37 protein-coding genes are annotated in these 42,404 nt (G+C 34.5%); 27 read left to right on the forward strand and 10 right to left on the reverse strand.

From position 1 onward, the window contains the following. The first annotated feature begins 217 nt into the window (after positions 1 to 217). On the forward strand, positions 218 to 370 hold the full coding sequence (locus tag CHB72_RS26835; protein WP_207652627.1) for a hypothetical protein: 153 nt from the start codon (positions 218 to 220) through the stop codon (positions 368 to 370). Between the two features lie 113 nt (positions 371 to 483). On the opposite strand, the gene CHB72_RS22100 is transcribed toward CHB72_RS26835, so the two are convergent. Further along, the gene (locus CHB72_RS22100; RefSeq protein WP_089285045.1) at positions 484 to 678 is read right to left on the reverse strand and encodes a hypothetical protein; all 195 of its coding nucleotides are present in this window, start codon (positions 676 to 678) and stop codon (positions 484 to 486) included. 195 nt (positions 679 to 873) lie between these two features. Further along, positions 874 to 1,848 carry an aldehyde ferredoxin oxidoreductase C-terminal domain-containing protein gene (locus CHB72_RS22105; protein WP_089285046.1) on the reverse strand — a complete coding sequence of 325 codons (975 nt, stop codon included), beginning with the start codon at positions 1,846 to 1,848 and terminating at the stop codon, positions 874 to 876. A 679-nt stretch (positions 1,849 to 2,527) separates the two neighbouring features. Between CHB72_RS22105 and CHB72_RS22110 the strand changes: the two genes are divergently transcribed. Beyond that, positions 2,528 to 3,247, forward strand: coding sequence for a LytR/AlgR family response regulator transcription factor (locus CHB72_RS22110; RefSeq protein ID WP_089285047.1), 720 nt, complete (start codon positions 2,528 to 2,530; stop codon positions 3,245 to 3,247). Positions 3,248 to 3,273: 26 nt separating this feature from the next. Beyond that, entirely contained in the window at positions 3,274 to 4,533 is a 1,260-nt protein-coding gene (locus CHB72_RS22115; RefSeq protein WP_089285048.1) for a sensor histidine kinase, read from the forward strand. Here the strand turns inward: CHB72_RS22115 and CHB72_RS22120 are convergent. Beyond that, positions 4,525 to 4,665, reverse strand: coding sequence for an AgrD family cyclic lactone autoinducer peptide (locus CHB72_RS22120; RefSeq protein ID WP_141131546.1), 141 nt, complete (start codon positions 4,663 to 4,665; stop codon positions 4,525 to 4,527). The two genes, CHB72_RS22115 and CHB72_RS22120, sit on opposite strands and share 9 nt — an antisense overlap. Then, positions 4,662 to 5,231 carry an accessory gene regulator ArgB-like protein gene (locus tag CHB72_RS28140; protein WP_089285050.1) on the reverse strand — a complete coding sequence of 190 codons (570 nt, stop codon included), beginning with the start codon at positions 5,229 to 5,231 and terminating at the stop codon, positions 4,662 to 4,664. Before CHB72_RS28140 ends, CHB72_RS22120 begins: the two co-directional genes overlap by 4 nt. A gap of 562 nt (positions 5,232 to 5,793) precedes the next feature. On the opposite strand from CHB72_RS28140, the gene CHB72_RS22130 reads away from it, so the two are divergent. The 3 genes from CHB72_RS22130 (at position 5,794) to CHB72_RS22135 (ending at position 6,914) form a co-directional block, all read left to right on the forward strand. Then, positions 5,794 to 6,390 carry a hypothetical protein gene (locus CHB72_RS22130; RefSeq protein WP_089285051.1) on the forward strand — a complete coding sequence of 199 codons (597 nt, stop codon included), beginning with the start codon at positions 5,794 to 5,796 and terminating at the stop codon, positions 6,388 to 6,390. Between the two features lie 14 nt (positions 6,391 to 6,404). Further along, on the forward strand, positions 6,405 to 6,554 hold the full coding sequence (locus CHB72_RS26840; RefSeq protein ID WP_176431542.1) for a hypothetical protein: 150 nt from the start codon (positions 6,405 to 6,407) through the stop codon (positions 6,552 to 6,554). A gap of 153 nt (positions 6,555 to 6,707) precedes the next feature. Beyond that, complete coding sequence (locus tag CHB72_RS22135) at positions 6,708 to 6,914, forward strand: hypothetical protein (protein WP_089285052.1); 207 nt, start codon at positions 6,708 to 6,710, stop codon at positions 6,912 to 6,914. Between the two features lie 456 nt (positions 6,915 to 7,370). Here CHB72_RS22135 and CHB72_RS22145 read toward each other — a convergent pair whose 3' ends face one another. Beyond that, positions 7,371 to 9,101 (reverse strand): aldehyde ferredoxin oxidoreductase family protein, encoded by a 1,731-nt coding sequence (locus tag CHB72_RS22145; protein ID WP_089285054.1) that lies wholly within the window; start codon positions 9,099 to 9,101, stop codon positions 7,371 to 7,373. A gap of 376 nt (positions 9,102 to 9,477) precedes the next feature. Between CHB72_RS22145 and CHB72_RS22150 the strand changes: the two genes are divergently transcribed. The 3 genes from CHB72_RS22150 to CHB72_RS22160 are packed head-to-tail and all read left to right on the forward strand — an operon-like array spanning position 9,478 to position 13,299. Further along, positions 9,478 to 10,155, forward strand: a complete 678-nt coding sequence (locus CHB72_RS22150; protein WP_089285055.1) for a GntR family transcriptional regulator — start codon at positions 9,478 to 9,480, stop codon at positions 10,153 to 10,155. Between the two features lie 26 nt (positions 10,156 to 10,181). Continuing rightward, a complete protein-coding gene (locus tag CHB72_RS22155; protein ID WP_089285056.1) occupies positions 10,182 to 12,551 on the forward strand; it encodes a glycyl radical protein in 2,370 nt (789 codons plus the stop codon). Further along, a complete protein-coding gene (locus CHB72_RS22160; RefSeq protein ID WP_089285057.1) occupies positions 12,538 to 13,299 on the forward strand; it encodes a glycyl-radical enzyme activating protein in 762 nt (253 codons plus the stop codon). The genes CHB72_RS22155 and CHB72_RS22160 overlap by 14 nt, the downstream gene beginning before the upstream one ends. A gap of 175 nt (positions 13,300 to 13,474) precedes the next feature. Here CHB72_RS22160 and CHB72_RS22165 read toward each other — a convergent pair whose 3' ends face one another. Continuing rightward, positions 13,475 to 15,514: a methyl-accepting chemotaxis protein gene (locus tag CHB72_RS22165; RefSeq protein ID WP_089285058.1), complete on the reverse strand. Its 2,040-nt coding sequence runs from the start codon at positions 15,512 to 15,514 to the stop codon at positions 13,475 to 13,477. A gap of 978 nt (positions 15,515 to 16,492) precedes the next feature. Here CHB72_RS22165 and CHB72_RS22170 point away from each other — a divergent pair. The 10 genes from CHB72_RS22170 to CHB72_RS22215 all read left to right on the forward strand — a co-directional run bounded on the left by CHB72_RS22170 (position 16,493) and on the right by CHB72_RS22215 (position 26,756). After that, on the forward strand, positions 16,493 to 18,154 hold the full coding sequence (locus tag CHB72_RS22170; protein ID WP_089285059.1) for a methyl-accepting chemotaxis protein: 1,662 nt from the start codon (positions 16,493 to 16,495) through the stop codon (positions 18,152 to 18,154). Between the two features lie 569 nt (positions 18,155 to 18,723). After that, positions 18,724 to 19,407, forward strand: coding sequence for an aspartate/glutamate racemase family protein (locus CHB72_RS22175; RefSeq protein ID WP_242975235.1), 684 nt, complete (start codon positions 18,724 to 18,726; stop codon positions 19,405 to 19,407). Positions 19,408 to 19,479: 72 nt separating this feature from the next. After that, complete coding sequence (locus CHB72_RS22180) at positions 19,480 to 20,508, forward strand: DctP family TRAP transporter solute-binding subunit (protein ID WP_089285061.1); 1,029 nt, start codon at positions 19,480 to 19,482, stop codon at positions 20,506 to 20,508. A gap of 67 nt (positions 20,509 to 20,575) precedes the next feature. After that, the gene (locus CHB72_RS22185; protein ID WP_207652628.1) at positions 20,576 to 21,061 is read left to right on the forward strand and encodes a TRAP transporter small permease; all 486 of its coding nucleotides are present in this window, start codon (positions 20,576 to 20,578) and stop codon (positions 21,059 to 21,061) included. Beyond that, positions 21,058 to 22,329: a TRAP transporter large permease gene (locus CHB72_RS22190; protein ID WP_089285062.1), complete on the forward strand. Its 1,272-nt coding sequence runs from the start codon at positions 21,058 to 21,060 to the stop codon at positions 22,327 to 22,329. Before CHB72_RS22185 ends, CHB72_RS22190 begins: the two co-directional genes overlap by 4 nt. Positions 22,330 to 22,434: 105 nt before the next feature. Then, on the forward strand, positions 22,435 to 23,151 hold the full coding sequence (locus CHB72_RS22195; RefSeq protein ID WP_089285063.1) for a FadR/GntR family transcriptional regulator: 717 nt from the start codon (positions 22,435 to 22,437) through the stop codon (positions 23,149 to 23,151). Between the two features lie 56 nt (positions 23,152 to 23,207). Beyond that, complete coding sequence (locus tag CHB72_RS22200) at positions 23,208 to 23,561, forward strand: cupin domain-containing protein (protein ID WP_089285064.1); 354 nt, start codon at positions 23,208 to 23,210, stop codon at positions 23,559 to 23,561. A 103-nt stretch (positions 23,562 to 23,664) separates the two neighbouring features. Beyond that, positions 23,665 to 24,498, forward strand: a complete 834-nt coding sequence (locus CHB72_RS22205) for a BKACE family enzyme (RefSeq protein ID WP_089285065.1) — start codon at positions 23,665 to 23,667, stop codon at positions 24,496 to 24,498. Then, positions 24,482 to 25,912 carry a four-carbon acid sugar kinase family protein gene (locus CHB72_RS22210; RefSeq protein WP_330397109.1) on the forward strand — a complete coding sequence of 477 codons (1,431 nt, stop codon included), beginning with the start codon at positions 24,482 to 24,484 and terminating at the stop codon, positions 25,910 to 25,912. The genes CHB72_RS22205 and CHB72_RS22210 overlap by 17 nt, the downstream gene beginning before the upstream one ends. A 13-nt stretch (positions 25,913 to 25,925) precedes the next feature. After that, positions 25,926 to 26,756, forward strand: a complete 831-nt coding sequence (locus CHB72_RS22215) for a class II fructose-bisphosphate aldolase (RefSeq protein ID WP_089285066.1) — start codon at positions 25,926 to 25,928, stop codon at positions 26,754 to 26,756. Between the two features lie 393 nt (positions 26,757 to 27,149). Here CHB72_RS22215 and CHB72_RS22220 read toward each other — a convergent pair whose 3' ends face one another. Genes CHB72_RS22220 through CHB72_RS22235 form a run of 4 tightly spaced genes read right to left on the reverse strand, consistent with a single transcriptional unit; the run spans position 27,150 to position 30,177 of the window. After that, the gene (locus CHB72_RS22220; RefSeq protein ID WP_089285067.1) at positions 27,150 to 27,905 is read right to left on the reverse strand and encodes an ABC transporter permease; all 756 of its coding nucleotides are present in this window, start codon (positions 27,903 to 27,905) and stop codon (positions 27,150 to 27,152) included. 4 nt (positions 27,906 to 27,909) lie between these two features. Further along, positions 27,910 to 28,851: an ABC transporter ATP-binding protein gene (locus tag CHB72_RS22225; protein ID WP_089285068.1), complete on the reverse strand. Its 942-nt coding sequence runs from the start codon at positions 28,849 to 28,851 to the stop codon at positions 27,910 to 27,912. A 1-nt stretch (position 28,852) separates the two neighbouring features. Next, on the reverse strand, positions 28,853 to 29,311 hold the full coding sequence (locus CHB72_RS22230; protein WP_089285069.1) for a GyrI-like domain-containing protein: 459 nt from the start codon (positions 29,309 to 29,311) through the stop codon (positions 28,853 to 28,855). After that, complete coding sequence (locus tag CHB72_RS22235) at positions 29,308 to 30,177, reverse strand: AraC family transcriptional regulator (RefSeq protein ID WP_089285070.1); 870 nt, start codon at positions 30,175 to 30,177, stop codon at positions 29,308 to 29,310. Before CHB72_RS22235 ends, CHB72_RS22230 begins: the two co-directional genes overlap by 4 nt. Before the next feature lie 272 nt (positions 30,178 to 30,449). Here CHB72_RS22235 and CHB72_RS22240 point away from each other — a divergent pair, with 272 nt between their 5' ends. The 8 genes from CHB72_RS22240 to CHB72_RS22280 form a co-directional block, all read left to right on the forward strand. After that, positions 30,450 to 32,471: a transporter substrate-binding domain-containing protein gene (locus tag CHB72_RS22240; RefSeq protein WP_089285071.1), complete on the forward strand. Its 2,022-nt coding sequence runs from the start codon at positions 30,450 to 30,452 to the stop codon at positions 32,469 to 32,471. 3 nt (positions 32,472 to 32,474) lie between these two features. After that, positions 32,475 to 33,830 carry a sigma-54-dependent transcriptional regulator gene (locus tag CHB72_RS22245; RefSeq protein ID WP_089285072.1) on the forward strand — a complete coding sequence of 452 codons (1,356 nt, stop codon included), beginning with the start codon at positions 32,475 to 32,477 and terminating at the stop codon, positions 33,828 to 33,830. Positions 33,831 to 34,205: 375 nt separating this feature from the next. Next, positions 34,206 to 35,141, forward strand: a complete 936-nt coding sequence (locus tag CHB72_RS22250; protein WP_089285073.1) for a homocysteine S-methyltransferase family protein — start codon at positions 34,206 to 34,208, stop codon at positions 35,139 to 35,141. Positions 35,142 to 36,272: 1,131 nt separating this feature from the next. Further along, positions 36,273 to 37,265 carry a TAXI family TRAP transporter solute-binding subunit gene (locus CHB72_RS22260; protein ID WP_089285075.1) on the forward strand — a complete coding sequence of 331 codons (993 nt, stop codon included), beginning with the start codon at positions 36,273 to 36,275 and terminating at the stop codon, positions 37,263 to 37,265. Next, a complete protein-coding gene (locus CHB72_RS22265) occupies positions 37,258 to 37,806 on the forward strand; it encodes a DUF1850 domain-containing protein (protein WP_207652629.1) in 549 nt (182 codons plus the stop codon). The genes CHB72_RS22260 and CHB72_RS22265 overlap by 8 nt, the downstream gene beginning before the upstream one ends. A 5-nt stretch (positions 37,807 to 37,811) precedes the next feature. Then, complete coding sequence (locus CHB72_RS22270; RefSeq protein ID WP_089285080.1) at positions 37,812 to 39,755, forward strand: TRAP transporter permease; 1,944 nt, start codon at positions 37,812 to 37,814, stop codon at positions 39,753 to 39,755. A 731-nt stretch (positions 39,756 to 40,486) separates the two neighbouring features. Then, the gene (locus CHB72_RS22275; protein WP_089285077.1) at positions 40,487 to 41,593 is read left to right on the forward strand and encodes a metallophosphoesterase; all 1,107 of its coding nucleotides are present in this window, start codon (positions 40,487 to 40,489) and stop codon (positions 41,591 to 41,593) included. Positions 41,594 to 41,715: 122 nt separating this feature from the next. Further along, positions 41,716 to 42,404: MCP four helix bundle domain-containing protein (locus CHB72_RS22280; protein ID WP_141131548.1), on the forward strand; the 689-nt coding region annotated here is incomplete at its 3' end.

Here is a 42,404-nt window from a genome sequence, read left to right on the forward strand (position 1 = left end):
TATCGAGGTCTAGAGTTATTATAAACTCTAAATTCGATAGGCTTGATTATTTTTTGAGGATTTCAACTGAAATTTTCAATTTCCCGATATCCCCTTTGTTCTTTATATCTCATATTTACGATAACATTTTTTATGTTTCTCGTATATAGATTTGTTAATATCTGTTTTATTGCTAATATGGAACATACCGAATCTACGGTATTTGCCAGAGGAATTAATGGAATTGTTTAAGGACATAGAGACAAAGTATAAATACATGGGGAATGAAGATTTAGCATATAACAAAAAAGCTGCCTTTTTAGCAGTCATTATAGTTTTACCATTTGCCCAAGTACTTATTTTATTGCTGATATTGTTAATGGTAAAATAACTTTGTAAAAAGTCCTGAAGTATTAATGCCTCAGGACTTTTTGGAGGATGAATATATTAAGCTAGAACTACTGGTTTTTTATAGGGAGATCAATACTTCATCCTTTATACAACTTAGCAAACTCCGAATAATCCTCGACCACCAAAAAGTACAATTAGCAATAGGAAGAAGAATAGTAAGCTATCTCCTGCAGCTCTAAATATGCCACAGTTACAGAATATAATCACCAATAGCAAGAAGAAAAATAATAAGCTGCTTTGCCCTCTAAATATACCTCCAAAAAAATCTGTTTTAGCTACATCACTCATAGTGCTCACCTACTTTATAATATTTGACTATCTCTAGTCTTAATACAAAATATGCATTTAAAATAAAAGGGTGATTTTAAAGTTTGAAAAATTCAATTAATTATAAAACTGGACAGTTGACTATGGTTTCCGTAAGTATTATATATATTTGTGACAAGATTATAATATTAGGCAATATCGTGATGATAAGTGGAACTAGAAATTATAAAATGTATCTAACTCTTCTTCACCGATATCGAAATGAATATCGTGGGGAGCTAATTTTTCCTTCATCAAAAACTCTGGCAACCGGTCATGTTCTTTTGTAAATCCAGCTTGCACATTAAAATCTCTTTCTACTTTTAACGTTCTTTTACCTAATGCAAGTGCATCCTCTACACTTAAACTCCAGCCGAAGCGAGTGTTTAACATCTCAACAATCGTTGGCATAGCATCTTCATTATCTAAAATAGCAAAGGCTACAAACAAGCAAAATCCTGTTGAATCTATGAGGGTACTGGCTATCTGTAGGTTTCTAGAAAGGTCTAGCTGGCCTTCACGTTTTAAAGGATCTACGATTCCTCCTACTTTTAATATATTTGCTGTAATACAGTAACCGGCAGTATGGTCAGCTCCCATGGGTGTTGTGGCATAAGTAACACCTATTCCCTTAATACCTCTTGGATCGTATGCTGGCATATGTTGCCCTTTAACTGCTGCTATTCTAGTGATGCCAAAAGCCTGTCCAGCAAAAACGGAGCCTTGACCAATAATTCTACCCAGTGGACTACCTTTGCCTACTTCTTCCAATGCTTCCAAGGCTTTTTTACCGTCACCCCAAGGAATAATGCCCGCTTCCATGAGTACCCCTAAAGTACCCCCTGTTTCTATTGTATCCAAGCCTAAGTCATTAGATAACCAGTTCAATTCTCCAATATCATCTAAGCTAGAAACTTCACAGTGAGCTCCAAAGGCCCAAGCAGTTTCATATTCTATTGGAGAAATTGTTTTTCCTGAAGGTAGTGGATACTCATTAGAGCAGCCTATAACACATCCTGGCATACATCTATGGGTAGCGGAGCCTCCACGCTCTTCAGCTATTTTAGCTAATGTTTCTCCACCAATGGGGTCGGCATGCTCAAATCTTCCCGTAGCAAAATTTTTGGTGGGTAGACCCCCTGCTTCATTGATATAGAATTACCAAACAGGCTTTTTCAAAACAAAGGGTGAAGCTAAATCCACACATGTCGAGACGACGGTTTCAACTGCTAACATGCTCATGAATAATATTGCTGTTATTCAGTGAAAAATTATTGATACACTATATTGACCTGCAAAAATGGATACAGTATATTTTATATAATATAATTTACAAATTATTTGATCTAAGTACTAATATATCAGATTTTTAAGGAGGACTTTTGATATATTCTGCTGTTTAGAGGTGTACATGTAAAAGTGGTCTAAAAATCAGTTTTTTTTAGTGGTTTCAAACTGTTTCCGGTGTTAGTTCTAGAAAGCTGATAATCAATTGAAGTGATATAAAACGTATGATAAAATCTGAGAGTATATAAAAAAATGTTTGTTTGTCAACAAATCATAAGTTAGATAGAAAGGATATAGCAGTAGGCTAGTAAGTGCTTTGATGTTGAAAATAAGGGAAATCAGGAAAAGAGAGTAATTCTTAATAAAAGGATGCTCTCTTTTTATAATTCTGGTAGATGTTCTATAACATTTCGTCGACGATTTTTAACATTTTACCGATTTTTTATTTAAATTAGCATTACATTATGTTAGTGTTTTATTAGGCTTCAATAAAATGTTAAATATATATCAATGCTTGATAAGAAATAGGAGCAGGAGGATTACAATGTTGAATATCCTTGTAGTTGAAGACAATCAAGTTGAAAGAAACAATTTAGTTAGAATGCTTAGGCGTTTAAAGACAGGCATAAAAATATTTGAGGCTGCCACCGGCGAACAAGCAATAAAAATATTAAGACAAGAAATGATTGGATTATTCTTTTTAGATATTGAACTTCCTGATATATCGGGCTTGAAAATCGCAGCGACGATTCGCTCTATGCCTCAATACGAGTTAACCTATATTGTCTTTATCACTACCCATGTTTATTATCAGCTGGAAGCCTTTAAAAAGTACCATTGCTATGACTTTATTGAAAAACCCTATAAAAAAGAGGATGTGGCAAAAATTTCAGAGAGGCTGATAAAAGGAATTACAAAGGAGTGGGATAAAGAACAAGTAGTCCGATTTCAAATTAGAAATTGCATCTTAAAAATTTTTCTTAAAGATATTTTATTTATAGAGTCTCAGGGGAGAAACTGTGTGATTCATACCAAAAATAATCAATACATCATCCCTAATATTTCAATGCAAAAGCTATTAGAAAGAATAGGAGCTTCTAATTTTATGCGAACCCATAAATCTTATATAGTGAATCTCAAAAATATTCACCTAATAGAAAAGCATGAGAAAAACTCTTGGATAGTGCATTTTGAAAATTATTCTTTAGTTGCTTATATAAGTGATAAATACAAAAAGGATTTTTTTAATAAATCTTGTGACTAAAGTGTACAGGCTAAAGGGGGAATTATATGCAATGGTATGAAATATTTATTCTTTCGATATTGGAAATGATAGCTATACTATTAGTATGGAGTAAGTTAAATAATCAATTAAATATTTATAGAATAAGGAGTTTCTGTGTTATTATTTTTTTGGCAGCAATGGCAGTGACATTTAATATGTATAATGTTAACCTTGGATTTCTAATTAATTTTATAGTATTATGCATTACAGTTATGATCTTATTTAAAGTGCCTGTTAAAACTACAATTTTACAATTCTTAACTGTATTAATTATATTTTCTAGTATTCAGTTTCTATTTACTTTTATCTTATCATATCTTGCAAATCCTATGGATTATTCATTGATTAACGGGCTTATTGTTAATATAGCTACCCTTATAGTATGTATTATTATTTATAAATATATTATATTTGCTAGGTTGCAAAAATATTTCGCAAAATATGGAAACTACGTGATAACAATTGTTATTAATATCGCAGGAATCCTTTTACTGCTTATGTATATGTGGGCAATGAATAAAGATTTTGTATGGAACTATATAGTGTACCTAGTAGCAGCAATTGTCATCTGGGAAGGATTGAACTTATTTTTTTTATATCAATCAGTACGTATTAAGGAGCAGCAAAAAATGATTTATATTCATGAAAAATATATGCCGTTTTTAAAGGACATGGTACATGAAGTAAGGCAAAAACAGCATGACTTTAAAAATCACCTTAATGCTCTTTACGGACTAGCGCAAATCGAAGATGATCAACAGGCAAAAAAAGAAATCAAACAATATTTAGATACAGTAATTGAAGGAATAAAATCTACTGATCAGCTGCTGAATATAAAAGAACCTATCTTAACTGCAATCATTTATAGTAAGAAGTTCTTGGCAAAAGAAAAAGGTATTTCTTTTAATATTGAATTTCAAGGGGAAATACCACAATATCCATTAGAAAAACATGAACTTGTTGAATTGTTAGGTAATCTGTTAGACAATGCCATTGAGGCAGCTGAAGATAGTAGTGTTGAAAGAGCTAAAATATTTTTAACCCTTGGAAAAGAAGAAAATTATAGCATGATAGAAGTAAAAAATACAGGAGGATCAATTCAACAAAAGCATATGGACCGTATGTTTGAAAGGGGTTTTTCTACCAAAAAAGGAAAGCATCAAGGCTATGGTTTATATAATGTAAAGCAAATCGTTGATTATTATCAGGGAACCATAGAGCTTTCCTTTGATGGGGGATGTACAGTTTTTAAGATATTATTTTAGCAGATTTTTAGGACATTTTGGCTCTCCCCAGAAGACGATTGAACCGGAACAAGCAATTAGATCTGAAGCAAGTACAAACATAGATGCAATAGAAAATAAAACTACTTTAAATATTGAACCATTGTTTTTCATTGGACTACCTCCTTTACTGGTAATAATTGGAATGATTGCAAACAAATTGTCCATATGCCGCATTCAAAAAAAGTTTGATTATGTATAAAAATAAATTTGAACAAAACAATAATCCATAATAGTGTAGAGAAAAGGGATAGATATTTCAGTATCCTTTTTCTTTTTTTATTTAAAATAGGTCGAAAGATAGAGGGCTTAGGGGAATGATAATAAATGATTATTGTGCTAATCAGCATCAGTATAAGGGCCCTATGGAAGGACAACGTAAATAAATACGGCAAAATTAAAACAGCTAAGGAGAAAAAATTAAAGCTTATCACAAAGCATAACAACCCACCTTCAAAGTGCAGCCCTCCAGAAAATAAACGAATCGACAGCAATAGACCCAGAGAAAACAAGAAGAAAGATACCTTATTTAACCTGGCGAAAAATAACAGAAGTATAATGAATTTTATTCCTTCATTCCAGATAACCCTCATGGCATACTTCATTTTACGAAGATCACTATGAGATAAAAGTTTTTCTTTATAGATTTTATAGACAAAAAGATCAATAGGGCTATGCATTTCAACTCATCTCTAACCTTTTCAACTAAATTGAATCATAACATAATTGGAAATAATATACAACCCAGATGTAATGAAACGGGAGTTTAATGTAACGAAAAAGTTTTTTCACCCATTTCATTACATTAAACTCCCGTTTTGTTACAATTATATTGAAAAAAAGGAATTTTTTTGATACATTGAGGATGTACTTAGGTATAAACTAGGTTATCTAATCGAAAAAGACAGAAATAAAAAAATAAGATGTGAAGGAGGGAAGATATTATGGACAAGATTTCCCGAGATTCTCCAAAAAACAGTGACAAACCTATTATCTTTTTTATGTTTCTGTGATAAAATCATGAGAGGATTTTTCTTTCTGAGTGTTTTGTGGACAAAAACATTTTATCAGAAATACAGGGATATCCTATTTATTTTTCAAAAAAAGATTCAAAAATTTTTGAGTGAATTTTTATGGATTAAGCAAGTAATTATCTGATTTTTTATTTTTACTTGCCGAATCCAAGTTTAAAATATTTTTTAAAGGTAGTATAAAGTAGTTTTTAAATAGGAGGAATAAAAAATGAAAAAAGTAGTTGCATTAATTTGTATCATAAGTTGTGTATTTACGATGTCTGTAGGTGTTTTTGCAACAGAGCAAGAAGAGGTTACTCTGAATGTTTTGGAAGAAATGTATGAATTAAAAACAATAGATGAAGTTCCAGAAGGTATTGAGCCAATTGAATTAGAATTAGAAGAAGTGGAAGATTTTATAAAATCTATAGAAAAATACAATACAGAAACTGAGCCTGATGGTGAAATAGAAGTATCAGATGATTACAATTCTAATGAGATGCGAATACTATCAAGTAGTTGTAAAAGTCAAAAGATTAGCAAGAAGGAATTAATAGGAATTTTATTATGGAAAAAGCTGTACGGTACAATCAAAATATGCGATAATAAAATTACAGAAGCAAACTCATTAGGAATGAGTTTTGAAGGTTATTCTCCAGGAATAACTTTAAGAGATTCTTCCGTTAAAACTAGATATGATATTAGTGATAATGGTAAAACAATAACTTTATACGGTGAGGGAGATGTAGACTATTATCTACTTATTGACGGGGCAATTAAACTATTCACACTTCACACAGAAATGGAATTTGATTATTCACTTTAAAGGTGGTTATGACTATGAGTATTTTAACTATTAGTATGCAGATTCTTAATACAATTTTAGGAGTATTAGGTATTTATTTACTGTTTATCGTTCTACCAGCAAAAATCAAAAAAAAATCATTACAGCTAGATCGCATCGAAAATATACTATCGAAAAAAAAATAAAAAAGTACAGTAAAAGCACAGCCTTTTTATGGACTGTGCTTTTTCAGTGCGACAGGCAGTCGCACATTCATGAACTAAAGTTTATGGGCAAAAAGTCAATGGGGGATAGTGAAATATCTCTCTTTATATTTCAATTCTAAAGGAGGCTAAAATTTGAAACATATCTATGCTATCCTGTTAGGGATTTTATGTGGATTTATATCTTTTTTATTTGCTATCTATCTTCCTATATATATTAATTTAGGAAATGGATACTATGCAAGTATAATAATTTTAATCTCTATTCTGATTGGAACAATTATAGCTTGCACATTGACGGTTGTAAATTTACTAAAAGAAATAAAAAAGCTAAAAACATGACTATATTTATACGTCAGTAGCGTCAATGGGGACGGTTATGGCGCTGGCAATCGGAAGTTTTGTTCTAGTAGGAACACTGCGAGGTGGAAAAGACAAATTTCCTAAATTTCTTGTTTTCTAAAAATGACAAAATAAAAACTATACAAGCGATTATTTTATTAATAATTCTTATGTTGATTCCAGTCTTTGTAAGGATATTAGATATAAAAGTCAGTAAAGAAGTACAATGGCTTATCTTTTTTCCTTTTACTATGTTCACCCTTATGGCCATTTGTCAGCATAATAATGAGCATTGATTCCACTGTTATATAAAGAGAAAAAGCCTCCTTTGTTAAAAAGGAGATAGGTCTGCCGACCGATACCAAGCAAAGGAGGCTATCCTAAATGGAAGAGCACTATGTTTTGTCTATTTATAATAAGGTTATAATACTAGGCGATATTATGATGTAAGTACAGTTAAAAATTATAAAATGCATCTAACTCTTCTTCACCGATATCGAAATGAATATCGTGGGGAGCTAATTTTTCCTTCATCAAAAACTCTGGCAACCGGTCATGTTCTTTTGTAAATCCAGCTTGCACATTAAAATCTCTTTCTACTTTTAACGTTCTTTTACCTAATGCAAGTGCATCCTCTACACTTAAACTCCAGCCGAAGCGAGTGTTTAACATCTCAACAATCGTTGGCATAGCATCTTCATTATCTAAAATAGCAAAGGCTACAAACAAGCAAAATCCTGTTGAATCTATGAGGGTACTGGCTATCTGTAGGTTTCTAGAAAGGTCTAGCTGGCCTTCACGTTTTAAAGGATCTACGATTCCTCCTACTTTTAATATATTTGCTGTAATACAGTAACCGGCAGTATGGTCAGCTCCCATGGGTGTTGTGGCATAAGTAACACCTATTCCCTTAATACCTCTTGGATCGTATGCTGGCATATGTTGCCCTTTAACTGCTGCTATTCTAGTGATGCCAAAAGCCTGTCCAGCAAAAACGGAGCCTTGACCAATAATTCTACCCAGTGGACTACCTTTGCCTACTTCTTCCAATGCTTCCAAGGCTTTTTTACCGTCACCCCAAGGAATAATGCCCGCTTCCATGAGTACCCCTAAAGTACCCCCTGTTTCTATTGTATCCAAGCCTAAGTCATTAGATAACCAGTTCAATTCTCCAATATCATCTAAGCTAGAAACTTCACAGTGAGCTCCAAAGGCCCAAGCAGTTTCATATTCTATTGGAGAAATTGTTTTTCCTGAAGGTAGTGGATACTCATTAGAGCAGCCTATAACACATCCTGGCATACATCTATGGGTAGCGGAGCCTCCACGCTCTTCTGCTATTTTAGCTAATGTTTCTCCACCAATGGGGTCGGCATGTTCAAATCTTCCCGTAGCAAAATTTTTGGTGGGTAGACCCCCTGCTTCATTGATAATGTTCATAAGTATATTGGTTCCGTATTTAGTTAAACCTTCTCCTGTTACGGGGTGATTCTGTAACATTGCTGTAAACTTCTTAGCTGCTTTCTTAAAACTTTCTTCATCATGAATTTTAGCAGAACGTTTCTTACTTGTTTCTATCACAATAGCTTTTAATCCTTTTGAACCCATAACTGCACCTAATCCACCACGGGCTGCAAAACGACTGGCATTTCCTTCGGTATCAGAAGTAGCAATGCCAGCACTAGTCATTAACATTTCTCCCGCGGGCCCAATACAACAAACAGCTGCCTTATCACCATACTGTTGCCGTAAAATATCAGTGGTCTCATAACAACCTTTTCCCTTCAGTTCAGGACTATGTTGTAATTTTACACCTTCATCATTTACGATCAAAACTTGTAAGTCTACCTCCATAGGCAGTCCCTCCACAACAATTGCTCGGATACCTAAATTGGCCATTTTTTGACCGGCTATTCCTCCAGCATTAGACTCTTTTATACCTTTCGTTAAAGGACTTTTACCGCCAATAGAAAGTCTGCCAGAGGAGGGTGCCATGGTTCCTGTTAATAAGCCTGGAGAAAATATCAACTTATTTTCTTCACCTAAGGGATTACAAGTAGGCCTCACTTCTTCGTATACAATTTGAGAGGTAAGGCCTCTTCCACCTAAATGTGTAAACCTTTCTTCAAGGTCTTTGACGGATATCTCCTTTGTGCTCATATTTACTCGAATTATTTTATCTGCCATGATTTCACCACCTATTTTTACTTTAATCTTTTTTATTTTTTGTAAAGATTAGTAAATATATGTATTTTACCGCCATATAATAATATTGGACAAATTTACAAAAAAAGGGAATGAGTTGAGTATGAAAATTAACAATTATTTCAAAGATATTAACAAAAGAGAGAATAAAATTACCAAACAGGTTTTTTCAAAACAAAGGGTGAAGCTAAATCCACACATGTCGAGGGAACGGGTTTCAACTGCTAACATGCTCATGAATAATATGGCTGTTATCCAGTGAAAAATTATTGATATACTGTACCGACCTACAAAAATGTATACAGTATATTTTATATAATATAATTTACAAAATATTTAAATATATTATAATTAGAGTATGATGAAAACTAATGGATTTATAGATAAGAAAATATCAAGACACAAAACATTACCTGAGGTTATTGCAGAGAGGTTAAAGCAAGCTATTATAAATGGAGAACTAAAGGGAGGGCAGCAGCTAAAGCAGGATGAAATTGCTAAAAGATTTAATGCAAGTATGATTCCAGTTAGGGAGGCTTTAAGAATATTAGAGGTGCAGGGACTTGTAAAGCTATATCCAAATAAGGGAGCAATAGTGAGGGAACTTTCCGTAGAGGAAGTAGAAGAGATATTCGATATTAGAATAATGCTTGAAAAAGGAGCATTGAAATTTGCCATTGATAATTTAGATCATAAGGAGATGGAGTATGGAGAATATATTTTAAAGAAAATGGATGTCTTAGTAGAGGAAGAACATTTAAGTCAGCTGAACTTCCAATTTCATAATATTTTATACGGTGCTAGTCAAAAAAACATATTATTAGAGCTTATTAGTGATATGCATATTAAGCTTGAAAGATATATGAGGATTTATCTACTCAATATGGGCTACCATCAAACTTCTCAAGAGGAACATTACAAAATGCTAGAAGCGTGTAAAAATAAGAATAAAAGTTTAGCAATAGAGATTTTAGTACAACATATGGAAAACGCTAAACAATCCTTAGTTATTTTTTTAAAGAGTAGGGAAAATTAAATTAATGTATTAAAGGGGGCAATATTATGAGTACTGAGCGTATAGCTAAATTAAAGAAAAATTATATTGATATAAAGCCGTCAATCTGTGTTGAAAGGGCCATTGCTTTTACTAAGTCACATAAATCTACTGAGGGAGAGGCAATGATACTTCGAAGGGCAAAGGCTTTTAAAGAGGTGTGCAAGCAAATCCCAGTAACGATCTTTGAAGATGAGCTAATTGTTGGTACACCGGGTATATATAAAAGATCTGGTTTTGTCTGTCCTGAGTTTTCATGGCAATGGGTAGAAAAAGAAATGGATGATTTCGGAAAAAGAAGCCAAGATCCATATTTAATAGGTAAAGAGCAAAAAGAAATACTTACAAAGGATATATTTCCATATTGGAGGGGCAAATCCTTAGAAGAAGCCTTTCTTTCTAGAATACCAGAGAAAACGAAAAAGATAGCCGTAGATACTGGCATAGTAGATAATGATTCAAAATGGAGAAGTGCTGTGGGAGAGATAACTCCAGATTATCAAGATATTATTTTTAAAAAGGGTTTTGGGGGAGTTAGAAAAGAGGCTGAAGAAAAACTAGCAAACCTTGAACCTATAACCGGTGAAAATATAGATAAAATAAACTTTTATAAATCTATGGTAGAAAGCTGCGAGGGAATAATTATCCTTTCTAAAAGATATTCTGAAGAGGCAAGGAAAATGGCAGATAGAGAAAAAGATAACAAGAGAAAGGAAGAATTACTAAAAATAGCAGAGGTTTGCAACAATATACCTGAAAACCCACCGCTCACTTTCTATGAGGCAATCCAAACTGTTTGGTTTGTTCAATTAGGTTCGGTTTTGTCTGAAAATTCTCTAGCCTTAAACCTAGGCAGGTTTGATCAATATATGTATCCTTTTTACGAAAAGGATTTAATAAATAACTGTATAACAGAGGAAGTTGCTCAGGAACTAATTGAAGCTCTTTGGCTAAAGTTATCTGAGTGGGTATGGGCAATATCAAAGAATACAGCCCAATACTTTGCAGGGTATAACTCCTTCCAAAACTTAACTGTGGGGGGGAGGAAAAGAGATGGCGGCGACGGAACCAATCCTATTTCCTATATGGCCCTAAAGGCTACTCAAAATATAAAAACCCATCAACCAGGGCTAAGTGTTAGAATACATTCAGACTGTCCACAGGAGTTTTTACTTGCAGTATGTGATCTAATAAGGGAAGGAACAGGATTCCCGGCTGTGCATAACGATAGGATAGGTTCTCAAATGCTACTTGCAGTAGGGCTTTCTCCGGAGGATGCGAGGGATTGGAGTAACTGTGGCTGTGTCGTACCCCATTTTAGAAAGATTGGAGAATGGACATCAGCTGTTAATATTAATCTAGCTGCTGCACTGGAGTATGCACTTAACAACGGTAAAAGTCGCATAACAGGAGAACAGATGGGACTTTTACAAGCAGAAGGGCAAAATTTTGATAGCATTGAGGATGTAAAGGGTGCGGTTTATAAACAATTAGCTAACTTAATAAAACACGCAGTGGTATCAACAGTTGTAGCACAACAAATTCATACAGAAATGGTTCCAAGACCATTTTTATCTACCCTTGTAGGCGGTTGTATGGAAAAAGGTGTGGATTTAAGTAGGGGTGGAGCTCTATATAATGTGGGCCCAGTTTTAACCGGAATTGGAGTTGCAGACGTGGCCAACTCCTTGATTGCAATAAAAACTTTAGTATTTGATGAGAAGAAGGTAACAATAGATGAACTAAATAAAGCTCTAGATAGAAACTGGGAGGGCTATGGAGATTTAAGAAAAGCGGCCTTAGAATCTCCTAAATACGGAAATGACATTGATGAGGTGGATTACTTAGCTGTAGAAATTTCCGATTTCTATAATAGAGAAATTAAAAAATATAAGGATTACTTTGGTTCATTCTTTAACTCTGCTTTTATGGGAATTTCGAACTATATCCCAACAGGAAGCGTGATAGGAGCCACACCAGATGGAAGATATGCTAAATCTCCACTTACAGAGGGAGTATCTCCCCATGCTGGTACGGACTTAACAAGTCCTACAGCTGTAATGAGGTCTGCTGCGAAAATCAATCACGATATCCATACGGGAGGAACTCTTTTAAATATAAAGCTTTCTCCAGAATTATTACAAACTGATAAGAGCTTAGTTAATCTAGCTTCACTTATTAGGGCATATTTTGAGCTTGGTGCATTCCACGTTCAGTTTAACGTTATATCTACAGAAACCTTAAGAGAGGCTCAATTAAACCCAGAGGAATATAAAGATCTGCTTGTAAGAGTAGCGGGCTATAGCACCCAGTTTGTTAACCTATCAAGAGAGGTGCAGGATGCGATTATCGAGAGGACCACATATGAAAGCATCTAAACAAAATCCAAATAAAAATATTAAAGGTTATGTATTTCAAACACAGCGTTGGAGCTTACATGATGGAGATGGCATAAGGACAAGCATATTTTTAGGTGGTTGTCCCTTAAGATGTAGCTGGTGTCATAACCCAGAATCTTGGAGTAGAAATTCTACAGAAACTGTTTCAGTTGAAGAGGTTATCAAAACGATTAAAAGAGATGAAGTTTTCTATAGAGCATCTGGAGGAGGGGTTACCTTTTCTGGAGGAGAACCAACCTATCAAACCGAGTTTTTAAGAGGGTTAGTTAAAAGTTGTATGCTACTTGGTATAAATACAGCCATAGAGACCAGTGGTTTTTTTAATTGGAAAAGTAATAAAGATATTTTTCAGATGCTAGATTTTGTATTTGTGGATATTAAACATATGGATAGCAAAATCCATAAAAAATACACGGGAGTAGGTAACAAGCTTATATTAGAGAATATAACTAAAATAAGTGATTTAGGCAAAACGATTATAATAAGGATACCATTAATATTAGGTGTAAACGATGATGATGAGAACATCGATAAAACAAGTCGATTTATTCTAGAAAATCTAGATATAGAAGGTGTAGAAATACTTCCTTATCACAATTTAGGTGAATATAAGTATAAGGAATTAGGCTTAGATACTCAATATCAGTTTGCAGAACCTGCAAAAGAGAGAATAGAAGAGATAAAGGATAGAATTAAAAGTCATAGTATAAATATAATTGATTATTAGAACCAAGGGGATTGTCCCTGTGGTTCTAATATTATTATTGAAACCGAAAGCCAAGAAGATACTTAAACAATGGTTAAATTTCTAATGAAAGGTAGACATTTAAAGGATTAATGAAAAAACGGCATTCACCATGAAAAAGAAAGAGATGGAAAATCTCCATCTCTCTTACTAATTATTAATATCTAAACTTAGTAATGCTATTTTGCATTTCTTCTGCTAGCTTTGATAAAGCTTCACTAGCATTAGAGATTTCCTCCATTGAAGCAGTTTGTTCCTCTACTGAAGCTGAGGCTTCTTCAGTACCAGCAGCATTTTCTTCTGATATGCCTGATAGATTTTGAATAATATCTATAATTTCATTCTTTTTAGCTTCCATCCCTTTTCCTGATCGATTGATATCAGCTATTACTTGTTGCATCCTTTCTATGGCATCAGAAATCCCTTCAAATTTTGTATTGGTTGCTTCTACGCTTTCGGTCTGATATGTAACAATTTTACCTACCTCATTCATCGTATTGACAGCATCTCCTGTTTTGCTGGTTAATTCTTGAATTACAGTAGCGATTTCTTCAGTAAATCCGTTTGACTGCTCTGCTAGCTTTCTTATTTCATCAGCTACAACAGCAAAACCTCTCCCTGCTTCGCCTGCTCTAGCAGCTTCTATTGCAGCGTTTAGTGCTAATAAATTTGTTTGCTCTGAGATATTTCTAATCATTTGACTGGCACTTTCTATTTTTTCTGAACTTTCATTGATATTTATAATGATTTCATGTACTTCGTTTGCTGCTTTATTGCTTAGTTTGTTTTTCTCAACAAGATCCTTTAGTATCTGAAATCCTTCATCTTTCAATTTATTTACTTCGTCGGTAGAATTGTTTAGATTCTTAACATATTGCTGGTCTTTCTCTATCAATCCACCTAGCTCATTTATATGGGTTGCTCCCTTTTCTGTGTCCTTTGCCTGTTCGCTTGCTCCCTTAGCTATTTCTTCTATGGTTCTAGCTACTTCCTCAGCTGCAATAGCTGATTGTTGACTAATGGCAGTTAATTCTTCAGAGGAGGAAGCCACCTGATGAGAGGTATCGGATATGTTTTTTAACATTTCTTCTAAAGAAGTTTGCATATCCTGCAAAGCATTATTTATTTCTCCAAACTCATCCTTTTTATTCAAATCTTCTAAAGAAATTTTTCCTGTTAAATCTCCTGAGGCAATTAAATTCAATTGAGCCTTTGCTTTGTTTAGTGTCCTTACCACATAATTAGACAAATTGAACATGATTGTACCTAGTATAACAAAGAATAAGGCGCCAAAAGCGATAATCATCATAAGATTTCTATTCACGATAGAGTTTACTTTTTCCATTGAAAAACCCATAGATACAGCGCCAATTAGCTCTCCTTTAACAAAGGCAGGCATGATTACATCATACACAGAAATACCCTCTTCCTCATAATACCATTCCTGAGAATATGGGGTACCTTCCTCAACCACAGTTTTGCTCCCTATATCATCGAATACAATTCCTATTTCATCCTTGTTGTTATGGGCAATGGTCTTTAAGCTTTTATCCATAAAAAGAGCATAGACTATATCTTCATTCTCAGCTAAATCTTCAACAAACCTTTGAATACTGAATCTTTGGGACATATTTTCAACTGTATTAGCAAGGATGCCTACCTGTACAAAAGTGCCATCAGTATGTCTTATATACCCATATTTTAGAAAATTGTCTGACTCCGAATCCTTTCTAATATCTTCTATTAAGATATCTTTATTACCTAACATAAATTGTTCTACAGGGTGCCCTGCAGATGGTGTCCATCCTACATACTCTTCAATAGTTGAATAGAGAATTTCTCCTTGATTGTTATACCAATGTATTTCATCAACACCTAAGTCTACTGCTGTCTGTTTCAATACTTGATTGTTTACATTAGCTTGGTTTGTTATTATAGATCTTCCAGCGGCACTTATTTTGTCGCCTAGCATTTCATTAATTGTTTCTAATGAAATAGAAGCTAGCTCCATTTGCTTTGCGATCTGATCACCAAGCATAAATCCATCTTCTCTCATTTGATTATATAAGCTATTTTTCATAAAGTTTGACGAAATACTGCCTATTCCTGCAATAGCAATAAATACAAGTATTAACGGTAGGATGAGCAGCTTGAATTTAATAGATTTCTTTCTTTTTCCTAAATTTGATTTGTCCATGTTTTTTATTTTTCCTCCTATCTTAAAACCTTCTTTAGAACCAATAACAGAGTTACTTTTTTCAAGATCAAAAAAGATGTTATACCTACTCTTTTCAATAAAAACATTTACATAGTCATGTGTATATTATAATCTTGATTATATATTTGCAATATATTTATAATACTATATTTTTACATTAAATGCTATATTCTGGACAAAATGTAATTTGTTATAATACCACCTAAGCGTTAGATAGCCTAAAGGATTATACAAAACAAGGCTCAATTGTACTAAATATTCAAAGGGCTGTTAAGGTAATTATCGACATCGCAGCGCATTTGGCTTCTATAAAGAAACTAAGAATTTCGCAAATCAGTGGATTTATTTTTCTTGCTAGATTTTTTAAATTTAGCAGAAAATCTGCTTTAGTTTTGATCTCATTTATGACAATCTCCTGTTATTATTTGTGTGATTGTCTAAATGGTTAAGAGAGTTAAGAGATAGATAATTGTATAAATGCCTATGCAAAACATTGAAATTTGTAGAAAAATGTCGTATAATGTAAATAACTAATTAAATCCTTTACTGGGCAATATTAGTATTTATTTAAAAGAATGTCCCATGAGTTATATTCAGTAATTTCTAAGAGAGTTATTAAAAATCATAGAAGCAGTAGTCGAACTTAAGAGAAGAAATGAATGTCTAAGAAGAAAAATTAACAGAAAATTCGGACTGGAGCTTTGTTTCTTAAATATTTTTAATCGGCATGCTAATCCTAACAAAGATATTGATTAGATGTCTAGTATATCCCTCTTCATTAGACTATCCATGACTAAGCATATTAGCAGAAAAATAAGGGGAATTCTAGAAAATATAGTTAAAGCATTATATTTTAAAACAGTGTTTACAGCAATACATATGGAAGGGGGGGAAAGAAATGGGTTGTTAAGCATCAATTAAACCATTAGTATGTATTATTTAGAGGGGGGAGTATAAATGACTAAAAAGAGCTTTAAAGGGTTAACAGCTAAGTTGGCAGTTATAATCACCATAATACTCATTATATCCTTCACAGTGACTTCTTACATAGTTAGAGACACCATCAGGAACGAAGTATTGACACAATGGAAGGTCTATAATCTGAAGTTAATTAATGTATATGCACAGATGTTTGATGAAAATAATATACAAAGCTTCATTAACAAGATCGATAGTGAAAATAATTTAGCGTATGCGCTGTTTATTGATACTAATTTGACAGCTGTTGCTCATAGTGACCCAGATAGAATAGGTATTCAACTAGATGATGAGGGGAGTATTGCAGCAGCGCAAAATGGCATAGAATATGCAGATTTTTTCCACTATTCTGTCACGGATTCTCTTGTTTTAGATATATTAACTCCAATATATACAAACAACCAGCTAATAGGAGCCGTTAATATTGGCGTGGCTGTAGATGTTAATACTTTAAATAATATTTTAAAAAGCAGCCTAGTGAAAATACTCATTGTCTTTGCTTTAATGGGTACTATTTCTATATTTGCATTAATCGTTGCTACTAGATATTTACTAACAAAGCCTATTAATAATCTAGTCGATGTTATATTGAGATTGTCTAATTATGACCTCACATTTGACAAAAGTAGTGGTGCTATTCAATACATAAACAGAGACGATGAAATAGGAGTGATTACAAAAGCGTTGGTCGCAATGCAAAGAAACATGATATCATTAATAAAACATATTGCAGATACATCACAACAGGTAGCGGCTTCATCTGAGGAGCTAACTGCAATTAGTCTGGAGTCGTCAAGAGCCTCTGAAGAGGTTGCAAGAGCAATTGAAGAAATAGCTAAAGGGGCAACAGATCAAGCTAATGATACAGAACAAGGAGCAGAACATGTTATTAGACTAGGAGATATAATAGGTAAAGAGCAAAAGCTCATTAATGAATTAAATACTTCAGCCAATGATGTAGATAGATTAAAGGAGGAAGGTTTCCAAATACTAGAAGATCTCATTGAAAAAAATCATGTAAGTAATAGGGCTTCTAATGAAATCAGTAAAATTATTATTGAGACCAATGAAAGTGCTAGGGAAATATCAAATGCCAGTCAAATGATCAAAAGTATTGCAGAACAAACGAACTTATTAGCTTTAAATGCTGCCATAGAAGCCGCTAGAGCTGGTGAAGCAGGAAAAGGCTTTGCAGTAGTAGCTGAAGAAATAAGAAAACTGGCAGAACAATCAAATGGTTTTACGGGGGAAATAGAAAAAATTATTAACGAATTAACACAAAAAACAGGCTATGCTGTAAATACTATGGGCGAAATGGAAAAAATAGTAGCATCTCAAACGGAAAGTGTGGAAAATACAAATAGTAAGTTTAAGGGCATTTCTCAAGCAATAGAAAATATGAAGAGCATTTTAGCAGCCTTAAATGTATCAGGTCAAGAGATGGAGGAAAAAAAGGAAGAAATTATACGAATCATAGAAAATTTATCAGCTATATCTGAAGAAAATGCTGCTGGAACAGAAGAGGTTTCTGCATCTGTTGAAGAACAAGCTGCGTCCATGGTTGAGATTGCTAAGGCGTGTGAAGATTTAGCAAAGCTAGCTGAGGGTATGAGAGAAAATATAGAGAAGTTTCAGCATTAAGATTGAAGTACATGAATTGAAAGAAAACAACAGAATTAGTTTTAATTACTAAAATACAACAAAATTTTAGAATATATAAAAGTAGAGTTGCTAAAAGAGTTACCAGTAGCTTATAATAGCATGATAGGTTGGTATGATAACATTATACTGGAACAGGATTAAAAAGAGTAAAAAAACAAAAAAATTCAAAGAAAAAAGTGACTGGAAAGATATCTGCAACAGCCCTCGGAAAGCATAAACAGATAAACACTTTAACAGTCACTATGATATTACATTAGCACAAAAATCGTACAAAGTAAACTATGAAATGAATATTTTATAGAGTATATTAGCTACCCTAAAAGGCTGTCCTATTGAAGTATAATAAACTTTAATCATATTTTGAGGAAATTCACAGCATACTATATCAGTGAGAATAAAAAAAGACAAAATACACTATATTTTTTAAAAAAGTGTATGGACAAATAGAAATAATTTATATATAATATCCATAACACCATACATCCTACGTATAACGTAAGTGCATTAAATCAATTTATGCTCAAATATGTATGTAATTTGAAGGGGGAATGAAGAAAATGAAAGTAGGCTTAATCTATACAAGCACTACACCAGAACTTATAGAGCTTGTTGAAGAGGAAACAAGAAAAGTTTTGGGTAGCCAAGTGGAAATGGTTTCTTACCAAGATCCCAGCATTTTGGCAGAAGCAAGAGAGCGTGGGTATGTTACAAGTAAAGCAGCTGCAAGACTTATAGATATGTATATGGAAGCTGTTAATGCGGGAGTAGATGCAATAATCAATTTATGTTCTTCGGTTGGTGAGGTTGCAGATGCAGCACAGGATATTGCCAAATACATTGGCGTACCAATCGTACGTGTGGATGAGGAAATGTGCCGTGAAGCCGTAAGACAAGGGAAGAGAATTGCAGTAATGGCTACACTACCAACAACATTAGAACCTACTAAAAATACCATTAAACGTGTGGCTAGGGAAATGGGAAAGCAAGTTGAACTTGTTGATGCATTAATTGATGGAGCTTTTGGACTGAACCAAGATGAATTTACAGCTTGTATGCTTAATAAGGCAGCGAAGATTGAAAAGGAAGTAGATGTAATACTATTTGCACAGGGCTCTATGGCATATTGTGAAAACGTTATTTTCGAAGCTTATGGAAAACCTGTAGTATCTAGTCCGAGATTTGGTGCTGTTGCACTTAAGAATGCCTTAATTGCCAAAGGACTATTAAAGTAATATAGTGTACATAAGATTCGATCATAGAGATGAAATGAAAAATAATTTTGAAAATTTTAAGGGGGAAAAATAATGAGGAAGCATTATTTAAAGAAAATAGTGGTAGGTCTATTGACAATTGCAATGATGTTATCTTTAGTAGGGTGCGGTGGAAGTTCTGGTTCTGATGAGAAACCAATTACTATCAGAATGAGTCATACACAAGCACCAAATTCTGTAAGCGATTTATCTGCCAAGGAATTTGCTAGATTAGTTTCTGAAAAAAGTGAAGGAAAAATAAAGGTTGATGTTTACAGTAACTCAGGATTATCAGGCGGAGACTTAACAAAGGCAATTGAAATGGTACAGACAGGGGATATAGATATTCACTCAGCTGCTCCAGCAAACATTGCAAACTTTGATGCAAAGTTCTATGTATTTTGGTTGCCTTACTTATTTCCAACAATAGAGGATTTGGTAAATGCAACGAAAGATGAAGCGATAACCACAGAAGTAAATTCATGGCTTAGTGAGATGGATATGACGATGTTAGGATTAAATAATGCAGGTGCTCGTCAAATTACAAATAGTAAAAAAGAAATAAAATCTGTAGAAGATTTAAAGGGTATGAATATTCGTGTGCCTGGCGCAAACCTTTTCATTGACCTTTATAAAAATTATTTTGGCGCAAATCCAACAGCAATGGATTTCTCAGAAGTCTATACAGCGTTGCAACAAGGTATTATTGATGGTCAAGAAAACCCAATCAGTGTTTTTTCTTCTTCTAAATTAAATGAAGTTCAAAACTATGTAACACTTTGGGATGGTGTAAGAGATACGACAATCTGGGTTATGAACAACAAAAGATTAGAAGGATTTACTGCTGAAGAACAGGCTATTATTAAAGAATCAGCAGCAGAAGCTATGGAATGGGGTAATGCATATTTAGCTGAAAATGAAGAAAAGATCATTGAAGAATTAGAAGCAAGTGGTACAGTGTTTACTCGATTGACAGATACTGAGATACAAGAATTTAAGGATGCTTCAGCACCTATCTATGATCAATATGCTAGTCAAATAGGACAAGATGTAATTGATTTATTTAGGAATGTCTCTAAATAAATATATACTGTGATAATATAATAGGGAGTCGCAAGTTGGCTCCCGATTATTTTAAAGGGGTGACAAAATGGAAAAGGTACAAAGGAAATCAAGAGGCTTCTGGAGTAACTTTGAAGAGTATATGTGTGCAATAGCACTGGTAATAATGACTGTGGTTACTTTCATAAACGTTCTTTCTCGGAAAATACCAAGCTTGAATCTAGCCTTTACACAAGAAATTGTGACAACAATGTTTGTATGGGTTTGCTGTTTGGCAGCAGCCTCAGCATTTAAAACAGATTCGCATATGGGGTTTTCATACTTTACGGATAAATTAGAAGGCAAAGCAAAACTAATTCATAAGCTGGTTCGTATCACAATATGTTTCCTATGTTATGGCATATGGATCGTCTACGGTTCTAGAATGGTGATGGGCCAGTTTAGATCAAATTTAGTCACACCAGTTATGCAGATGCCTGGTTGGTTAATAGGTATAGCAGTTCCGGTTTCGGCAGTACTTTCAATAATCCGTATCTTTCAGCATGAATTTAAAAAGGGGGATGAATTAGCGTGATAGCAGCAGTACTATTTGTATCATTAGCAATACTAGTTTTTATTAATATACCTATATCAATATCCCTAGGATTATCAAGTGCAATAACATTGTTATATGCTGGATTCCCTCTCTCGTCTATTCCCTCAATACTTCAGGCAACTGTTCAGAAGTTCGCTCTGCTAACAATCCCATTATTTGTTTTAGCAGGTGTACTTATGGACAAGGGAGGAATTTCTAAAAGGCTTATTAAATTAGCTAATAGTATGATTGGCCCTATCCATGGAGGACTAGGCTATGTTGCTGTTATAGCTGCGATGTTTTTTGCTGCGATTTCAGGTTCTGGAACTGCAACTGTGGCAGCTATTGGTTCTATTCTAATTCCTGCGATGGTAAAACAAGGCTATGATGCTGGTTTCTCAAGTGCATTATCGGCAATATCTGGATCATTGGGTACAGTCATTCCGCCAAGTATTACTTTTATCATCTATGGTATGATTACAGGTGTATCTATAAGTAACTTATTTCTAGCAGGAATTATACCAGGGGTAGTGTTCGCAACAATTCTTTGTATTGCAGTATTTGTTAGCGCCAAGAAAAATGGCTGGAAAAGCGATGAAAACAAGTCAAGCTTTAAAGAAATAACTACTGCTTTTGGGGATGCTATTTGGGGCCTTTTAAGCCCTGTTATTGTTTTAGGAGGTATATACTCAGGTATATTTACTCCGACTGAAGCTGCTGCTGTTGCAGTTGTATATAGTTTCATTGTAAGTAAATTTATCTACAAAGAACTTACAAACGATAAGATTCTGGATACTTTATTTAGTACTGCTAAGACAACAGGTATTATATTGCTTATTATCATGAACGCAGGAGTATTCTCTTGGGTGCTTACGCAACAGGGCATAGCTGCACAGTTAACAGAATTAGCTTTAGGTTTAACTACCAATAAATATATCATGCTGATGGTCATTAATCTTATCTTCTTAGCGGCAGGATGTGTAATGGATAACACGAGTGCTATGTACATATTGGTACCAATTATTCTTCCTATTGCTCAAGCACTAGGTATAGATTTAACACATCTAGGAGTTGTTATCGTCCTAAATCTATCTATTGGCCAAGTTACGCCTCCCGTTGGACCTAATTTATATGTTGCTGCAGATATTGGAAAAGTTAAGTTTGAGGTCATATGTAGAAAAATAGTACCACTGTTAATCATGTCAGGAATTGCTTTATTGATCATCACCTATGTACCATGGTTTGCAACTGCGCTTCTACCTAAGTAGATAGAGATTAAGGCTTTCACAAAACCAGATTTGTTTTTATACATTGAAATCATATGTAGGATGTTGTATACTGAAAAAAATACAACTTTGAAAGGATATTAAGTTATGGCAGATAATAAAAGTTTACTTAATTCATCACTAGCAAATAAATCCGTGGTTGACCGAGTTGTGGAGCAAATTACTGGCGCCATTATTAATGGAGAATTAAAACCTGGAGATAAATTACCAACAGAGGTAGAACTTTGTGAATCATTTCAAATAGGAAGAAATTCTGTGCGAGAAGCAATCAAAGTGCTTGAATCTTTTGGAGTGGTTTATATTAAACGTTCAGAGGGCACTTATGTAAGCTCTAGCTTTAACCATCGTATGCTTGATCCTATGCTTTATGGACTGATTTTAGAAAAAGATTCAGCAGAATCTATTATTGAACTGAGAAAAGTCTTCGATACTGGGCTTATGTTTGTAGTTATAAAAAAAGCAAATGAAAAGGATATGCACTATCTTCATAAAGAATTAGAACAGTTGGAAATAGAAGTGATGTGTGAGAATGCATCAGCAAAGCGTGTATTAGATCAGGATATTCGTTTTCATACAGCAATCGTACTTTCTACTCATAACGAGCTAATTCAAAACATTGCAAAATATATAGATAGGTTAACCATACCCTCTCGTATACGGACAATGGAAAAAATATTGAAAAGCGATGAACGTATTCGTTTTATAGAGTTGCATAGGCAAATAGTAGATATGATCGAAAGAAAAGACATTTCTGCTATAAATGAAACTGTAGAAAGCCACTATATGTTCTGGAAACAAAATTAAGACTAATTTAGTTAAATGAAATAACAAAATAATAAACCGAGGGGGGATGATTCCTCATGTTATACAAAAGAGGTAAAGAGATAGAAGTGATGCCACTAGAAAATGTCATGGGTGGGAAAGGAATAGTCATGATGCAAAGGCTACTAGATGCCCCCAAAGAGATGTTAGGCAAAGGTAGGGCATATGTAAAACATACCCTTAATCCAGGGGTTTCCATTGGAATACATAAACATGAAAAGGAAATGGAATCTATGTTCATTGTTTCTGGAAAAGCAATTCACAGGATTAATGGGGAAACACAAAGTTTAGAAGCTGGTGATATGATTGCAGCAATGCCAGGAGATACCCATGGCATTGCATGTGAAGGTAATGAACCTTTAGTAATCATTGCACAAGTCCTATATGAATAAAATCTGTTATCATAATATGAAAACATTTTTTTGAGGTTCATACGTAGGATGTATTATGTATAATGAATAAAACCGACGGTAATTTGAAGGTGGAGGAGAGAAAATGAGAAAAGTATTAATTTCTGTAGCACCTGTTTCTGCATTAGATAAGGCGATAAATCCTAAAAAAATAGCAGAAGATGTAATTGAATGTGAAAAAGCTGGAGCTGGCATGGTTCATCTTCATGTTCGTGATGCTCAAGGGAATCTTACGCCAGATTTAACCATATTTAAGGAAACAGTAGAACGAATAAGAGAAAAATCCAATATTATCATACAGGCATCAACTGGAGGCATTTCAAAACTTACAATACAAGAAAGGTGCGCACCTTTATACTATGATAAAGTTGAAGCTACTTCCTTAAATGTAGGCTCCTGCAATCTTGGCAATGCTGTATATTGTAATCCAATAGATGAAGTAGAATATTGTGTTTCAGAGATAATAAAAATGAATAAGATTCCAGAGATAGAAGTTTTTGAGTTAGGTATGATTCATACGGTTACGGAACTGAGGAAGGAATTTATGTTTAAAGATCCTATATTATTTAGTATCGTTCTAGGACATATAGGTGCAGCACCAGCTACAATCGAAGCCCTTACAGCCATACGAAGCTTCATTCCGCAAGATGCATTATGGGGTATTACTCATGCCCATAGAAAGAACTATGAAGTATTTTCAGCGGCATTAGGCATGGGCGCTTCGACAGTAAGAGTAGGTTTTGAAGACAGCAATTATTTAGATGAAAATACGCAAGTAGATAAAAATGTATTCTTGGTCGAGAGGGTTGCTGAGTTAATTGATGTTATGGGTTTTGCGCCAGCTACACATGATGAGGCACGTAAAATGCTAAGTATTAAAAATAGTATTGGAGGCAAAAACTGTGTATATTGTGAATGAATTAGATGATAAGGTATTATCTTCCTTCAAAAGGGTTGATGAAGTTGAAGTTACAAAAAAGTTGGATGAGACATTAAGGAAATTTAACGGGAAAATTGTGGTGCTGGATGACGATCCAACTGGAGTGCAAACAGTACATGATGTTTCTGTATATACTGATTGGAGTAAAGAGAGTATAGCAGAGGGTTTCGCCGAAAATAACAGTATGTTTTTTCTATTAACAAATTCTAGAGGACTTACCAGTGAAGAATCTGAAGAACAACATATAGAAATTGCCGAAAATATTGAGAGGGTTGCAAAGGAAATGGGCAAGGATTATATTCTTATTAGCCGCAGTGACTCTATACTAAGAGGACATTACCCACTAGAAACAGCTACTCTGAAGGAAGTAATTGAAAGTAGATCAGATAAAAGGTTTGATGGAGAAATCATCTATCCATTTTTAAAAGAAGGTGGGAGGTTTACGATTGAGAATGTCCATTATGTACATTATGATCAACGACTGGTTCCTGCAGGAGAAACGGAATTTGCTAAAGATAAGACCTTCGGCTATAAATCCTCTCATTTAGGGGAGTGGGTGGAAGAAAAAACAAAGGGAGAATTTAGAAAAGAAAAAATAACCTATATTTCCTTGGAGGATTTAAGAAACTTAAAGATTGATAAAATACAAGAAGACTTAATGAAGGTTGAAGGTTTCAACAAGGTGGTTGTAAATGCTATTGATTATGTAGATGTTAAAATCTTTTCCCTGATACTAATGAATGCTATCTTAGCAGGAAAAAGATTCATGATAAGAAGTGCTGCTGCCTTAACAAAAGTTTTAGGGAATGTATCCGATAGAGAATTACTGACAAAAAATGAGCTTACAAAGGACAACAAGAATGGTGGTATGGTTGTTATTGGCTCTTATACTCAAAAAACAACAGAGCAATTCAAAGAACTCAGTAAGCTACAAAATATAGCATTCATCGAATTTAATTCTGATCTGGTTATGGATGATGTTGCGCTTCATAAGGAAATAGAAAGAGTTATTGAAGCCTGCGAAGAAAAAATCAAACATGGAATCACTGTAGCGGTATATACAAAAAGAAAGCCTTTAGAATTGAAAACCAATGACAAGGTAGAAGCACTAAAAGCATCCATTAAAATATCCGATGCCGTAACCGCTATTGTAACGGGAATAACAACAACACCTGCCTTTATTCTAGCAAAAGGCGGGATAACCTCTAGTGAAATAGGAACAAAAGCGCTTAAGGTAAAAAAGGCAAAAGTAATGGGACAGATTAAACCAGGAATACCTGTATGGCAAACCGATGAAGAAAGTAAGTTTTCTACAATGCCCTACATAATCTTTCCTGGGAATGTAGGTACCAACACAACATTAAGAGAAATTGTAGCCTTATTAATGGACTAAGAGGAGGAAGAAAATGCTAGTTAATCTTAAAGAAATATTAGAAGAGGCGAGACTAAAAAAATATGCAGTGGGTGCTTTTAGCTGTTATAATTATGAAACCATTAAGGGAGTAATGGAAGCCGCAGAGGAGCTTGGAAGACCGACTATTATTGCATTTGGTGAAAATTATTTTTCAAATATGGATTTAGAAGAAGTTGTTGCTCTTGTCACCCAAATGAATAAAAAAAGTAGTATAAAGGCAGCACTTCATTTAGATCATTGTAAGTCTATTCATCATATTCAAAAAGCCATTAAGGCGGGCTTTACCTCCGTTATGTACGATGGATCGGATCTTAGTTTTGAGGAAAATATTAATAATACAAAACAAATAGTAAAAGAAGCTCATGCCATGAATGTGTCGGTTGAGGCTGAGTTAGGAAGTCTTGCTCTTGGAGAGCATTCCAATGAAGAAGGAGCAAAGGAGATGTATACTAACCCAAAAGAAGCTAAGAAATTTGTGGAAGAAACTGGAGTGGATGCTTTGGCTGTTTCAATTGGAACGGTTCACGGTATGTATAAGGGTGAGGCTAATATAGATATAGATGTGCTTGAAAAAATAAATACACTGGTAAATATTCCATTGGTCCTCCACGGAGGATCTGGAACACCAGAAGAAATTATAAAAAAGTGCATCAACAGAGGGATATCCAAAATTAATGTGAACACAGAAATTTCTGTCCATGTAATGGAGAAAATAAAGTATGATTTAGCAAAAGAAAAGAACTTCCATTATTCCATATTGGCAATCCAAAATAAGAATGCTGTTAAAGAAGTCGTGAAAAAATATGTTCAGATATTTTCATAGAAGGAATAGGAAGATAAACCATTATCAGCTTGTTGAAAAACCATCCAATTTAATAAGATGGTTTCTATTTTGGTGTTAACGGGGCTATTGACACTTAAACCCCACTTTCCTTTTTAAAACTATAAATAACCAACTACAGAACTTAAGCAGATGACTGAAATCTATGATTTCATGTCAGTCGCTTATACAAGGTGAAATTTTGATATACTAAGGGCTACATTTGCAGCCCATGGTTTTGGGCGAAACCGTAGAACGTGTATATCAAAAGTAGATGACCCAAATCTTTGATTTGCTGTCAGTCACTTTCACAGAGTGCAATTAAAGTTTTAAATTGGTTATCTATAGTAAAACTTAAAACTAAGGATGGTTCTTAAATTAAACTGCTTTCAGCAATCAGTGGACTGCCTCCCTTTTAAGTCTCCAAAGTGCCAATGAAAAACTGCCACAACAAAGACATATAAATACGCCTGCCATAAGCAATAAATTTTGCCAATCAATAGAAGTTTCTAAAATCAAACTCCGCAGGCAGTTTATAACATGAGCGAAAGGGTTTATCATTACTGCAATTTTCAAGCCGCCCGATATACTGTCCATCGGAAATAAAGCTGTGCTGGTAAAGAAGATGGAAAGTACAATCAGATTCATGATGGTTTCATAAATCACTTCATTGGGCAGATACAGGCTGATAGCATAGGATAGTCCCGACATGAAAAATGCTGTAAGGAAAATAAGAGGCAACATTAGAAGCAATCCGGTAAATCCCGATGCAATGCGTACTGACAAAAATATGGACAATACAAACAGGATGACTATCTCAATGAATGATAGCAAAACCGCTTCTAGCATTTGCCCTAGAACAATGGAGCTTCGTTTTACAGGTGCTATTAATATCCTGTAGAAACTGCCTTTGGATTTCATAATGAAATTGAGATAACCGCCACTGCTACAACAGGAAAGTGTAACGAGCACCATGATGCCGGGAAGAATAAAAGCGGTATAGTTGCCACCAGACATATCCCGCATGGACTGACCTGCGATTGCGCTATACAAAACCAGCCAAATGAGGGGTTGTATAATGGTAAGCAAGATTGAAACAGGGTTTTGAAAGCGCCACTTCATATTGCGCCATAAAATATTCATTGTATCCATTTGGTTATCTCCTTTCCGTTCCGGTTACCTTCAAAAACACATCTTCAAGACTAGGTTGCACGATTTCGATAGCCTCAAAAGGAACATTCTTTTCCAGAAGCCACTTGTTAACATCTTCAAAAGTCTTTCTACCGTCCACAGCATCGGCGAAAATTGAATTTTCGCGGATGCTCATGGATGGAAGCATGTGTATTTTAGCAAGTGCCTCCGCACAATCTTTGGCCTTTTCTGTATCAGAAAAACCAATATGGAGTATGTTTTGTCGAGTATATTGTCGCAAGCTTCCTGGCATTCCCTGTGCTAATTCGTGACCTTCTTTCATAATACAAATGGTATCGCTAAGTTGGTCAGCTTCCTCAAGATAATGGGTGGTCAGAAAAATCGTTGTTTTAAAATCATCCCGAACTTTCCGCATGATTTCCCACATGGCCTTTCGGGAACTAATATCCATGCCAACCGTTGGTTCGTCTAAAAATAATATTTGAGGATAAGAAACCATATTCATTGCGATATCCAATCGGCGTTTTATACCACCAGAATAGGAGGCAACTGGGTGCCTCAAATACTGTGATAGCTCAAAACTGTCAATCAAGGTGTTAATCCTCTTTTTTGCCGTAGTGTTGTCCACCTTGTAGAGCCTGCTTTGGAATATCATATTTTCCATAAGTGACAGGTGTTCATCAATAGAAACACGCTGCGCAACACAAGCGATCTGTGTGCGAATCCATTCAGGATTTTTACATAAATCTTTACCCAGCATGGTTATATTCCCGGATGTAGGATTGTAAAATGTTGTAAGAATGTTGATAAGAGAAGATTTACCCGCACCATTCGGACCGAGCAGAGAGAATATCTCGCCGCAGCTTACTTTCAAACTTAACTCGTCCAAGGCTCTGACGCCATTCTTGTACTGTTTAACCAATTTATCAATTTCAATTGCCAGCATTCTATTCCCCCTCTTTCACCGGGAACAGGATTTCTGTAATGTACTTATCGGGATTGCCTTTCAGAAACATTCCCGGTCCTTTGATATAGACTTCCCGAAACGGAGGTTGTAAGGTCAGGTTATTTTCTCGTGCGTAGCGGTCAATTGCTTCATATGCGTACTGCATAGTTTCATAAGAACCGACATGAGTAACGCAGACAGCCTTTATTCGTGGCATGTCTTTTACTGTAACACCATTTCTGTTTGGCATTTCGGCGGTAGGAACACATAACTCCATTTCACCTATTTTAGTTTCCTGGTCCATAACATAATAACAGAAAAAAGGTGCACCGTTTGCTTTGCCTTGAATGGACTTAAACACATTGGGAAATACTTTATTTGCTTCGGTGGCAACACCTTTGTATCGCATAAATGCCACCCTGATAGGCTCAATATCTCTAATTTCAATTTGATGATTCACTTGCCTTTCACCTCTTTCTTAATTGCAATCCAAACTTCTGCATGACCGCCTTTTGATTTCTGGCCGCTGACAGGATAAATCTCTATATCTGGTAGTTCAGCATATTCATAGCCTGAAAAAGGAAGCCATTCTGTAAGAAACCGCTTGAATATGGTTTGAACGGACTCCTGAAAGTGTCCGTTACATTCAAAGATTACCCATGTTGCAGCAGGGATCTCAAACTCAACCATGCCATTAGGCACGGGATTATCCGTTGCAACAGCAACATAGTAATAAATGTCCTGCGGATTTGTATAGGCGGTGACACCCAAAATGCCGAATGAAGCTTGGTTTGCCAGTTTGCAAATTTCAGAAAATGACGTACTTTCCAAGATATTATCCCAAAACACGGGAACAATTTTCTGGTTTTGTTCCATATCTTCTTGTAATGCAGTCCTAACCCCAACAATTCTTATTGCTTTTTTTGTTTCAATTCTATACTTCATATTTTCGCCTCCTGTAACTACAATTGAAAAACTGATGGGTGGATAAGCGTTCAATAAGGTTCCCTGTGCGCGTGCGACAGTTGGAGAGACACCATGAACACTTTGAAATGCCCGGTTAAATGATGTAGGCGAAACATAACCGTACTTCATACCAATATCCATAACCTTTGCTTCACTTGACTGTAACTCAAATGCCGCCTGTGTCATCTTCCTGCGACGGATATAATCAGACAGCGGAATGCCTGCTACATACGAAAACATCCGCTGGAAATAATAGGTCGAGCAGCAAGCAATTTTAGCAGCTTCATCGTAGGAAATATCACCTGTCAAATTACTTTCTATATAGTCAATAGCATTGCTTAGTTGCTTCAACCACTCCATATTTATCACCTCCTGATTAAAGGTTATCACATTAAAAATTTTATGTCTTCTCTTTTGGTGTCCAGTTTTGTAAAGAAGGTTACAGCCCACAATTTAGCCATACTAAGTGTCTATTAAACTAGGACAAGTCCAAATTTTTGTTTTTTTATCTGCCTACTTGACAGGGGGCAGTATAGTTTTTTAATTATTTACCTTATTAATAAAGAAGGTAAATGTACACCTAAAGTTGTATATATATACATGATTATTTTTCAGGAAGGGGAGAACAGAGAATGACTTTAAAAAAGATATGTTTAACTATTATGATGATAGGCTCCCTGATATATTCAATTGGCTTTACTATGGTCTACGGAGATGATGATACCATACCACTGAACAATATTCCTAAAATGATTAAGGTTGCTGTGGACATGAATATGCCGCCTTTACAGTATAAGGAATATAATCAATATAAGGGGTTCAACATTGACATCTTAGAAGGTATTGCAGAATTTCAAGGTTTTGATATTAAGTATGTGCCTATGACCTTGGAAAAAAGCATAGTAGCTTTAGAAAAAGGAGAAGTAGATGCTATTTTAGGAGTAAGTTACTTAGCAAATCTATCAGAAAGTTTGATATTTACAGAGAATATTCTAACCTCCTCTGTAGGACTAATCACCAATAATGAGGAAATGTTAGAAAGGGAAGACTCATTAGAATTGACGGATAGACTTATTGCTTTAAAAAGAAAAACAGTAGAGTATCAGTACCTACAAAATGTAAGGAGGGTACAATACAATACCACTAGTAATCAAGAGGATGCCTTTTATCTAATGCTAGAAGGAAGAGCAGATTCCTTGATGGGAGATAAAGTTATTACTCAACATCTATTGGAAAAGCATGGGCTAGAGGAGGAATATCAATTTATTAGTAGTTACATTATTCCCATTGAATATTCGATCGCAGTATATAAGGAGAATTATAATTTATTATATGAGTTAAACTATGGTATCCGACAGTTAAAGGAACGGGGGATTTATGGAGAAATTTATGATGTTTGGTTTGCGAATGAAGAACTGGAGGCACAAAAGAGGTTAGAACAATTAATAAGGATATTTATTTTTTTTGCATTAGCCTCTAGTGTGATTTTTATCCTAAGTATGCGATGGAATAAACAGCTTAAAAGAGAAGTAGATAAGAAAACTGGCGAATTGCAAAAAATTAATGTAGAGCTTGAATATCAAATTACAGAGACGAAAAATAAAAACGAATTAATTAATCAAATTTTGCAAAGTAGTCCAAGGGGAATGGTGAGTGTTAATAAAGAGGGGACAATCGACTCTTGCAATCCTAGGGCTATTGAAATAATAGGCCTAAATAAAAATCCTATCGGATACCATTATTGGGAGGTACCTATATTTAAAAAATTATTATGGGATAAAATACAGGATGTAACCGAAAAGGGGCTGCAGTTTTTAAGTGAAGAAATGGAATGGAAAGAAAAAGAAAGAAATAGCTATAGTATTCGCTATATGGTCTATCCTTTGCGTAATTATGAGCAGAGTATAACCGGGATTATGATTTCCTTTGAAGACAATACAGCTGAGAAGAAAATAAGAGCGGAGTTATTTGCTAGAGAGAAAAATAAGGCGCTTAATGAAATTGTTGCAGGCATTGCTCATGAGATAAGAAATCCTTTAACTTCTATTAAGACTTTTGTGGAATTAATTCCTGAAAAGCTCAGTAACCCAAATTTCCAAAGAGATATCACAGGTTATGTACCAAAGGAAGTAGATAGAGTAAATCAGTTGATTGAAAACCTTATTGACTATGCAAAGCCTAGGAATCCTAATAAGGAAGTGATTGATGTCAATCAGCTAATCCAAGCCTGCTCTGGACTCTACAAGCCTACTGTTGAAAAAAAGGGTTTTGGCTTGGCATTAAAGGTGGAACAGAATTTAAAAATCGAAGCTGATAAAAGTCAAATGAAACAGGTAATCATCAACTTTATTATGAATGGCATTGAAGCAATGGAGGAAAAAAGTAGTCAAACAAATAACTTTTTGACACTCTCCATACTAGGATGGAAGGATAAAAAAAACGTATATATTGAAATTGTTGATGAAGGAATTGGGATGGAACAAGAGGAAATAAATAGTGCATTAAATCCCTTTTACACAACAAAAATTAAAGGTACTGGATTAGGTCTTACACTATCCAAGCAATCTATTGAAGAAAATGGTGGACAGCTCATGATAGAAAGTAAAAAAAATCAAGGAACAAGAATAACGATAATATTTGAAGGGAGGGAGTAAATAATGGAAAAAATCCTAATTATCGATGATGAAGCTGCCATATGCTCATCTTTAACCTTTGCCCTGGAAGACAAGTATATAGTAAAAAGCACTACAGATCCTTTACAGGGGGTGATGTGGGCAAAGGAAGAAAAGTTTCATCTTTGTCTTTTGGATTTAAAAATAGGAAATATTAGTGGAATAGAAATTTTAATGGAGTTAAAAAACATACAAAAAGACCTGTTAGTTATTATTATGACAGCCTATGGTACAATTTCCTCCTCTGTTGAGGCCATTAAAAAGGGAGCTTATACCTATTTAACCAAACCTTTAAACAAGGAAGGAATATATTCTATTATAGAGCAGGCTTTAAAATACCAAAAACTCAATCGACAAGTTGAATATTTAAGTCAAGAATTAGAAAGAAAATATACCTATAAAGGAATGGTTGGGAAAAGCCCATTAATGAAAAATGTCTTTAACCTAATAGAGAAGGTGAAAGATGTAGATACGAATGTTGTAATTACAGGGGAAAGTGGTGCTGGAAAAGAATTGGTGGCAAGAGCTATCCATTTTTCTGGTAAACGAAAAATGGAACCCTTCGTTGCAGTGAATTGTGCTGCTATCCCAGAAAACCTTTTGGAAAGTGAATTGTTTGGCTATAAAAAAGGAGCCTTTACAGGAGCCACTGCAGATCAGATCGGTAAGTTTGAATATGGGAATAATGGTACAATATTTTTAGATGAAGTGGCAGATATGCCATTGCCGCTACAGGCAAAGCTTTTGAGAGTATTACAATTGAAACAGGTTACCCCTTTAGGCTCTAACCTTCCTGTTGAGTTAAATATTCGTGTTATTGCTGCTACTAATAAAGATTTGAAAAAGTTGGTGGATGGAGGAAGCTTCCGACAGGATCTCTATTTTAGGTTGAATGTAGTAGAAATCTATACACCACCCTTAAGGGAAAGACCACAGGATTTACCTTTATTATTCCAATACTTCATTCAAAATTATAGCCAAGAGCTTAATAAAGATATTAAAGGTCTTTCGGAAGAGGCACAAAATAGTCTTTTACAGTACCATTATCCTGGTAATGTAAGAGAACTGGCAAATATTATAGAATATGCTATGTTGATGACAGAAGGACCCTGTATTCAATTAGAAAATTTACCATTGGAGCTTCAAAAAAAATCTAAGACGGTCTTTACTTATCATCAAAATCCTATTGATTCCCTAGTGGGATTAACTATAGAAGAGGTAGAAAAATTACTGATAGAAGCTACTTTAAAGAAGAATGAAGGACAAAGAAAAAAGACAGCCCAAATTCTAGGGGTTAGTGAAAGAGGATTAAGAAATAAAATTGCAAAGCATAAGCTATAGATATGTGCTCATATGCGTAAAGCTAATGAAAATTTTTCTAGGTATTAATTACACAAAAAAAGAGAGACTCAGAGAAGACTCAATATATGAAGTGACAAAAAGTAGTAAGACATAATAATTATTATCCTGTTAGATATAATTATAAAGTTGAGACAGATTCTTTATCTAATGCCTTGTACAGTTGGAATAGCAAGCAAAATGACAATGAATATATGCGCTATATTTGTGAAGATTATAATGTAATAATGTAATATAAACTAATTGTTAGACAGACTCATGCTAAGACCGCGGCGTCCTGCTGTGGATTGTGTAAGAAGACATTAAGAGCTTTATTAATTCACATTTGTTTAATATTATGCATTAAAGGAGGTAAAGATGGATTTTCAAAGTTGCTACAATAATTATTCTTTTATTTTGATGGAAGGTGCTTTGGGTGAGCGTTTAAAAAGAGAATATGACATTCCTTTTGACGAAATTATTGCTCTTGCTGGGCATATATACAATGAAAAATCTAAGCAAGCACTTAAAGAATTATTTCAACAATATATAAATATATCTCAGCATTACCATTTGCCCATTATGCTAACAACACCAACTCGCAGAGCAAATAAAGAACGTGTTGCACAATCTCAATATAATGAGAGTATTATTTATGATAATGTTTCATTTTTACGTGAAATAAAACAGGACGTTCCTTCCGATGTGTATATTGGTGGACTTATGGGGTACAAAGGTGATGCTTATAAAGCAACTGATGTTTTGTCTGAAGAAGAAGCATTTGAATTTCATTCCTGGCAAGCTTCATTGTTTGCGAAAGCTAAAGCTGATTTTTTATATGCAGGTATTATGCCAGCTTTGTCGGAATCTATAGGTATGGCAAGTGCGATGGAAAGCACAGGTCTACCATATATTATTAGCTTTATGATAAAAAATGATGGTAAATTAATAGATGGTACAACAATTCATGAAGCTATAAGCGTAATTGATAATGCGACAAACCGCAAACCTCTTTGCTATATGACAAATTGTGTTCATCCAAATGTAGTTGCTAAAGCATTATCTCGAATTTATAATCAAACATCTATAGTACAGAAACGGTTTAAGGGGATACAAGCGAATACTTCTCTTCTATCACCAGAAGAACTTGACAACTGTTATGATTTAAAAACTTCAGATGCTGATAAGTTGGCAAATGATATGTTAAAACTATATAAAGACTTTAACTTTAAAATTTTTGGTGGTTGCTGTGGTACAGATGATACACACATGAATGAAATTGCCAAAAATTTAAGTCGGATAATTTCATATTAAACTTCCTATTATGAATATAATCTTCATTTTAAGTAATGTATATTCTTTATATAATGTGCTGTGCAGTTCAAATGATAAGTTTAAGGGTGTGACGTCCTATCACCCTCTGAGTCACGGGGCAGGGAACTTCATATAACATATAGCGGTGTATCAGAAGTTGAGCATAAAAAAATTCTCGCTTAAACGAGAATTTAGTGCTCAATTTCTGATACACCTTGTTGAACGACAGCCGCAGAGTACATACAAGCCTATGGAGATCCAATTGATTTTTTCATTTAAAATGAAAGCAAGAATTAAATTTAGCTGCAACTCATATGGATACAACTAGAAAATATTCAAGATATAACCAATAGAAAGTCATAATGCCCCCTCCCCATAGGAGAACTTTTAAAAAATATGAAGTTGCTAGAAGGCTAAGAAGAATCAACCACGGCTAAAGCCAGATCATGCTGTGACAGCATATAACCCTTTTTACAATGAGGACATATTTAAACCTGAGAAATCGAGAGGTAATAACAGTAGAAGATGAGGAGTACTATACTTTGCTCATAATCATGAAGGTATTAGCTTGCTCATATTCTTTAAAGCTTTCTGTAAGGATGCTGATAACATAGGGGTAATGCTTTCTAGCAAATCAGAGTTCAGCTTAGTATTACTGTTTCAGAGGTTAAACAAAAGATGTCAAAGGGAAAAGCGTAAAAGGAAAACGACTAATGAAATACTCCAGTCAGATACTTTTTTCTGGCCGGATTACCAAAAAATGGTTTAGCTTTACGCATATGGATATGTGCTTATAAATTATTTAAGAGGAAAAAAGTTCCGCAAGGGAACTTTTTTCCTCTTTCATTTTTGTGGAAATAAGAAATATTTATGAGTGAATAAAATCGATTAAAACATTGAAAAACATGTAAAGTAATTGTATAATTAATAAAACATTAATGCAAAAAAGAAAAATCACACTACATTAATTTCATTTGATGAACTTTTCTTCCTCTTTCTAACAAAGAAAAATTTAATAAAAATTTCTAAAGGTTAGCAATAGGGCTAAAGATAAACTTGGCATCAAATTTGCTATTCTTATTAAGTGTAAAAAAATAAAATTTATTTTATAAAGAGGGAGAGAATGAGCCGATGAAAAAAATATTATTTCTTTTATTAGCAGTTGTACTTATTTTAACAGGCTGCGGAGGCAAGTCAGTTGATACGCCAGAAGAATCAGCTGAAGGTGAAGTTGAAATTGATAGAAGTATGTTTATAACGATTGCTACAGGACCAACTAGTGGAGTTTACTATCCAATAGGTGGTGGATTTTCAAGTGTTATTGAAGAGTTAGGCTACAGGTCTTCAGTACAGTCTACAGGAGCTTCTGTTGAAAATATCAACTTAATATTAGGCGATCGTGCTGAACTAGCAATTGTTATGGCAGATGCTGTATTGCAAGCCTATGAAGCGTTTGGTGCCTTTGAGGGAGAAACTCCAAAAGAGGAATTAAGAGGATTGATGAGCTTATATCCAAACTATGTACAGTTGGTTACTACAGCAGATAGTGGAATAGAAAGTTTCTACGATTTAAAAGGTAAGAGAGTAGGGGTAGGGGCACCAAATTCAGGGGTTGAGTTAAACGCCAGACTTATGTTTGAAGCCCATGGAATGACCTATGATGATATTAGAGCAGATTATCTTAACTATGGAGAAGCTATTGACCAAATGAGAAATGGAATGATTGATGCAGCTTTTGTTACCAGCGGGATACCAAATGCAACCATTATGGATCTTGCAACTACCCATAAAATCAAAATCATTCCAATTGAAGGTGAAGGGATGACCTATTTGAGGGAACGTTATCCCTTCTTTACAGCAAACATTATTCCAGCTGGTACTTATGACAATGCAAATGATGTAAACACAGCTAGTATTATGAATTTGATGCTAATCAGAGATAGTGTACCAGAGGAAGTAGTATATGATATGACAAAGGGAATTTTTGAAAATTTAGATATTATCCATAGTTCCCATAGTGCAGCACAAAACCATATTAACTTAGAAAATATTATGGAGGGTATGGTAGTCCCTCTACATCCAGGAGCAGAAAAGTACTTTAAAGAAGTTGGTGCGATTGACTAAAGATAGGAAAAAGGAAGAACAGGGGAAGTTTACTAAAGCTTCCTCTGCAGCTTCTAAAAGAAAAAAAGCATTTTTATATTTTGGTGCAATCATTAGTATAGTTTTTCTATTTTATTATATTTTTTCTCTTCAATCTGTAGATATAAGTCAATCTTATATTAAAATTATTGATGAGACAACGGGAGAAGTTTTGGTTACCGCTGAAGTTGAGGTAGGGGATGAAATAACTTTTCATTGGATACATTCTGTAGAGCATATTCCTTGGATAGAATTATTTACGGTCGACCAGCAAAATAATCTCATATTACAGGAAATCCGTTTCCAAGGCTTTGGTGCAGGCATCCCTCATGATAAAGGGAAAGAGGTTATTGTAGAAAATGGGTATATTATTATGAAAGATATAGGAGAATTGTATCCTTCTTATAATTGGATTAATTCTCATACTGCTACAGAAAAAATAGCTTTGAATGGAGAAAAGATTGTGGAAGGTAAAGATTTACCTCATCATGGCTATATGAAGATGGTTATTCAAGAGAGGTGATGGAAATGATTGATAAAAATATCGAGGAAAAGCAGCAGGAATTATTAGAAAAATATGATAGTGAGTCAAGATTTAGGATTTTTTCCAATAAGAATACAGCATTGATGATAAAGATTTTTGCTATAGCTATTGCATTATATCATTTGTATGTATCCTATTTTGGAACTTTAGTAACCTTAAAGCATCGTTCTTTACATGTGGCTACGATTCTAGCTCTTACCTTCTTTCTGTTTCCTGCCTATAAAAAGGCAGATAGAAAGAAAATGCCTTTTTATGATTTTACTTTAGGACTTTTAGCCTTATCTATAACTGTATATATTTTTTACGATTATTTAGGAATTGTTCATAGAGCAGGGATTCCCAATAAAGCAGATTTATTTTTCGGGGTTATCCTAATTATTTTAGTTTTAGAAGCTGCTAGAAGGGTCACAGGTTTTGCTTTACCCTTATTAGGGGTACTCTTTATTGCTTATGCTTTATTTGGTAGACAGATGCCAGGATTTTTTGCTCATAGAGGATATGGTTGGATGGAAATCGTGAACCATCTGTTTGTATCTACTGACGGAGTCTATGGTACTGCTGTAGGTGTAGCCTCTACCTATATTTTCCTTTTCATTTTGTTTGGTTCATTTATGAGTAAATCAGGAATGGGGCAATTCTTTAATGATATCTCCTTGGCACTGGCAGGACATACAAAGGGTGGACCCGCTAAGGTAGCAGTAATTGCCAGTGGATTTCTAGGCAGTATTAATGGTGCTGCGGTAGCTAATGTTGTTACCACTGGAGCCTTCACCATCCCATTGATGAAAAAAACTGGATATGATGATGAATTCGCAGGGGCTGTTGAAGCATCAGCTTCTGTAGGAGGACAATTACTTCCCCCTATTATGGGGGCGGCAGCCTTCATTATGGCGGAGGTATTAGGCATTCAGTATAAAGTAATTGTCATGGCGGCAATTCTGCCTGCTCTATTATATTACTTGGGCATCATGACACAGGTACAAATGAGGGCATCCAAAAGAGGTCTAGAGGGATTACCAAAATCTCAATTACCAAAGATTGGTGATGTCATGAAGGAAAGAGGACACCTGTTAATTCCACTGGTATTTTTGATATATATGTTATTCTTTAGTGGAAAAACCATTATTTTCTCAGCTTTTCTTACAATATTAGTGACAATTGCTGTAAGTATGCTGCGTTCAAGTACTAGAATGGGTGTGCAGGATATTATCGATGGATTATATGAAGGAACTCGATCTGTTGTACCAGTAGCTATTGCCTGTGCTGCCGTTGGTCCTATTGTTGGAGTTACTAGTATAACAGGTTTTGGGTTGAACATGGCGAGAGCTATTGTATCCCTAGGTGGAACTAACTTGTTGTTTACCCTCATGTTTACCATGGTTACCTGTATTATTTTAGGAATGGGTCTTCCGAGTATACCTGCTTATCTTATTACAGCTACTATGGCAGCACCTGCATTGGTAAGATTAGGCATTGATCCAATTGTTTCTCACTTATTTGTGTTTTACTTTGCTATGTTTGCAAATATTACTCCACCGGTTGCCTTAGCCTCCTTTGCAGCAGCTGGAATTTCTGGAGGAAATCCTATGAAGACAGGATTTGAATCTATGAAACTTTCTATTGCAGGGTTTATTGTTCCGTATATGTTTGTTTATAATAGCGCATTACTATTAAGAGATACTACGATACTACAAGGAATCATGGTGACAGTGACTTCCATCATAGGGGTAATTATGCTGGGAAGTGCCGCTGAAGGTTATATTTTTACAAATATGAAGATTGTTAATAGAATACTTCTCTTTGTAGGTGCCCTTATGTTAATTAGTGCCAACTTAATGCAGGATATCGTAGGCATATTGCTAATTATAGGTATCCTAGTGTTGCAACGGAATCAAGCAAATAAAGAAAAAGATGTTAAAATAGTCTAAATTCAATTTACAAAAATTTACAGAATATTTAGGTGTAAATATGGTTAATATAATAGCGTAGGGTACGTAACGGTTGAGCCCAGACTTATATATGCTCCTTAATTTGGGGTATATATGGGTCGGCCAAAGATTATATATTGGTCATGTCTGGCTGATATATAGTCGGAGGGAAGATTCTATAGGGTTGGGAAAGGTTCTATTATAGTCGGTTACTTTCCTAATAATATGATTATAATAGGATCCCAACCTATTCTATAGGGTCGAGCTAAGATTCTACAGGGTGCCGCAGATTCTTTAACGGGGCATTGTAGTTACAGGATTAATGGTTCTATACAGCCGAAAGGTTGTATAGAGCTGTACAGGTATCCTGTAGGGTCGAACGAACCATCAGTATAGGTGATGAACTGCTTGGTTATGGTCGGAAGATCATAGCTAGGTAATAAGTGATCTATATTGGTGCTAGGTAGATCGTTACGTGCTCTTTTAATTTATGAAAAAATTTTACTAACATTACAAGAAAAGCTTATCTTATGACAAGAAAAGCTTTTTTTCTTTTATTAAAGACAAAAATAATGATATAGTATAAATAGATGTAAAATTATAGATATTATTGATAACATATGTATCTTGGTTATTTAGAGGAGAAGGGTGATAGTATTGTAGGTATGAAAATTTGGGAACAATTATCAAAGGAATTAGATTTAAGTATTTTCTAGTAGGAGGAGGATAAAATGACTAAAAAGATTATTACCTTCACTTTTTTTCTTTGTATCTTCTTTTCTATCTACTTTTTTATGAATTATTATGTTTATAACAGTATTATAGCAGGAATAAGAGCTACTGGATGGATAAGTGCGATGTTAGCCATCCTCATGATTATAGGCTCTAGCTGCTTTATTCTAGGACAGGTTTTAAAAAGAAGATATTATGTTTACTGGATAGGCTATATTGGTCACCTTTGGCTTGGAGTGTTGGCTATAGCTATCACTGTGTTGTTATTGAAGGATTTATTATTGTTGTTTGCTAATCTTAACCCCAAAACAGCGACCTATGCAGCTATGGCTTTCATTTTTGCGGTTAATCTATTAGCTTTTTATAATGCTGCTAAAGGCCCTCAGGTAAAGGAAGTAGAAGTGGCTTTTTCCAACTTGCCTGAGGAAATTTCTGACTTCAAAATTGTACAGCTATCGGATATACATTTGGGTATGTTTACCTCGAAGAAATGGGTGGAAAGTTTAGTAGATAAAGTAAATCGTTTAAATCCAGATATTGTTGTTATTACGGGAGATATGATAGATGATCATCTGGCAAGAGTTAAAGACTTTGTTATAATTATGAGAAGTATAGAGTCTTTATTAGGGGTTTATGCAGTATCAGGGAATCATGAATTTTATACAGGGATAGAAACCTTTTACAATTTTGCGGAAGAGGCTAATATTAAAGTGCTAAAGGATGAAGGACAGGAGATAGGAGAATATATTCAACTAATAGGCCTACAGGATAAAATGTTGAGAAAGTATGATCAAACGGCTCCAAAACTTGAAGAGATTCTAAAGGACTGTAATCCCCAGAAAATTACTATTCTATTATCTCATCAACCTATAGATTTTGAAAAGGCTGTGGAAAAAGGTGTAAACCTACAACTATCGGGTCATACACATCAGGGACAGATTCCACCAATGAATTTTATTGTAGCAATGTTTTATAGGTATTCCTATGGATTGTATAAATATAGGGATGCTTATATCTATACCACCTCTGGAACAGGCACGTGGGGACCACCTATGAGACTCTTTACTTCTTCAGAAATTGTAAAGCTCATCCTAAAAAATAAATAAATGTGGGTGAAATGAATAGTTGACACTAAATCGAAAAATGTTGTAATAATTAGAAAATTATAGTAGAATTTTATTAAGTAATTATTAAAAAATTCCAGTCTAGATACGGGGGGATACATAAAATGAAAAAGCTAACAAAGAACATGCGAATTACCCATAGTATAATCATGGTTGTTATTTTAGCGACTGCTTTTTTAGCAATAGTTGGGGGCATTGGCTACAAAGGTATTGGCAGTATTAATAACAATGTATCACAGATATACAACGAGGCGGTTCTTAAAACACAGCTAGTAACGGAAATCAACCATAAGTTTATGAATATTAGAATAGAGGTCTTAAGGGCAATAGATTTAGGCTACAACCCAAGCATAATAAGAAATGTTGATAATCTAGATCAGGAGCTGCGAGAGTTAATGGATGCATACCTGGAAGGGCAAGATGAAGAATCAATGGAAAATGTAGTTTTAGAATCTGCTAAAAACAATTATGATACATTTATGAATACCTGGGCAAGTGTAGTAGCTAAACTACAAAGACATGAGGAACTAGATGATCAAGATAGATTTTCTCTGGAGGCCAGGGGGAGTGCTATACTTAGTAGTTTAGTCTATGTAGTGAATAGCAACAAAGAGTTTGCAGAAGAACTGTACGATGAAAGTATGGGCATATATAATGCTAACATTAGAGGCTTAAGCACCATATCTATCATAGCATTAATAACTTTATTAGGTTTTTCCTTTTTAATAATAGGAATATTAAAAAAATCTATCAAAGAAATGAATGGTATCTTTGAAAATGTAGCTACTGGTGA

This window comes from Anaerovirgula multivorans, from assembly GCF_900188145.1.
GTDB classification, from domain to species: domain Bacteria; phylum Bacillota; class Clostridia; order Peptostreptococcales; family Natronincolaceae; genus Anaerovirgula; species Anaerovirgula multivorans.

Bases quoted from the DNA above. Each gene is read 5' to 3' on its own strand.
- CHB72_RS22270 (WP_089285080.1), top strand. From the start codon at position 37,812: ATGATTGATAAAAATATCGAGGAAAAGCAGCAGGAATTATTAGAAAAA.
- CHB72_RS22275 (WP_089285077.1), top strand. From the start codon at position 40,487: ATGACTAAAAAGATTATTACCTTCACTTTTTTTCTTTGTATCTTCTTT.
- CHB72_RS22225 (WP_089285068.1), bottom strand. From the start codon at position 28,851: ATGCTGGCAATTGAAATTGATAAATTGGTTAAACAGTACAAGAATGGC.
- CHB72_RS22205 (WP_089285065.1), top strand. From the start codon at position 23,665: ATGAGAAAAGTATTAATTTCTGTAGCACCTGTTTCTGCATTAGATAAG.
- CHB72_RS26835 (WP_207652627.1), top strand. From the start codon at position 218: ATGGAATTGTTTAAGGACATAGAGACAAAGTATAAATACATGGGGAAT.
- CHB72_RS22145 (WP_089285054.1), bottom strand. From the start codon at position 9,101: ATGGCAGATAAAATAATTCGAGTAAATATGAGCACAAAGGAGATATCC.
- CHB72_RS22195 (WP_089285063.1), top strand. From the start codon at position 22,435: ATGGCAGATAATAAAAGTTTACTTAATTCATCACTAGCAAATAAATCC.
- CHB72_RS22100 (WP_089285045.1), bottom strand. From the start codon at position 678: ATGAGTGATGTAGCTAAAACAGATTTTTTTGGAGGTATATTTAGAGGG.
- CHB72_RS22235 (WP_089285070.1), bottom strand. From the start codon at position 30,177: ATGGAGTGGTTGAAGCAACTAAGCAATGCTATTGACTATATAGAAAGT.
- CHB72_RS22240 (WP_089285071.1), top strand. From the start codon at position 30,450: ATGACTTTAAAAAAGATATGTTTAACTATTATGATGATAGGCTCCCTG.
- CHB72_RS26840 (WP_176431542.1), top strand. From the start codon at position 6,405: ATGAGTATTTTAACTATTAGTATGCAGATTCTTAATACAATTTTAGGA.
- CHB72_RS22120 (WP_141131546.1), bottom strand. From the start codon at position 4,665: ATGAAAAACAATGGTTCAATATTTAAAGTAGTTTTATTTTCTATTGCA.
- CHB72_RS22165 (WP_089285058.1), bottom strand. From the start codon at position 15,514: ATGGACAAATCAAATTTAGGAAAAAGAAAGAAATCTATTAAATTCAAG.
- CHB72_RS22155 (WP_089285056.1), top strand. From the start codon at position 10,182: ATGAGTACTGAGCGTATAGCTAAATTAAAGAAAAATTATATTGATATA.
- CHB72_RS22215 (WP_089285066.1), top strand. From the start codon at position 25,926: ATGCTAGTTAATCTTAAAGAAATATTAGAAGAGGCGAGACTAAAAAAA.
- CHB72_RS22160 (WP_089285057.1), top strand. From the start codon at position 12,538: ATGAAAGCATCTAAACAAAATCCAAATAAAAATATTAAAGGTTATGTA.
- CHB72_RS22260 (WP_089285075.1), top strand. From the start codon at position 36,273: ATGAAAAAAATATTATTTCTTTTATTAGCAGTTGTACTTATTTTAACA.
- CHB72_RS22150 (WP_089285055.1), top strand. From the start codon at position 9,478: ATGATGAAAACTAATGGATTTATAGATAAGAAAATATCAAGACACAAA.
- CHB72_RS22170 (WP_089285059.1), top strand. From the start codon at position 16,493: ATGACTAAAAAGAGCTTTAAAGGGTTAACAGCTAAGTTGGCAGTTATA.
- CHB72_RS22175 (WP_242975235.1), top strand. From the start codon at position 18,724: ATGAAGAAAATGAAAGTAGGCTTAATCTATACAAGCACTACACCAGAA.
- CHB72_RS28140 (WP_089285050.1), bottom strand. From the start codon at position 5,231: ATGCATAGCCCTATTGATCTTTTTGTCTATAAAATCTATAAAGAAAAA.
- CHB72_RS22185 (WP_207652628.1), top strand. From the start codon at position 20,576: ATGGAAAAGGTACAAAGGAAATCAAGAGGCTTCTGGAGTAACTTTGAA.
- CHB72_RS22200 (WP_089285064.1), top strand. From the start codon at position 23,208: ATGTTATACAAAAGAGGTAAAGAGATAGAAGTGATGCCACTAGAAAAT.
- CHB72_RS22115 (WP_089285048.1), top strand. From the start codon at position 3,274: ATGCAATGGTATGAAATATTTATTCTTTCGATATTGGAAATGATAGCT.
- CHB72_RS22245 (WP_089285072.1), top strand. From the start codon at position 32,475: ATGGAAAAAATCCTAATTATCGATGATGAAGCTGCCATATGCTCATCT.
- CHB72_RS22110 (WP_089285047.1), top strand. From the start codon at position 2,528: ATGTTGAATATCCTTGTAGTTGAAGACAATCAAGTTGAAAGAAACAAT.
- CHB72_RS22220 (WP_089285067.1), bottom strand. From the start codon at position 27,905: ATGGATACAATGAATATTTTATGGCGCAATATGAAGTGGCGCTTTCAA.
- CHB72_RS22130 (WP_089285051.1), top strand. From the start codon at position 5,794: ATGAAAAAAGTAGTTGCATTAATTTGTATCATAAGTTGTGTATTTACG.
- CHB72_RS22180 (WP_089285061.1), top strand. From the start codon at position 19,480: ATGAGGAAGCATTATTTAAAGAAAATAGTGGTAGGTCTATTGACAATT.
- CHB72_RS22250 (WP_089285073.1), top strand. From the start codon at position 34,206: ATGGATTTTCAAAGTTGCTACAATAATTATTCTTTTATTTTGATGGAA.